Below are 57,671 nucleotides of genomic sequence, written 5' to 3' on the forward strand. Positions count from 1 at the left end.
TTACTTATAGAAAAGCATCTATTTAGAGATATTCTTTATAATTTCCATTATATCAAATAATAATATAGCTAGACAATCTAATTTTAAAATAAACAAAAAATTCTCCATGCAAAAATCAAACAAGGATAACAGTATTCTAAGTGCTAGAGACACTAAGAATACTGTTAATAAGGTTCAGATAACGATGCGTATTCCTCATGTGCAAATCCACCTGGACCTAAGAATCACTTATTACAATTATCTTCTTTTACTGCTATTGGGACAAATTTATGTCGCCAGACACCGCATTAACGTCTACTGTCTTATATGGTGGATTGCCTACCTGTACAGCAGCCCTATTTTTTCTTGTATTTTCATAATTCAATGGAAAATCTGAATTTATATCCCCTGAGATACTCTGCCCATTAAACTTAAAACTCAAGCTTTTAGGAATTACCAAATCTATGTCTCCTGAAACAGAGTTTATTTTTGAGTAATTATCGATTCCTCTATAATTCACTTTAACATCTCCTGAAACAGCTTTTATATCACCCGAACCTGAAATAGAATTTATACGTATATCTCCTGATGTATTTTCTAATTTATAATATTTAGAATATATTCCATCTGCATTTATATCTCCAGAAGTAGTTTTTATATTGACATTATTACCCGTAATGCCGCCCTTAACATAAAGATCCCCTGAAGCCTGACTACAATATATGTCATTCATTTCTACTGAAGAATTAAATGACATATCTCCAGAACTTAAATTCACATATAAATCCTCAACATATTTCTTTGGTATATATACTTCAATTTTTTGATTAATATTTATAAACTGAAACACATGAAACTTGAATCTTCCATTTCTGTTGTTTGTCTTGATCTCAATGTTATCACCATTTTTGCTCATTACAAACTTATCTTCATTTTTCAGTTTACCTACTGAACTTTGAACCACCCTTAAATTTGCCTCATCTGTTGTCTGTATAAATATATCTTCATTAGAAAAATCAAGACTTATTTTATTACAATTCTTTATTGATATATCTTCGTCCTTTTGCATATTATATATTTTCCCCTTTGATTTATCCAAAAACTGAAAATTACTAAAACTATTTCCATGTAGAATTCCATATATTAAAAAATATGCTCCTGCAACTGCTATAGCTATCCAAATTACAATTAATCCCTTTATCAGCCGTCTATTCATAAATTTACTCCTTTAATTTAAAACTTAACATAATTACCCTTTGCAGTGCCGCTCCTATTATAAATATGATCCATGAATATGCCCAGGCTCCAAAAACAAAATTCAATACAAAGTAAACTGCCACTATAATCAACCACATTATAGACCTTATTGATTTCATAATCTCATTTTTGTTGTCATTTAACACCTTCCATTCCTTGAATTCCTCTACTATGGTATTGTCAGCTTTAATATATTTAGGCTGTGAAGCGGCATTATACACAATAAGACAGGTAGCTACAGCATCTATTGTAAGCATAATACTTACAGATAAACTTTCATTCACCATAAAAACTTCATTTAACAATATTAAAACAACTACACTCATAATATAAAGACCTATTGACACTGATAATATAATTGCACTTTTCTGACGTTTTTTCTGTGTTATATCATTGTCTAGCACATTACTGTCATTTAACCCATTTATAAGCTCATTTACATCTCCCACACTTGAAATTGCTATTTTAAAAGCTTCTTCTTCATTCTTTCCCGATGATACCAGATCATCATATTTATCTATAAGGTTCGCCAGAAGTTCTTCCTTAAGCTCGTTGGCCCTATTGGTTTTTGGGGCATTTTCAAATAAATCCTCTAAGTTCTTTCTCAGCTTTTCATACATTTCAATTACCTCCATCAATCAATTTATCAATCAATTCTTTTGATTCATTCCAATCCACTTTATTTTGTTTTAATGCTTCTCTCCCCAATTCTGTTATAGAATAATATCTTCTTCTAGCTCCTGTGGTCTGATCTCCCCAATAAGAAGTTATAAACTCAGCCTTTTCCAGTCTTCTAAAAGCTGAATAAAGTGTTGCCTCCTTAAGTTCATACTTGCTGTTTGTTTTCTCTTTTATAAACTTATTTATTTTATATCCATAACTATCGTTTTTTACTAATTGCGCCAATATTATAGTTTCCGTATGCCCTCTTATAATATCTGAAGTTATAGACATTTGCTCACTCCTTTCTGATGAACTTTATTTTATGATTACACATTTTAATTTAACTTTATATGTATATTATATAAATATATACTTCGCCTGTCAATGTATATATTTTTTAGATATATATTTTTTAACATAGTATAAATACTTACAAAACTTATTCAAAAAATCGCTTTTCCTCAACAAAAAAATACCCACCAAATTTTAGTTTGATGGATTTATTTAAATTACGTTATTTTTTATAATCAACATATTATATAATTAAAGATGAATTACATTTCATATTTATCTCCTATATCCAACTTATATAGTTATAACTACTACCGTCCCCTCCTTTGCTCTAACTTCCACAATTCTTAACCCCTTATATTGCTTTAAAATTCCAAGGCATTTGGAAAATTGTCTAAAATCAATCATATCAAAGTACTTTCTATCTTTTTGGGGAATATGTGTTCTTACAAAAGATGAACTGAAAATTGATATACCAAGCTTTAAAAATATAAATGGTATAGGTATTATAAATCTCACTTTTCCTGATTTTACATACACTCTCATACACTGCTCTCCCTATTCTATTACCACCTCAACTATATCTCCATTTGCACTTTTCACATCCACTATTTTACCTAAAAGTCCATTGTCTATAGCCTCTGAAATAAGATTTAAATCAATATTTTCCATTCCTTTCACATTATCACTTAGGGGAATCTTGCCCACAGTTTTAAGCATTATCTTTATAAATTTTACTGGAAGATTTACATTTACATTATCCCCATCAATAGAATTAACTCTTATCTTTAACATTTTATCCATGATATCATTATCTGAAGAAACTTGAACATCTGTATTTTTATCCTTAAGTGACTCTATAAGTTCCATAGCCTTATCTGCCGTAATTTTACCCTCTTCCACCATCTTTAACACTCTTGCCATTTCTTCATTCATTTTTTATCCTCCCTATTATATTTACTCATTTAACATTTTAATGGCTTCATCTGCACTTATCTGTCCTTTATCTAACATATCCACTACTTTCTTTTTATCAACTTTCACATCCTGAGCTACATTATATCCAAGAGCAGCTATGACCTCATCAAGCTTTGCTCTCACAGTAGGATAGGATATTCCAAGCTCCTTTTCCACATCTTTTATATTTCCTCTATTCTTTAGAAATACCTCTATAAATTTAAGCTGTTCCAGTGTTAAATATTCAAATTTCGACATTTCAAAGTTATTTTCAATTATTGTGCTGCATTTAGGACATTTAAGTTTTGAAATTAAAAGCTTAGATTTACATATAGGACATTTGCCTATTATTTTATACGCCAACCTATCATCTCCTTCCACAAATAGTATATCATAACACTTTAATATATTCAATATATAAATTAAATATATTAAATATATTATAATTAATTATTAAAATAATTGATTTAATAATTAATTATTTTAATCAACGTTAATGTCCAGCACAATAAAATAGCTTTCCATGATATTTAACTTTATCATAGAAAGCTCCGTTTAATATATTATCATAATTTTTAACAGGATTTAAAACATACTCCTAAATTGAGGATAATTTGTAATTGCAAACTGCATTATCCCCATTACCATAGCAAAAATACAAAGTACCATTACAATAACTATAGCTCCTGTATCATACCTTATTTTCTCCTCTTTGTTTAGGATATATGCTATAATAACCTCTACTCCAATAAAAATTAATATTACCGGCCACAAGGATATTATCAGTTCATAACTTATATTTTTAAACATACTATGCATTAAAAACATTACTCCAAATACCACAAGAATTACACCTGAAGTAAATGTACCTACTCTTCTCCCCTTAATCATCCATACTCCTCTCCTTCTTTTTTCCCATAATAAGTTTTACTCCAATTATAATTATTGCTATTGCCACAATGATTTGAGGGATAATTCCTGTAAAAGAATTTATAATATTATAAATTCTATTATCTATATATGGTGCAGCAATATACGTAATATTGTCCCATATAAGGTAAATTCCCATACATACCAGAAGTATTCCAAAAAATAGCCTTCTCTTTTTAAATAAATTTTTATCCCAATGAAGAAACTTGTCTATGGAAAACATGTAATTATCTTCTAAAGGTGAAAACTCCTCTTCAGGTAAGCTCTGTTTATTTATACAGTCAAAAAAAGAGTAAAACCAAATTAAGGGTAATACAAATAAGAGAGGTCCTATATGAAGCCATGTTGAAAGAAATATTACAAAGAAAAATGCAGACATAATTGACAATCCCATTTTCATAAATCCCATGTACATATGCCCTGCACCGGGAAGAAAAGAAAACAAAATGGTTAAAAAATTACCTTTTTTCATTTTCATTATTAAATACCTCCATATTAATTATTTTATTAGAGAAATTACCAAGCTCCATATTAATGGAATTTACCACTGTAAACTTAGGTGAGCTAATTTCCAATGTCTTTACTTTGGTATTTGCTATAAAATTCAATGTACTTGAGAATACAAATATAAGGGATATACATGCAGCAAGAGAAACTCTAAGGGAATAAAATAAAAACTGCCTATTTTTCTTTTTATATTTCACTATTTTATTTTTTACTTCTTCTTCAAATCCAAAGGGCACTTTCTTAAACTCACTATCATCAAAACTACCTGTAAGGTGTTGGATACATTTTTCACAGTTCTCAATATGCTGGGATACAACAATAAGTTCTCTATCATCCAAATCTCCCCTTTTAAATTTTTTTATACATGAATCACTTATATGTCCATTACTGTTAAATAGACTATCCCTCAAATAAATTCCTCCTTCCATAAAATTTTAAGAAATTTTTTTGCTCTATATAATCTTGTTTGCAGTGTTTTTAAATTTTCTCCTGTATCTTTTGCCATATCTGAAAGTTTTATGTTTTTACAAAAGTAATTTATTGCTACAGTCTTATAAGGTTCTTTTAATCTTCTGCATAGATTATATATTTTTTCATCACTATCCTTATTCAATAGACTTTCCTCTGGAGAATCTTTTATATCCTCTATATATTTATAATCCTCACTACTTAAACTTTCTAACTTTCTGGCGGGATTCTTAACATAATCCCTACATTTATTTAATGCAATTTTTGTAACCCAAGCTTTAAAATTGCTGCCATCAAACTTATTCATATTTTTATAGGCAGTCAAAAAGGTTTGCTGTGATATGTCCTCTGCATCAAAATAGTTTTTAGTAAAGGAAAAACAGATAGTAATAATTAGGCGTTGATACTGTTTTATATAATTTTCAAATTGATTTTCCCAAATAATCACCACCACCTTTTTACCCTTATAATAATATAACGATTTATAAATAAAAAATACTTCAATAAATATAATAATTTTTTAACCTTTTCTTTTAATATAATAAAGCTGCACATAACCTATATAAATATAAGCTATGTGCAGCTTTACTTGAAATTACCTTTATTAAACATAAAATATTTATAGCAAAAATTTCACTACTATAGAAGCAACAGCCACTACCACACCTATAACAGAGATATTTCTATATATCCTAACAGATTCAACATCATTTTTTTCTTTTTTCATATAGATAATTCCTGCAATAAACATTCCTAGGCCAACAATAATAAAAAGTCCGAATAAAATCCATGCTTTCATTTTAATTTCCTCCATTTTAATAATAATGATGAATTAATGATAACTGCAACGGAACCAACATTATGTACTAGTGCCCCAACAACGGGATTTAATATGCCTGTAATGGCCAGAGCAATAGCAATAAAATTAAGCATCATAGAAGCTGCAAGGTTTATATTAATGGTTTGCATAGTTTTTCTGGAAAGCTGTAAAAGGTGTGGTATTTCCTTGATATCATCCCCCACAAGGGCAATATCTGCAGCATCAATTGCAATATCACTTCCAATTCCACCCATAGCTATTCCTACATGTGCTGTCTTTAATGCAGGAGCATCATTAATTCCATCACCCACCATACAAACAAATTCACCTTTATTCTGATACTCTTTGATAGCTTTCATTTTATCTTCAGGCAAACAGCTTGATTTCAAATCTGTAATCCCAGCAATCCGTGCCATATGATTTGCTGCCTGTGGTGCATCACCAGTAAGCAATACAGTTTGAATTCCCGTCTGGTGTATTGCATCAATTGTTTTTGAAGCATCAGGACGAAGCGTATCCGACAATGCAATAAGTCCAATAGCTTTTTGGTCTGCTGCAACATAAATCACTGTACTTCCATCTGCCTTAGCTTCTTCCGCTGATTGATAAAGAGTAACTGGTAATTCAGTTCTTTGTTCAGATAACAGAGTTTCATTACCTGCCAATATCCTGATACCATCTACATCAGCCAAAACCCCTCTACCCGCAATAAGAGTAAAGGTACTTGACTCTTCTGGCAGTTTACCATTTTTACTCTTATAATAGGAAACAATTGCTTTCCCCAGAGGATGTTCTGAACGAAGTTCCGCAGATGCCGCAAGCGCAAGTAATGCTTCTGAATTGATATTTGGTACACAGCTTTTTACCTGAACCACTTCGGGTTTACCGTATGTAATAGTACCTGTTTTATCAAATGCCATTCTCTTTATTTTGGCAAGCCGCTCTAATGCATCACCTTCCCGGACAAGAATACCATATTTTGTAGCATTTCCAATTCCAGCCATAATAGCTGTGGGTGTTGCAAGCACTAATGCACATGGACAAAATACAACAAGGATGGTAACTGATCGGATAATTTCATGGGTAACAAACCATGTGCCAACTGCCGCCGCAAGTGCTATGACTACAATCCACGTAGCCCACCTATCAGCTATTCCAACAATTTTTGCCTTTCCTGCATCTGCTGATTCAACAAGACGGATCATCCTCTGAAGAGAGCTGTCCTCTCCAACTTTCTGTGCAACCATTTCAAAAGTACCAAATTGATTGACAGTGCCGCTGAAAACTTCATCACCTTCATCTTTATCTACAGGTAAAGATTCTCCAGTCATTATAGACTGATCCACAGAGGTTTGTCCTTTAATAATCATTCCATCAACAGCTATTGTCTCTCCTGCTAATACCCTTAAAATATCACCTTCTTTGATTTGCTCCGCGGAAATTATAGCCTCTTCGCCATTTTGTACAATCCTTGCGGTCGTGGGAGTAAGATGTACCAACTTTTCAATTCCAGCACGGGCCTTAGCAACAGTACGCTCTTCCAAATAAGCTCCGATTGTCATAATAAAAGCCACTTCACCAGCTGCAAATATTTCCCCGATAAAGATTGAGGCAATCAATGCAATTGAAACTAATACATCTGCCTTAATATCAAATTCAGTTACTAGTCCTAAAATGGCCCCTTTTACAATGGGAATACCACAAAAAATAATTGCAATCCATGCCGCACTTTCCATATTAAAAAAACTTATAATTAGAGCAATTAGAGATAATGCAAGAAATAATAATGTTCTTTTGTCATCATCCTTTAATAGTTGTATCAATAAAATCACTCCTTTTTGTACCCAGGGGGGTATACGTATATTATACCCCCCCGGGTATAGCATGTCAATAATAAAGCAACTGTTATTTTTAACAGTTGCATATTAGGACATCTATGACATTCTTGAAAAATGCTCTATAGCCTTGGCAAAATCTGCTATTGTTCTATCGGCATCTCCATGTTCAATACCTTCTCTGACACAATGGTTCAAATGGCCTTCTAAAACCACCTGACCTACTTTATGTAAAGCACTTTTCGCAGCATTGATCTGAATTAAAACATCTTCACATGGAATATCTTCATCCACCATTTTATCAATAGCCTTTATCTGTCCCATGATTTTATTCAGCCGTCTGTGTAGATTGCCTGCATCCATGCATTGACGCATTATCACACCTCCTTATATATGATATTATACTACAGTATTGTACTATATAGTGAAAGTTATTTGTTGAATTTTCAGAACCTGTATGTTGTGGAAGCCTAATAAATTGAGTATCAAGTGTAAGTTCAATAGCAAGTAAACTTAAAATAAATGATAAAGATCTCACTTTCTATTTTTCATCTTAAACTTTTAAAGAATCCTGTATAAAAGGTATTTAGTTCCTATAATTTCAAGGCTTTCACTTTTTTCTACAAGTTACTTTAGAAAATTTTATGATTTTCATTAGACTAACAGAGAAAAATATTATAATATCATTATTATAGTAAAATATTAATAGGGTTTATTTATTTTTGTAAAAATAAATGTTAAATTATTGAATTATAGGTATTTTTTATATTATAAATTAATTCATCTATTCCAGGAGGGGATGCTTATGAAAAACATAATAAAAAATATAAAAAACAAATTTATTTTAATACCCATTTTTACTTTTATATTGTCTCTCAGTTTTTTAATATTCATAAGTTATAAAAATAGTTCCATAGGATACAAATCCTACACTTTATTTCAGAAAGATTTATTGGATAAAAGAATTTCAACAGTTTACATTACAGACAACCCCAAGATAAGAATAAAATTAAAAGATGGCGGTATATATGAAACAGATAACCCCAGAACGCCTAATATTAAACAAACACTACTAGAAAATAATATACTTGTATCTGAAGATTACCCCGTAGATAGTAAACAAATATACCCAGGTACTTTGATGCTTCTTTCTGTTATATCCATTATATTTATGGCAGTTAAAAATTCTGAAAAAGTTTCTAAGAAAACCTTAGCCATTGACTCTTTGGAAACTACTGTCGTAAAAGACTTTAATTATACTTTTGAAAATGTAGCTGGAAATGAAGAGGCAAAAGAAAGTGTAAAAGATGTAGTGGATTTTTTAAAAAATCCTGAAAAATATGCATCCTATGGAGCAAGAATGCCAAAGGGTATAATGTTGTATGGACAACCTGGAACAGGAAAAACTCTCCTAGCCAGAGCAGTTGCCGGTGAAGCAAATGTTCCTTTTTATGCAGTTTCAGGTTCAGATTTCATACAGATATATGTAGGTGTGGGAGCCAGTCGTATAAGACAGTTATTTAAAAAGGCAAGAAATAACAGTACTGGAAAAGCAGTTATATTTATAGATGAAATAGATGCCATTGGTAAAAAGAGAGATGGAGGCAATTCTTCTGGTGGTTCTGATGAGAGAGATCAAACCCTAAATGCCCTGCTCACAGAAATGTCTGGTTTCAATGAGAAGAAAGGAATTGTAGTAATAGCTGCAACTAATAGATTAGACATGCTAGATCCTGCACTCTTAAGACCTGGAAGATTCGATAGACACATAGAAATAACGCTTCCAGATATTTCTTCAAGGAAAAAAATTATAGCCCTTCATCTAAACAATAAGCCTGTAGGTAATCTAAATTTACATGAATGGGCTCAAAAAACTTCTTATTTTTCAGGTGCAAAAATTGAAAACCTAGTAAATGAAGCTGCAATAATTGCATGTAAAGAAAACAGCAGAGCCATTGAAGATACCCATATGGACAGGGCTTTTTCTATAATTTTGGCAGGCTATGAAAAGAAAAATAGAGATTATATAAAAGATATGGATAAAAAAATAACTGCATATCATGAGGTGGGCCATGCTTTAGTATCTTTAAAGGTGCTTCCAAATGAAAAAATATCTAAAGTAACAATTATTCCAAGTACTAACGGAGTTGGAGGTTATACTTTAAGCATACCAGAGGACAAGCTTTATGAAAATAAAGATTATTTAAAAAAGAGAATAATGATACTTTTAGGAGGAAGGGCTGCAGAAGAAGTTATATTTGGTTCCAATTATATAACCACCGGTGCTCATAATGACCTGCAGCGAAGTACACATATAGCTTTTAATATGATAACCCAATATGGTATGGGAGAAACTCTAGGGCTTTTAAATATGCAAGAATTAATGAAACTAAATATAAACCAGGATAAAATTATTGAAGAATGCAAAAAATTAATCGACTCTATGTATTATCATACAAAAAACATAATAATTGAAAACAGACCCTATCTTAAAAAAATAACTGAATTACTTATAGAAAAAGAAACATTATATGCAAAAGACTTAGATGACTTAAAATTAATATCCAAATAGATTTAAAATACATGCTCTATATTTCAGCTTTATATGCTGAAATAAAGTGATTCAGAGGTTCAGGTGGAGTTTTACTCATAAAAAACAGAAATACCTTTCTCCATCTGAACCTCTGAAGAACTTATTCAGGCGCATAACAGTGCCTATCTCTCACTTTGAAGAAGATGAAAGTATTAGCTAATTGCCTCATTCGGATAAAAATTAAACTTTTTTAAAAGACATATTACTTAGTACATAAGTAATAATTATGCCTCCTATAAGTCCTCCTATATGTCCAAAGTTATCCACATTGGCTACGGAAAACCCTATTATAAGGTTCATTACAATTATAACCATTATATTCATGATAAATTCCCTAGCTACAGAATGTTTCATTTTAAGGGCAAATACCAAAGATGCACCTAAAAGTCCAAATATTGCTCCTGAAGCTCCTACAGATATGGAAGATGAGAACATATAACTAAATATAGAAGAAAACAACCCTGAAATAATATATATAATTATATATTTAAACTTTCCGTATACTTTTTCAATAAAAGTACCCATCATATAAAGTGAGTACATATTTACTCCCAAATGTACTATACCTGCATGTAAAAACATACAGGTAAATAACCTATAGTATTGTCCTTTAGCTATAAGAAAATTTACCTTGGCTCCCATAAACACCAGAACATTTAAATTACTATCCATTATGCTGCCAGACAAATATGAAGTTACTATATATACCAATACATTTAGTGCTATAATCACATAGGTGACAACTACCTCTTTTATTCTTTTTTCACTGGAGATATTTCCAGAATTCCTTACATGAATTATCCCTTGTAACATTTGATTGGCCAGCTCTTTTGATCCTTCTGTATAATATACTAATTGATTTAAATCAGGATTTATTAAAATCAATTCAAACTGTCTATGTATTTCATAATCTAATTGATAATTATTTATGTATTCTGCAGATAAACTAGCTTCTTTATCCATAATTACTTGTGTAAACTTTAACCTTTTATTTTGAAATAACTTTTTCAAATCTGAAATAATAAATTCTACATTTATATTTTCAACCCGAGGAAAAAATACAACTCTTATAATATCATTTTCTTCCCTCCATAATACCCATTTACTGTATAAACCCTGGCTCTTTTTTATTTCTATAATTTTAAAATTGTAAACCTTATACAATATTTCTATTAAATTATCAATATACGAATTCATTTTTTTCTCCCTGAAAGCATAAAATAATATATATCTAATTTATACTATATAAAAATTTTTATTCGCCTTTTATCAAATCAATCCAGTTATAACCACATTGGGCATCCGCAATAAGTCCAATTCGTAAGCTGGTATAAGTTTTCCTGTATCCTCATCACAAAGCACTCTTATTATTGGTCTATCTGGAAATCCTTTATTTTGTCTTACAACATAGCCTTCAATTTTATTTGATAATTTAACTCCACATCCCAGAGGATATATGGCAAAAGTATTTTTAAAATTGCACACTAAATCCTGATCAAAATTACTGCCACTCCCTGAAAGTATGAGTTCATAAGCATCATTTGGACTAAATTTTTTCCTGTAGCATCTATCGTTGCTTACTGCATCATATACATCACATATACAAACTAGTTTTGCATAATTCGTTATTTGCTTACTTTCAAGCCCATAAGGATATCCCCTGCCATCTATTCTCTCATGGTGTTGTTCGACTATTTTTATTACAGCATCTGAAATTATAACATTTTTTTTAAGAATTTTAGACCCATACAAAGGATGATTTTTTATCTCGTTAAATTCTTCATCTGTAAGCTTAGTTTGTTTATTCAATATTTCTAAAGGAATCTTTGTTTTTCCTATATCATGCAAAGAAGCACCTATGCCGATTTCTCTCAATTGCCATTTATCATATCCTGTTGAAGCACCCAGAAAAGAGGCCATAATACAAGTATCTATTGAGTGAATAAAGGTATAGTTATCGTAGGTCTGTATATCATAAAGGCTCTTATTTACATCACCAAGTTCAATTATATAGTTTACCATATCTTCTATACCTACAAGGGATTTTCTCAGCTCTTTTTCATTACAATTATACAAATTACTCATTATATTTGACATACTTTTCATTGATTCTTGCTTTAATTCCAGTAACTTTTCATCTTCTATATTCACATCTTCCAATCTCTCATCTTCTACATACAAATAGAATACACCTAATTCTTTTAATTTATTTATATAATTATTGGTCAATTTTACTCCTGTCTTTAATAAAACTTGTCCATCACATGTCAATATGCTTTTTCCAAGCACATCTTTTTCTTTAACTCTATTTATGAACTCTAGTCTCATTGCTTCACCTCAACAAAATTTGATATATTCAATTTCTTTTCTAAGCATATCATATTTAAGATATAAATTAAAACATTTTAGTTAACTTACTACAAATTAATTCCGCATGATTAATTCATGATTTAAAACTAAAAATGTTAAAATTTCTATTTACTTACAAATAGAAATTGGTTATTATAATTATAAAGAACATTTTTTATATTATTATGGAGGAACCTCATGAAAAAATTTGTATTTTCCATAGTAGTTATTCTGTTAACTATTGTAATAATAAAAAATATATATGTATCAAAAAAATGTACGGATATCAACTATGCAGTTGAAAACTATTTTACTACAGGAATTTTTAACAAATATAAAATATACAACATGGAAGATGTAACTCTGTCCTTTTCAGATGGTAAAGATGCTTTTATGACAGTTAAAGGCATATCAAATAAAACACCTCACCATAAAGTAGAATATACCGTATTTTTGGAAAAAGACAATAATGGCAGCTGGAAAGTAAAAAAGGTATATTCAAGTGAAGTGACTTTACAATAATCTTTCTGTATTATGGTTTTAGTTGCTTGTTTCTGCAATCTTTACATATGCCACTTATTTTAAAATCCAGTTCCTCATCTACAAGTACAAAATCTGTTTTACTTTTTATTATTTCTTCTATTTGCTGCATGGGACAATCTATCTCTACCTGTTTTTCACATACCTTACATTGTAATATGTGCTTGTGGTTTTTTCTTATTACAGCATAGCTGTATCTTCCCTTATCTAAATCAAACTTTCTTATAATTTTTTTATTTTCAAATAACTCTAAAGTTCTATAAATTGTAGATAAATCTACATTTATATTTTTCTTTTTATACTCTTGAAATAAATCTTCTACATTTATTGCACTTTCACTCTTATATAATATATCTAAAATATTTAATCTAGCTTGTGTAACTTTTATTCCATATTTTCTCAAGTATTTCTCTATATCCATAAAACCACCCCAAATTTCACTTAAAAAAGCATCATTTTGATACCAAATATAATAAGTATTATACCTCCTATATAATCTGCATACTTACTTACAGCGTGTATTTTTCTAAGATACCTTGAGATAATAAAAGCACAAGAAGTCAATATAAGAGTTACCATACCTATAAATAAAGTATGATATAGCATATCTAAAGTATTTCTCATATTGTTTAAAGTAGTAAATCCAATTACTAAAGCATCAATACTTACAGAAACCCCAAGTATAATAACCATTCCAGGTTTTACAAGCGTGTGCTGTTTTTTACTTTCAAAGCCCTCCTTAAGCATAAGTATGCCTACAATTGATACTACTGCTCCTCCAACTATCTCAGGAATAGAGGCAACATACTTATTGAATAAAAAGCCTCCATAAGAACCCAGCATAGCAAAGAAAAACTGAAAAAATGCAAAAGATATTACAAATTGAATTTTTTTATTTCTTTTTATCGCATTGTTCAAGCCTACAGATATGGCAACACTAAAAGCATCCAAAGAAAGTGCCAGAGCAATTAAAAATAAGGATCGAAATGTCATATTACCTTTCCTCTCACATTCGAATTATCAAGTGATTCAGAGGTTCAGATGAAGTTTACCTATGAGAACTTCTTTTCTCCATGAACCTAAGAAGAACTTATCCAGACGCATAGATCTGCTTATCTCCTACTTTGAAAAAGATGAAAACATCAGCTAATTACCGCATTTGGACAAATAATACTATCTTACTATATGTATATATATGGATTATTTATATATATATTCCTCCTTTAAATCTCATAGGAAAAACAAGCATATATCCATTATTTTTAAGCCATTCTCTTCGATTTACATAATCAGGTATTTCACATTCCACCAGCTTCCAATAATCTTTAGAATGATTCATGTACACTAAATGACATAATTCATGTACAATTATGTACTCTATTATCTCAATAGGTGCCATTAAAAGCCTGCAGTTAAGATTTATATTTCCATTTGAATAGCAGCTTCCCCATAGGGTTTTCTGACATCTAACAGTTATATTTCTGGGACATACATTCAGTTTCTTGCTATATACATCTACTTTATGCTTAAAGATCAATTTAGCTTTTTCCCTATAAAATTTATATATAATATCTCTAATACTTTCTTCATCCTCTAACAAAGTTTTGCTCCCATAAATTACGAAATTATTTTTAAAAATTCTAATATACCATTTTCGTGTATCCACTATATATCTTTCAAGATTTAGATATTTACCAAGCCACAGGATCTTTTTTCCCTGTTTTATATCCCTGAATTTTACGCATTCCATCCTTTCTTTTACTATGTTAACATTTTTTAATATCCATGGCATCTTATTTTTCACAACTTCCTCTATGGATTCATAACTTATGTGGTAGGGAGCATTTATAATTACTTTTCCCTTTTCATCGATTTTGATACTTATATTTTTTTTATTTTTTCTAACTACTGTATAGCTTAACGAAAGAACCTGATGAGTAGTTTCCATATTTTTACCTCTCTATTTTTTTACAACAACAGGCTTTATGACATTTTTAATTTTTATATAATAAGTTTGTCCTTTATCCAATTTTTCTTTAGGGGTAAGAACAGCCTTATTGCCTTTTAAAATGTTTATATCAAAATCTATTCTCTTACCTGTGTTACTGTTTATAATCTCCATGGTTATATTATTACTTAAATCAAAATTTATTTCTTTGTTAAAAGTCACGGTAAATGACTTATCTTCTGGTACCTTATTTAAAGTATCCAATAACTTATAATTAGAATAGAAAAATTTATATATATTATTAAAGTAATCATTTGGAACATTTGTCCAACCATTTTTAGTTCCTATATAAACTTTAGATTTCGATACATGTTCTATTATATATTTAAAAGTTGTCCAATATTCTTCACTTTTAGCCATATTTAAATCTATATTAAATTCTCTTTCATTTAATGTAATCTTTAAAAATCCAGTCTTGTCTGTATTATTTCTACATTTTCCTGATAATAACTGAGCTACTTTTAAAGCATCTAAATCACCTGTATCCAAGTCAGGTTTTATTCCTACTTTTTGTATTACATTGCCGAGAGGGGAATAAAATTCTTCTGTAGTCAATTTTAACGCACTTCCATTGGACAGTTCAAATATTTGTTGTGCTACTCCTTTTCCATAGGTAACATTACCTATAAAAAATGCTTTTTTATAATCCTTAACTGCAGCAGCTAATATCTCAGAAGCGCTAGCTGTATTTCCATTAGTCAAAAATATAACTGGTTTATCTATTACAATTTTATGTCCCCCTGTTAAATATCCCATTTTATTCTTATACTTGTCCTCAACTATTAGCGCCAAATTATTTCCTATAAAATTTCCTGCTATATCTACCGCAGAATACATATATCCTCCTCCATTATTTCTTAGATCTATTATATAGCTTTCTGGATTTTTCACACTAAGTTCTTCTAATATCTCATCTAATTTTTGAGAGGTATTTTCTCCAAAAGATGATATGTAAATGTATGCTGTACTATTATCCAACATAATACCCTCTACTGTCGATAACTGCAATTCTGCCCTTTGTACATTAAAATTTAATATTTCATTTTCTCTCTGCACTACAAGATTTACTTTAGTACCTTCTTCACCACGTATGCATTTTCCTATTTCATCTATACTCAAATCACTAATTGAATTTGAATCCACAGAAGTTATAATGTCCCCTTCTTTTAATCCTGCAGCTTCTGCAGGAGAGTCCTTAATCACAGAAACTACTTGAGCCCCTGTAGAAACTTTATTCATTTCTATGCCTATTCCACACACTTTGTTATCTATCTCATTTAAAAAATCTTCTTCTTCCTCCGCCGAAAAGTATTGACTATAAGGATCATCCAATCCCGTTAATATTTCATCTATGGTAGATTTGTTTAATACACTGTCAGATACATCTTTAATATAATTATTTTTAATTATATTTCTAATTTCGTTTAAAGTCTGGGAATCTTCAGCATGTACTCTAGCCGTAAAACCAAATATAAAAAATATTAATGAAAATATTATAAAAATATTTCTAACATTAAAATTTAGTTTTAATTTCTCAGCTGAACTTACGGCCCCAAATTTAGATTTGATTTTCATATATATTCCTCCTAATTTTAAATTAAATTATACACTTCTTTAAAAAAGATATATATCATTTTTCAAAAATATTATATAAAAAAGGATATACATTCAATATAAAGTTTATAATATTGAGCTGCACATCCTTTCCCTTAGGCATTTCCAAATGAAGTGATTCCCAAATCCGATGGAAACTATTAACTATTTCTTTTTATTATTGTTGATCTTTACAATTTCATTATAATCTATAGAATTGGTTTCGGTAACTTCCGGCAAATTTATTTCCACACTTTTGTTTCTATTATAACTTTCCACACTAAAGTTAAATCCTAAATCCAAAGCACTTTTTATATTATCTGCTGTTATTTTTTCTCCCTTTTCACTTGCGCTATTTATAATTGATATAAGTTTACCAATGCTCGTATTTAAATCTACAGTGCCATTTTCCCCCACAATATATCCATCACATATATTATAAGTTATATCCACCCCATTATCTCCAATTATATTTACATCTTTTACAGCATCCATAAAATTTTTCATGTTGCTTAGAGCTGTTTCTGGGTGTGAGTACATAAGAGCAAAGGTATTCTCCAACTGTTTTTTTTGTATATCTTTATTTCCATCCTTAGAAAGGTCTATACATGTAATTAATAATTGTTTTACAAAACTTATGAAATCTTTATCCTGCATAAAATTTTTTTGAGTATAGTCCAATATTGATTTAAAAGTAACATCTGTAAGTTTTAAATTATAAGTTTTAGCATACTTTGGTCCTTCTTCAGTATCCATTCTCATTAACCCCTTATAGGTTATAAAATCAAATCCTGAATTCCACCCTTCTGAATACTTTTTTAAAAAGCTTTCAAATTGAGGCTGGAAATTGTTTTCAAAATTGGCCATATCTCTAAAATCCGAACTACTATTGTCGCCATTACTTATTATAGCTAAAGGATCCATAATTATATATTGTTTTTCCTGAACTTCTTTTGGAAGGTAAGGTCTTAATATATCCGGTATCTTAACAACTTCCCTAATCCCTGTATTATCTATAACCAGCCAACCCGTGGTCTGTATATTCATACCTGCAACTTGTATTGTAACATCTTTTTGCATATTTCCTAAAGCTTTTTCCTCCTGGCTGCTAACCTTAGCGCTTAAGTCTATTTTAGAATTATTTATAAGTGAAATTATATATTTACTTTCTTCCTGAATTGTTTTAGTTGGTTCATCTAGCTGGTTATAAGCTGAATGTTCAATACCCTTTCCTATAGAATTTACTTCTCCTTCATTCATAGAAGTATTTACTATATTATCATTTATAATTTCATTTTTAGATATGAGCAATATACTTTCCAGAGTAGAGTCACTTATAACCCCTTGTCCACCTAAGACATTTATTTTTCTTATTAAATTCAGTTTATTTCTCAGGTAATCTTGAATTCTGCTATCATACTTATCTTTTATCAATATGATAGGAGATGAAGTCAAAGCTGCCACAGCAGAACCTAATAATCCGTCTGATAAATCATCTTCATTTGCCAGATAAACTGTATCATAATTTACATCATTTTGAAACTTTTCAAGTGCATTTACACTTATCTCATACTCGTCTTTTCCTAGAATTCTATCTGCATTATTAAATCTACTGATAATATCATCACTTATTAAATTACTGTCTCCAACCACATAGACCTTGGGTACATATTTACTAATATCTTCAATACTTTTTTGAAAAGTGCTGTCAACAGTCTTAGGTACTAATATTAAAGGCATTCCCTTAGAGGCCGCAATAGAGGACATTGTAATAGAATCCGAATAATTTTTTTCATTTACCATTACTATTCCATTTTCCACGCCCACTATTTCAGCTATTTTAAAGGAAGTATCATATTTATCTTTTCCATCTATTCTTGTAATTTCAATTCCCCTATCTATAAATTCATGTTCTATATCAGGGGATATAGAACTTTCTCCTCCTATTAAGAATATCTTTTTTACCTTCAATCTATAAAGTTCTTTATTTAAATTAATCCATTGCACAGGATTATCCAATTTATCTTTTGGAGTTAATAAAATAGGTGCATTATATTTTTTAGCAAGAGGTACCGCACACAATGTATCCTGGAAATCTTGTCCACTAACTATCACTGCATAATCTGAACTTTCCTGCCACCCATTTTTGCAGATTAAAACAGAAGTGTCATATCTGGTAAAACCACCTATACGTTCTGGTGTAATTGCAGCTTCAGCCTGATTTAAAATCCCGAAGTTTAAACATAAAATAGCTAAAAGCAAACACCCAATCTTTCTTATATTCACTGAGTATCCCCCTTTATTGTTTTAATAGAGCTCACCGTATCTCTAAACAATATCTTTTTCCATTATTTCTCTTAAAATCCTCAACCCTCTTGAAATTATGTCTATTTCCTCATCACTGGCAGATTTCAATATCTGTATACAATAGGATAATCCCTTATTGTTTAAATCATCCAGTAATCTATGTCCTTCTTCTGTTAAATATATTAATATTTTTCTTCTATCATTTATATCTCTCTTTCTATGTACAAAGCCCTTTTGGGATAGCTTATCTATAATTACAGAAGCTGTACTATTAGGTAATCCTGACTTTTCAGTTATTTCCTTTAAAGTCTTAGGTACATCCTTTTCAACCTCATTTAATATAATGAAAGATGATATTCCTAAATTTGAAATATTTTCTCTGTTCATACAAAATAACTTCTTTTTCATAAGTTTTACTATCACTGTAAAATCCGTTATAATTTTATACTCTTTTTCTCTATCCATAAGCAGTTCCTTTCAAAGCAAAATTATATGATTAAATATTAGAACTTTATTAATTAAAATTCAATAATTAGTAATTAAGTTCTTTCTACAGTATAATAATTATACCATTATTGGCTATCTTCTTCCACATATTTAACAATAAAATTTAAAATTTTGTTTACAATTATTCACTTATAATAAACAATAAGTCAGGTGAAAGGCCACTAGGCTTGTTGTTTATTTAAATTAAATTTATTAAATAATTATGCTGTCTACTATTTCCATACCATTCATCTGCATATTGTATAGGGATATACTCTTCATTAAATCTCCGTCATGATTCTCTAAATCATAGGTCTCCACAGAATTGGCAGGAACTATTATTCTCCTATCCATATTTTTCTGATTAAAATAAGTTTTTAATGTAATTACAAAATTTATCACACAAATATCTGACTCACAGCCCACTACTATATAATTTTCAATGGTACTTTCATTTTCATTTAACCAATTTTTAAATAGAGGCGCATGAAAACCATTAGTACTATTTTTGGGTATCACAGCTGTATTTTTATAATCTTTTAAACTCTCCTTTAATTCTGGTATGAGTTCGCATTCTGTTGTTCCCTTTCTGCAGTGAATTCCGTGAGTTTTATATTCTACCGAATCCTCTTCATGTTCATCTAAGAAAAATACTTTTTTATACCCTAAAGTATTATTATTTAAATCAACTATATTTTTTATTATGTTTTTAATTCTAGGTGAAGCTAAAAGTCCTTCATGCACAAAACCATTAACCATATCTACTACCACTAATGCAGTATTTCCCTTTTTAAGATCTTTTAAATCTAAATTTTTCCCTTTAACTTCTTTTTCCATTTCCAATATTTTTTTAACATCTAACATATTTCTATTCCCTCCATTTATTTTTCCTGAAAAACCTCTTTTACTATTGGAACTACATAATGACTTCCGCCTTTATCCTTGGCATTTTCCACCATGGCCACCACAAGAAGATCTGGATTGTCTACATTTACTGCAGCGAACCATCCTATTTCTGTACCCGTGTTATCTTGCTGGGAATTTTTTATTTCCGCAGTACCTGTCTTGCCCGCTAAAGTTACTCCAGATATATATGCTTCATGTCCAGTTCCAGCGGGATTTGAAACTACCTGTATCAAATCCTTTAAAATAATATCTGCCACTTCTTTTGAATATACACTTTTCTTCCATATATCTACTTTCTTATCATTTCTATATAAAAGATATGGCTTTACAATGCTTCCTTCATTTACAAAAGAATCATAAATAGCCATGAGATGTACAGGATTCAGCAATATTTCCCCTTGACCATATCCGCTATCTGCCAATTGTATGTCATTCTGTATATTTCCATCCGATGATAACTGTGATTTTGACAGGCCATATTCAAAAATCATCTTTTCTCCAAGCCCAAAATTTTTAAGTTCAGTTTCCATAATATCCTTTCCAATGTCAAGTGCAGTTTGTGCAAAATATATGTTATCAGAATAGATAAGAGCATTTAAAAGATTACTTGGCTGGCCGTAATCCTTAACCCTGGTAACATAATATGATCCCCAGCTGCTGTCTTTTTGCCATTTAAGCCCTGTAATATTTTTGGATACTTCAGGATCTAATTTTTTACCTTTTAAAGCTATAGCTGCAGTTACAGGTTTAAAAACAGAGCCTGGCACCACATTGCTTTGAAAGCGATTATAAAAAGGCCGCCTGCTGTCCTCATTCAAACTATTCCACATATCTTCAGACATTCCCATTACAAAATCATTAGGATCAAAAGAAGGAGTGCTTACAAGAGACAGAACTTCACCAGTCTTAGGATTCATGCTCACTGCCATGGCTGCATCATTTTTTAATTTATCATAAAGTAAACTCTGAACCTTAGAATCTATGGTAAGTTTAATATCTTTCCCATTATGTACCTCACGTTTAATGAGTATCTTTTTCTTATTATCGTTTTTGTCTACAATATAAATTTCATAGCCATTTTGTGCCCTTAAAGTACTTTCATATATCTTTTCCAGGCCAGTTTTCCCTATTACATCTCCTAAATTATAATTTTTATTTGCTTTTATATCCTCTTCAGTTACAGTCTGTACGTATCCTGATAAATGAGCTGCAGCATCTTTTAATGGATATATTCTTGCCTTTTTATCAGTTATGGATACCCCTTTAATTTCTTTAAGTATATTTAACCTTTCATCATCTGCTGGTATAATTTTTATAGGTACAAACATATAAGGCTTTACATAAGAAGCTGATAACTTCTTATTTATATCCTCCTCTGAAATTCCTAAAATACCTGCTATATTTTTTTTAGAAGTTTCTCCGTTTTCTCCAAGATCTCCTGGAACAATACCAACTTGTGATACATATCCATCCTCTGCTATGATATTGTCATTTCTGTCTTTAATACTACCTCTTTTCCCTTCCACAGTATCTATTCTAACCTTATCCCCCTGACTTAAATCTGGAAATATGGCTTTGGGACTCCATACTACTTTCCAATCAGTTTTTCCACTGCTATTTTCTTTCTTTAAAGTTATAGTATTTGTAAAATTTAATTTTCCTGCAATTGTCTCCATATTCACCTTAATCGGAACCAGAGCATTTCCATCTTCATACTTTATATTCTTATTTGTATCAATACTTACATCTATATTCTTTACTCCTATTCCATTATAAATATTACCATATCGATTTATAAAATCCTCATCTTTAATATCATCTTTACTTTCCTCATCTATTTTACTATACATCAGTTTATAATCACTTTTTTCCCAGGCTTTTATATATGCATTTATACCCTTCGTTACCATTTTCTCTTTACTATATAATGAAATATTAAATATAACTAATATTATAACTATTATAAGTGTTATCCATAAAAATTTACCTTTCATAAAACAATACCTCGCATCAATATTTAAGTCTCATTTCTTCTTTTTCTAACTTTTTGATAAAATATTCGGATAAAATAAATTATTTAAATATAATAATACACCATAAACCATCATATTATAAATTTTCCGTTGATATATTACTAGTTTAGGTTAAAATTATACAAAAATTACTGGATAAATAGTTTGTTAAAAAATTATGGATAAAATAAAAAGGCAGCCCACCGTCGTAATTGGTAGAGCCACTTTTTACAAGTTCAACTTTATCAGATGCCTAAACAACTAATACAAACTTCTACTTAAATATGAAAATTTCCTTAGTTATATTTTCCCTTAATTCACTATAAACCTATCAATATCATTTTTGAATTTTAAGGATAATTCATTAAGATTATTTGCATAGCCAGTAAATTCGCCCATTACTGCAGTTATTTCTTCAGTAGAAGCCGAAACCTGTTCTGTACTTGAAGCTGATTCTTCTGAAACTGTAGATATACTTTGCATTGTTCCAATTATTTTATCTTTACTTTTATTGGTTTTATTTATCAAACTGTCTATAACGTCTATTCTATCCGTTAGTTCCTGTATAGTAGTTATTATGTTATTAAAAATGTTTTTAGTATCTTCAGCTGCTTTATTTTGTTCATTAACTATACCAGCTGCACCTTGCATTGATTCCACAGCAGTCTTTGTTATTAAACTTATATTTTCTATCAAAGCTTTAATTTCTTCAGTAGACTTTGAGGATTGTTCAGCAAGCTTTCTAACCTCATCTGCTACAACTGCAAAACCTCTACCAGATTCCCCAGCCCTAGCTGCCTCAATAGCCGCATTAAGTGCCAGTAGATTTGTCTGCTCTGCAATACCATTAATTGTTTTAGTTATTATCTCTATTTTTGATATATAACTACTCATATCAGTTACTATATCTGATACCTGAAGGGTCGTTTTTCTAACATTATTTGATTTATCCATCAATACTTCTAAAGTGTTGAGACCTTCGCTGCTGATATCCTTTGTGTTTTTTGAATCTTTTTCTATATTCTGCATCACTTCAACTACATTATATATTTCCGCACCTAAGCTTTCAATTTCACATACTGCATTTTCAATGTCCTTACTTTGTGTCACTGCTCCTACAGCTACTCCATCTATTGCCGTTGCAACTTCATTAACAGCTTGACTTGTCTGGCCACTGCTTGTTATGATTGACTTTGAAGACCTTTCAATGACAGATGAAGATTCTTTTAATTTATTAATAAGCATGGAAATTTCATCAATCATACTGTTAAATCCATTTGCAAGTTGCCCGAATTCATCTTTAGATTTATTACTTATTTTTGATGTTAAATCTCCAGATGCAGCCTTTTTAAAGGCATTTCTCAAAACAATTATATTATTGCTTATCCATTTACTTAATAAGAGTGCGATAATAATGGAAACCATGCCTGCTATAACTCCAAAAATGATTATTGCATTTCTAATTATATCTATATCATTTTTAAGCTCATCCTGCTGTATTGCCCCAAGTATTTTCCATCCACTTGCTTTGTTCGTTACAAAAACATTATATTTTTTTTGTCCATTATAAATATAATCATTAAATCCTTTATCGTTAGCACTTACATTTTTCCAATAACTCATTTTTCTGGCATCATCTTTATTGATTTTGGTTTTATCTGGATGAGTAAGAATAATTCCTTCTTTATCTACAATAAATACATAGCCTTCTTTACCAAGTTTTATATTAGAAAGCTGTTCAGCTAATTTATCCATATCCATATCTATATCCATTGCAATAACTCCAACTATTTCTCCATTGTATTCGACAGTTTTTGCAATAGTTACAATAGACATATTAGTTTCAGCATCCTTATAAAAGTTAGTTACCACAATATTACCTTTATTTTTCACAGCTTCTTTATACCAAGGTCTTACTGTGGGATCATATTCTTTTCCTAATTCCTGATAGGGCCATTCATACATACGTTTAGTACTGGTACCATAATAAACAAATCTATTATCGTTATTATTTTCTTCGAAATCCTTAAGTAAACTATTTAGGAAAGGTTCATTTCCTGGATTTATATGCAGTTCTGTAAGATCCACATTGACAGATAGTATATCTAATTCTTCTTTAAATTTATCAAAGTATTTATCCATACCTCTATTTACCTCTGAAATAGTTTGTTCTGTAGTTACTTGAAATCTCTTTTCCATTATATTTTGGGCCTTTTGATATGAGATTAAGCCAAGAAGTGTAATTGGTATTACAGTTAAAGCTATAAGTATAAGAGTAAGCTTCATACCTATGGCGGATTTTAAGATACTCCCTTTATTATCCATATTTTCCCTCCTCAAAGTAAATTAGATATTGTCAAAAATTTTAATATAATTTGTGACGTAATCAGTTCTGTAGGTAGTTTTACATAAGGTTTTAAATTTAAGATCATCATATCAAAAAAAGATATTTATCAAAGACGAATTTTCGTTAACTTTCAGTTAAAAGTTCAGCTTAAAAAATTAAATTTAAACTAACTTTCATAAAAATATTAAAAGGCCGTAAAAATTTACAGCCTTTTATATCATAAAATTATTTCTTTTAAGGTCTTTACCACATAGGGTATATCTTCTTTACTTACCCAGTAATTGGTTACAAATCTCATTTTCCCATTTTCTTCAGGATTTATTTTAATTCCTTTTTTATAGAATTCCTCCACCAACTTATTACTATCATATCCTGTTTCAGACATATCAAAAAAAACCATATTTATATGTATATCTTCTAAATTAACCTTAATACCTGGTATCTTTGAGAGTTCTTTTCCTAAGAATAATGCATTTTCATAATCTTCCCTTAATCTCCCAGACATATGCTTTAATGCTACAATACCAGCTGCAGCTAAAAATCCTGCTTGTCTCATTCCTCCACCCATAAGCTTTCTTCCTTTTCTAGCTCTTTGAATAAAATATTTGGAGCCTGCTAGTATAGAGCCCACTGGAGCACATAATCCTTTAGATAGACAGAACATAACTGAATCACAATATTTAGTTATATCCTTTACATCTACTTCTAAATATGCTGCTGCATTAAATATTCTGGCACCGTCAAGATGTACTGGTAAATTATATTTTTTTGCTTCATTAAAAACTTCATTCATATTTTTTAGTGAAAGTACTCTTCCATCAGAATAGGCATTTTCCATACATATAAGGCTTGTCTCAGGATAATGTATATCTTCTTTACATCGTATTGCGTCTCTTACTTCATAAATATCCATTTCACCGCCTTTAGTCTTCAACGTTCTAAGCTGCACTCCTGCTATAACAGCTGGAGCACCCACTTCATGAACCACAATATGACTATCCTCTCCAAGTATTACTTCTGTTCCTCTCCTGCAATGAGTAAACAACGCCAGTTGATTTCCAAAGGTACCACTTGGTACAAATAATGCTGCCTCTTTCCCCATAAGTTTTGCCGCATATTTTTCCAATTCCACTACAGTAGGATCATCTCCATATACGTCATCTCCCACTTCTGCCTTATACATAGCATCTCTCATGGCTTGAGTGGGCTCTGTTGCTGTATCACTCCTAAGTTCTATAAACCACATAAACATACCTCCATATTTAATTATGTATTTACTAAAGTTATCAAGTAATTCTTAGGTTCCGGTAGAGCTCACTATAAAGAAATTCTTATCTCCATTGAACCTTTTATTTAAATATAATAATACACCATAAACCATCATATCATAGATTATCTGTTAATATATTACTGGTTTAAGTTGAAATTATACAAAAATAAATATAAATTAAACTTCCAGACAGAAAAACTGTCTTGGAAGTCTAATTTTATAAATATTGTAATTTACTCTCTTATCTGTCCTTCTCCATATACTATATATTTTATAGTAGTTAATTCATTTAATCCCATAGGTCCTCTGGCATGAAGCTTTTGAGTGCTTATTCCTATTTCTGCACCAAAGCCAAATTCTTCACCATCTGTAAATCTGGTAGATGCATTTACATATACTGCAGCTGCATCAACTTCCCTTAAGAATCTTTGAGATGAAGTATAATCATTAGTTACTATAGCTTCTGAATGTTTTGTTCCATATTTATAAATATGATCCAAGGCTTCATCCACGGAACTAACTATCTTCACAGCTAATATTAAATCTAAAAATTCCTGTGCATAATCTTCTGCAGTAGCGAGCCTCATATCTGGAATAAGTTTTCTAGTTTTTAAACATCCTCTTATTTCTACCCCCATCTTATTCAAAGTTTTAGCTATATGAGGTATAAACTCTGCTGCCACAGCTTCATGTACAAGCAACGTTTCCATAGCATTACAAACTCCAGGTCTCTGTGTTTTTGCATTTATCACTATATTTTCCGCCATAGTTAAATCTGCACTGCTATCTACATAAACATGACAATTTCCTATTCCCGTTTCAATTACAGGTACAGTAGAGTTCTCTACAACAGACTTTATAAGTCCACTTCCCCCTCTTGGTATTAAAACATCTACATATTCGTTTAATTTCATCAATACTTCTACTGCTTTTCTTTCAGTTATATTAATAAATTCTATGGTTCCTGCTGGAAGTCCCGCTTCAATGGCTCCCTTATTTATTGCATTATATATGGCTAAATTAGAATTAATAGCTTCTTTTCCTCCTTTTAATATAACTGAATTACCGCTTTTAACACATAGTGCTGCTGCATCCACTGTAACATTTGGTCTAGCCTCGTAAATTATGCCTATAGTTCCAAGAGGTACTCGCACTCTTCCAATATTTAATCCATTGGATTTTTTCCACATTCTTGTAACCTCACCTATAGGATCAGGGAGAGAAGCAACTTTCATAAGTCCTGAAGCCATAGATTCTATCCTATCTTCATTTAAGGTAAGTCTATCTATGAAGGCATCATTTTTCCCACTGCTTTTAGCATCTTCTAAATCCAACATATTAGCCTTTAAAATATCATCTTTATTTTTATTAAGTTCTTCTGCCATTTTTATAAGAGCCGCATTTTTTATATCTGTACTCATATTTGATAGTGTTCTTGCTGCCCTGTTAGCATTTTTAGCTTTTTCTAAAATACAATCATATATATCCATTCATTTTTTAGTAGAAACAACAGGTTTCTACTAGACCTCCTTTCCTTTTCCATATATCATTTACTTGCAGCAAATAAAGTTCCTACCTTTTTGCAAGATACTATGTCCTTTATAATATTATCCTTAGCCCCATTTGCTATAACCATAGATACACCTGAAGATAAAGCTATCTTTGCAGCTTTAATTTTTGTACACATACCGCCAGTTCCAAGGTCCCCCCTAGAATCACTACCGCAGCTTTCAATATCCTCTGTAATAGTATCCACATAACTTATCATATTAGCATTTTTATCTATTCTAGGATCAGAACTATAAAGTCCATCAATATCTGAAAGCAGTATAAGTAAATCTGCTCCTATAGTTTTTGCAATTAAAGCAGATAATGTATCATTATCTCCAAATTTTATTTCTTCTACTGCCACTGCATCATTTTCATTTATGATAGGTATTACTCCCCTCCTTAAAAGCTCATTAAAAGTATTTTGAGCATGAATACACTTATCTCTATCCTCTAGATCATTTTTAGTAAGAAGGAGCTGGGCAATTATTTTTTCATATATTGCAAATTCCTTTTCATATATTCTAAGAAGTATTCCCTGACCAATAGCTGCAGCAGCCTGCTTCTCACAAATATTTTTAGGTTTTCTTTCAAGACCCATTTTTAAAACTCCCACTCCAATAGCCCCAGAAGTCACTAAAACCATATTTTTTCCCTGATTTTGCAAATAACATATTTCCTCTACAATATTCTTTATTCTGTGAAAATCTACAACTCCATCTTCATTTATAAGTGTAGATGTGCCTACCTTTATTACAATTTTTTTTGCATTTAATAAACGCTTTTCTCTATTATCTATCTTTTCCTCTATGCTCATTTTGAATCTCCTATAAACATTATAACTTTTATATATGATTTTTTAAAATTATTTATTACTTTCTTCCTTTTTTCCGACTTCCTCCATGCGAACTTTTCCTGCTTCAATAGCATTCATAATAGTTCCTCTAAAAGCACCCTGTTCCAATGCCCTTACCCCTGCAATAGTGGAACCTCCAGGAGAACACACCTTATCCTTTAATTTACCTGGATGTTCCCCTGTATCTAATATCATCTTAGCTCCTCCCATAACTGTCTGTGCTGCTAAAGTTTGAGCCATTTCACGTGGAAGTCCAAGTTCTACCCCCCCATCTGCCATAGCTTCAATCATCATATATACATAAGCAGGTCCACATCCACTTATAGCTGTTATGGAATCAATATACTTCTCCTCTACTAAATAGCTTACCCCCAAAGCTTCAAACATACCATGTACCAATTTGGCATGTTCTTTGGACGCATTTTTTCCTGGTGCTACTCCTGAAGCACCTATATTAACTAACATGGGAGTGTTTGGCATAACTCTAACCACTGGTATTTCAGGTAAATACTTTTCTATAAATGAAGTATTTATACCTCCTATAATTGAAATTACCGTATGTTTTTCTTTATCCCAATTACAACTCTTTATACATTCCACGACATCTTTTAGAACCTGAGGCTTAATACTTAAAACCACAATATCACAATTATCAACTATATAATTATAGGCTGTACTTCTATCACTACTTAAATGAGCTATACCAAAATTTTCTTTTAAATATTGAAGTCTGGAATCTAAAATATCCATAACATAAATATCATCCGGTTCAAATAATTCCGTTGTTAAAAGTCCCTTAAGTATGGCTTCTCCCATTTGTCCTGTGCCAATAAATCCAATCTTCTTACCTAACTTACCCATATTTATCCTCCTAAATACCATAAAATTTCAACTAAAAACATCTTTTAAATATAGTTGATCCTATAAATATATAGTATATAGTATTTGGATAATTAATAAAAGATCTTTACTTTAATATGTTAAATCTGCTCTATACTTTGACACATTTCAGTTAAAATATCATTTAATTTACCTGCATCCTTTTCATTTGTAAGTATGGTAATATAATCTCCTGCACAAATAACAGTATTCCCCTTTGGTATTATGATTCCACATCCTCTCCTGATTTCTGTTATTAAACAATATTCAGGCCATATTATATTTCTTATCTCTTTTCCATCTAAATAACATCCCATGCAGACTGGAACTTCTAAAATAAATTTGGATTTTGTATTTTTAACTTTTAAATTTGTATTATTAATTAAAAATTTTTCAAGCAGTGAATCATAGATAGGTTTGGAACCTAATACATCTGCAACTAAATAAGCCACTATAGATACAATACTTAATGGAAGAAAATTGTTAAATCCTCCTGTCATCTCTGTGATCAATATGATACCTGTAATTGGAGATCTTACAACTGCAGTAAAATATCCTGCCATTCCTAGAATTACAAAATTATTTATATAGTTTGTATTAATATTTACTATATTAATAAGCAAACTTCCATACCCATATCCAATCAATGCTCCTATAGTAAGTACCGGAAGAAAAATCCCTCCTGGTGTTCCCGAGCCATAGCACAGCATAGTAAATAAAAACTTTACAATAATCAAAACTAAAATAAACTTTATAGTAAATGAGGTATTGGATAGAGACATTATGAGTGAATTGCCTCCTCCTAAAACTTGGGGTAAAAAAAATCCAAATATTATAGAAGCTACTAGAGGAAATACTGGATTAAATTCTTTTGGAATCCACTTTTGTTTAGAATATAAATACTGACTTTTTAAAAGGGAAATATTAAAAATTACTCCTGTAACACCCATTATAATTCCAAATAATAATATATAAAAATAATAATTTAAAGGAATAGTCGATATATGTTTAAAATTAAATACCGGGCTTAACCCTAAAAACCCGCCAGTTATAAAATCAGCAGATAATGCAGCCGAAAAAGCTGAAATTAAAATTAGTGGAGAAAAATTTTTGTGTATTTCCTCTAAAGCAAATATTGCCCCTGCCAGTGGTGCATTAAATGCTGCAGCAAGTCCCGCACTTGCTCCGCTTGTAATAAGATATTTTTCTTCTATATTTACCCTTTTAAAAATTCTACTTAGCCCCTGACCTACACAAGCTCCCAACTGTACTGAAGGTCCTTCCCTTCCAAGAGAAAGGCCAAATCCAATAGCAAGACTTCCACCTATAAATTTATTCAAAATCACTTTAAACCATTTCATCTCAAGTTTTCTTAGAACAGCTCCCTTAACTTGAGGAATACCACTTCCACCTACCATAGGATCCTTTTTAACCATAAAGCCTAATATATATCCCAAAATTATAAATAGTATTACCCACAAAGGTATAAAATACAACTTTAACAAAAGAATTTTATAAATTTTTCCAACATTTTCCCCTAATTTTTCTATGACAACCCTAAAAAGTACTATTATAAAACCGGTTATAATCCCTACAATTATACTTTCTCCTACCAACCTTATCTTTAAATTATGCCAATGAAATAATAAACTGGATTTATCTTTTTTATACAACTTATTCATATAATTTTTCCTGACTTTCTATATATCATTTAGGGTAATAACTTATCCAGAAGCGTAACAATACTGGTGCTATTAGCTAATTCTAGCCCTAGGATAAATAAAGTTGTGAACTTCAAGGAAAGAAACCTTTCTTTAAAGTTCACAACTTATGTCCATTACTGGCTTACTTTTCTTACAAATATCTGCTTCTGATTTTCTATTTTTATTACGTCTCCTCCCATAATGGCATTTCTGTTGCTGTCATATTTAGTAGTTCCAGCCACTCCTTCAAAACTGATATTCTTTAGGGCATCTTTTATTTTATCTCCTTCTGTACTTTTACCTTCTTTAATAGCAGCTATCAGTAAACTGCCTGCATTATAGGAACTAGCTGAAATGGCATCTGGTGCTTTATTATATTTCTTTTCATAATTCTCTTTGAATTTTACGTATGCAGGTGTAGTATCTCCTGTAGAAAAGAAATTGCTAAAATAGCCTCCATTAACTGCATCTCCTCCAATGTCAAATAAAGCTGGTGAATCCCATCCATCTCCACCAATAAAGGTAGATGTTATACCCAAATTCCTTGCCTGTTTTGCTATTAAAGCTACTGTACCATAGTAATCTGGTATAACCAGTACATCTGGATTAAGCTTTTTTATGTTGGTAAGCTGGGCACTAAAATCCTGATCTCCTGCATTAAAGGTAAGTGAAGCCAATACCTTTCCACCTGATTTTTCAAAATTAGTTGTAAAGAATTCATTAAGCCCCTTATCGTAGTCATTCCCTACATCATAAAGCACAGCTGCTGTTTTAGCCTTTACATCCTGGGTTGCTATATCTGCAATAATTGTTCCTTGAAAAGTATCATTAAATGTGGATGTAAATACATATTCTCCCCCATTTTTTGTTACTTTAGGGCTTGTACTTACAGATATCATTGGAATTTTATTAGATGTAGCAATAGGTCCCATGCTTATGGAACATTTGCTGGCATAGCTCCCAACTACCCCTACCACCTTATCATTATTAATTAATTTTTGTATGGCATTGGCAGAATTAGAAGGTTTATTTTCATCATCTTCAAAATAAAACTTTACCTTTTTGCCATTTATACCTCCACTGGCATTAGTTTCTTCCTCTAACATCTGCAGTGCATTTTTACACGCCTGTCCCATAACAGACACATCCCCTGTAAGTGGAAAAACTGCTCCTAATTTTATTTCCTCTGATTCAGATTGCTTTCCACATCCTGTCAGTACCACAGACCCTAGCACTAAAGCCATGGATATTGACAAAAACTTTTTTAACATGTATAAATCCCCCTTAAAAATTTTATAAATGATGCTTACTTAACTTAAAAATAGTATTATTATCCACAATAAAAGCTATCCAAGGTAAGCACTTTTTACTGATTCATTAACTAGTAATTCCCCTGCACTTCCTTTTAGAACTATTCTTCCAGTTTCTAAGACATAAGCTTTGCTGGCTATAGAAAGTGCCATATTGGCATTTTGCTCAACTAATAAAATAGTAGTACCTTTTTTATTAATGTCCTTTATTATATCAAATATTTGATGAACTATTATAGGTGCAAGTCCCATAGAGGGCTCATCCATAAGAAGAAGCTGTGGTTTTACCATAAGTGCCCTGGCTATGGCCAGCATTTGTTGTTCTCCTCCACTTAAAGTACCTGCAAGTTGTTCTTTTCTCTCTTTTAATATTGGAAATACCTCAAAAATAGTTTCATAATCCTTTTTTATGCCTGCTTTATCCTTTCTTATATAGGCACCTAACTGCAGATTCTCAGAAACAGTCAGATTTGAAAATACTCTCCTTCCTTCTAAAACATGAGAAATTCCTCTGGAGACTATTTTATAAGCAGGCACTTTATTTAAAGATTTCCCTTTAAATATCACTTCTCCTGATTTACAGGGATTCAACCCTGATATAGCCCTTAAAATTGATGTTTTCCCTGCCCCGTTAGCTCCTATTAAGGTAACGATTTCTCCTTCTTCCACCTCTAAAGATATATCTTTTAGTGCATGTATTACTCCATAGTATAAGTTCACATTATTCAGTTTCAACATCTATATTTTGACCTCCTCTCCTAAATAGGCACTTATAACTTTAGGATTCTTTTTTATTTCCTGAGGAGATCCCTTTGCAATCATCTGTCCATGGTCAAGTACCACAAGCCTTTCACATATTCCCATAACCAGCTTCATATCATGTTCAATTAAAAGTATTGAGATCTTGAATTCATCCCTTACCCATTTAATAAGTTCCATTAAATTTAAAGTTTCCTGCGGATTCATACCTGCTGCCGGTTCGTCTAAAAGCAGCACCTTGGGTTCTGTGGCAAGTGCCCTTACTATTTCAAGCTTTCGCTGCTGCCCATAGGGCAGATTCACTGCAAGTTCATCTTTTTTCTCCAGCAATCCAAATATCTTCAATAATTTTTCTGCATTTTCATCCATAGATTTTTCTTCTCTGTAGTATTTTGGCATTCTTAAAATGCACTGCCAAAAATTATATTTATCAAGATATGAAAATGAAATTTTTACATTATCAAGCACAGACATATGCTTAAACAACCTTATATTTTGAAAAGTACGTGCTATATGCTTTTTAGCCAATTCATGAGGTTTTAAATTAATAACTTTCCTCCCCAGAATTTCTATATATCCATCTGTAGGTTGGTATACACCTGTAAGCATATTAAAAACAGTAGTCTTTCCTGCTCCATTTGGGCCTATCAATCCAACGATCTCATTTTCATCAATATCCAGATTGAAATCAGAAACTGCTGTTAAACCACCAAATTTTATTGTTAAATCTTTAGCACTAAGCAGGGACATCATACTTTCCCTCCTTTTTATGTGATATTTTTTTCTTTGCAGAACTAACAATTTTTTTGAAAGAAATTTCTTTCATACCAAATACACCTTCCGGTCTAAATATCATCAGCGCAACAAGTGCCGCTGAATATATAACCATTCTATAATCAGCCACAGGTCTTAATATTTCCGGTAGAGAAGTCAGTATAGCTGTAGACAAAATGCAGCCGGATATACTACCCATTCCGCCAAATACCACATATGTAACTATATCAAAAGATTTCAAATAATCAAAAGATTTAGGATCTAAAAACATAAAATAATGGGCATATAAAACCCCTGCTATACCTGCAAAAAAAGAAGCTGTTACAAAAGCTATCATCTTATATTTAGTGGTATTTATTCCTATGGAACTTGACGCCAGTTCATCTTCTCTTATAGAAAGCATCGCCCGTCCATAAGAAGATTTCTTTATATTATAAGCAATTATTATAATGAGAATTGTGATAAAAAATACCATTGCAAAGCTGGTTTTTTTAGGTATTCCAGCCAATCCTTCAGCTCCACCTAATGTATTTGAATTTACTATGGCAATCCTTATTATTTCTCCAAATCCCAGAGTTGTTATAGCCAAATAGTCCCCTTTTAATCTCAATGTAGGAATACCTATGATGACTCCAAAAAAAGCTGCCATCAATCCTCCAGCTATTAATACCAAAAAAAAGGGCGCATCTAGTTTTAAAGTTAAAATAGCTGCAGTATATCCCCCTACGGACATAAATCCTGCATGTCCTAAAGCCAGCTGCCCTGTATACCCAACTATCATATTTAAACTCACTGCTAGTATTATATTTATACCTATAATAATCAATATTTGGACTACATACTCATCTATCATTTCCAGACTTATGAGAGTTTGAATTAAACCAAATACTATTAATACCACTGCTAATATAAATAATATATTTTTTCTATACTTCATATTAAACTCCCACCTACACTTTCTCATTAACTTTTTTACCAAGTAATCCACTAGGCTTAAATATAAGTATAATTATTAATATAATATAAGCTATACCATCTGAAAGTTTTGTAGATATAAAAGCTTTGGTAAATATTTCTGATATACCAAGTACAATTCCCCCCACCATAGCACCGGGGATAAGTCCTATACCTCCTACAACTGCCGCGATAAAAGCTTTAAGTCCCGGTATCATTCCCATATATGGATCTATTTTAGGATATGACATACCTATAAGAACCCCTGCTGCCGCCGCTAACGCAGAACCTATAGCAAAAGTTAAAGATATGGTATTGTTCACATTTATACCCATAAGTTCTGTAGCTTCCGTATCAAAAGACGCAGCTCTCATGGCCTTTCCTATTTTTGTTCTATAAACAATAATCTGCAGCAAAATAACTAATATAAAACAGATCAATAAAGTGACAATTTGAAGATTATTTATCTGAAAATCTCCTATTTTATAAAGTCTTACCTTTAAAAGTTCAGGAAATGGCCTGGGATTTGGTCCGAATATAACTCTAAAACCGTTCTCAAGCAAAAGCGATATTCCCATAGAAGTAATAAATAAGGTTATTCTAGATGAATTTCTAAGGGGTTTATATGCAATTTTTTCAATTATTATTCCTAAAAGTGCACTTCCGACCATAGCAATTATTAAGGTAGGTATAAATCCTGAATTTAAATTTTTAACTGCCAAAAACCCAAAAAAAGCTCCTGCCATATATATGTCTCCGTGTGCAAAATTCATAAGCTTTACTATGCCATATACCATAGTATATCCAATTGCTATTAAAGCATAAACACCCCCCAACGCTAGTCCATTAACTAATTGCTGAGCAAAATTCATAATGTGCCTCCTGTGTAAAAAGTTATATCTATAGTCATTAAATAAATTTTTACATTTTCTATAAATAAACGATTAATTATGAACTAATTATATATTATATTTAGGGTATAATCAAGAATACTGCCAAACAAAACATTATTCCTTAATAAACTGTCAACTTCTATAGTGCTTTTTTAATGATGATTTAAGATACTTTTAGTCTACTTGCCACAAAAATCCACTTTTATTGTATGAAATAATAATATCTGCTAATTCACAGATTACATCCAATTTAGAGGAAGAATTGTTAGAATAACCAAAAGATATGTTATAGATCACGTATTAGATGATATTGAATGTGGAAACTCAATATCATCTATAATTACAACAGCTTTAATACGAGATCTAATATTGATGAGCAGTATGAAATACAAAATTATCCTAGAACTTTTAACTTATTTTCTTGCAAATTATTTTAGAGTTTTCACCAACATCTACTTTATCTCTATATTCCACTATTTCAATATCACAGTTAGGTCCTATGGTAACATTATTTCCCCTTACTATTTTAGCCACAGTATTTTCAAGATAAATATCATCCCCTTCAATTACGCCTGTTACAAGCTTTGCATAATTTGAAAAAAGATTTATCATCCTGATAAAAAAATGACCTGTTCCTGATTTTATTTTCATATTTTCTGTATGCAAACTACCCTCTATAATACTAGAGCCACTTATTTTAAGTTTTTTTGTATTAACATTGCCCATTATACGAGAGGATCCACTTACAATCATCTCTTCAGTATCAACATTTCCACATATTTTAGTGCTGCCGCTAATTCCAATTATCTTAGATTTTACATTTCCATTTGCAGTAGAAGATCCAGAACATTTATAGTAACTGCAGTCTATATCCCCTTCTATCTTAGCAGAACCACTTATTTTTACCTCGTTATATTCTCCACTACTAATTGTTCCTGTTCCAGAAATTTTCATATCCGATAATTTTTTTTCCATCTTAAATCTTCCCTTTATTTATAATGTTACCTTGGTCTTCAATTCTTCTAAACATTCCCCGGAATTTACTTTTAACACAAGTTTTGCTTCAGCTTCCACATATATTTCATTTGGTATTAACATTAAGAAACATATAGCTATACCAAATTTTCTTATAAGTACTACATCACAATATCTGCCATCAAAATTCTTATAGTTTTTTTCCAGAGTATCAACTATTAGTTTACCCTCCTCTAAACTTGCTTTACCAGATTTAAGAAATTTATCTGTGATATTCATAAATAGCAATTCATTAAAATAAAATCCACGGCTCTCTTTATGAGAAGATTTATACAAGTTTATTGTGACTTGTGAAACAATGTGATGTTTTAATATATAATTTTCTTCTAAAAACACATTTGAAAGGTTTGGAGAAAATATATTTGCAAGTTCATCTAAAGATACATCCTCTTTAAAATTCTTAATTTTTTCTACTCTGTCTAGTATCTTATTCTTAGAAAAAAATGTTTCTTGCCCCGTAAAAGTAGACTTTTTTATGATCCAATACAAATAAATATACTTCAAAAATTAATTCAAATACATACACAAATTTAGCAGTACTTTTTAAAATATTTATTTATAGTTTAGCATAAAAGCCAACTTTGAGGAAAACCTATATTATGAGAAATGATTATGCGAACTCAAGTGATTCTTAGCTTCAGGTGAAGTTCGCTTATTGAGAAATGCTTTTCTTCATCTGAACCTTATTAACAGTATTCTTAGTGTCTTTAGCGCTGAAAATACGTTCTCCTTTAGGATAGGAACTTATCCAAGTGCGCAGCAGTTCTTATCTCCCACTTTGGAGAAGATAGGAGTATTAGCTAATTACCTTATTCGGATAAAACATATCAACAATAATAAAAAGAAACATGATAGATTAAAAATCATATAAGCCTAATGTATGGTGAAATTCAAAATGGTAGAAAAAATACTTGTTATGAGGAGGAATTAAATTATGGACTCACATAAAAATAAAGGTTTCCATGAAAACGCCATGGAAAAAGCTAAAGATTTACTTAATAAGGGCATAGGTATGGAAGAAATAAAAGAAGTTACAGGACTTAATGAACACGATATTACTAAAGCTCGAAAAAAAATGGAAGGAAAAATGTAGAAAGGAGTCTATCCATGGGTGATAAATTAGATAAAAAAAAGAAAAAGGCTAAGGAAATGCTTATTCAAGGTGAAACCAATAAAGAAGTCAAAGCAGAAACCGGATTAAGACCTAAAACAGTAGGAAAAATACAAAAAGAAATCACTAAACATTTCTAAATTATGTTTATAATTTTCTTATGATGTTAAATTCTACATACAAAATGTAGGATTTAACATTTCACCCCCCCAATAATATATCCATCATTGACATACTTTCTTTTATGAATTCATCTATTTTTATATCAGAAAGATGTTTGTATACATCGGACTTCAGTATCTCATGCATATGCCTAATTTTATAATTATACTTTTTTTCACTTAATGAGTGACATACAATAAAATCTTGATTATAATAAATACTGATATCACCGTCAGTCTATTTACTTCTATCTACCACTATTTTTATTCTCATATTATCAAATAATAGTTTATAGGTATTTATATCAACTTTCTGCCGGATAAAAAATAACGTGCCCTAATTTTTATTTACATAAATATAGGCACGCTTTTAATAAAAAATCAATAAAAATTTATTCAATCTGCCGTATGGGCTTTTATACTAAAATTTAATGTTCTATCTTGTTTCATCTGTTTCCTATTTTTATCATGACACTGTTTCCCCACAGTCAATGTATAACTTTCTCCTTCAATATATCCTGTAGTAGGTGGATAAACTATTATACTTTTGTTATCTTCTCCCAATTCTAAAGTCGTATTTACCTTATTGCCTTTACTATCTGTAACTATAATTGCATCTTTAGTAGAATCATCAAATCCTACCTCTCCCGTAAAAGTAATTGTCCATTTTTTATTTACATCCACCACTCCATCTTTTTTTACCTTTGCATCCACAAGCAAATCATATATAGCAGCATGTCCTATTGTTGTGGGATGAGGATCAATCATCATATTAGACAAGCTAAAGTTAACAGCACCAGAAGTTGTTTTAAGCTTTTCATAAACATCTACTACGTTGCAGTTATTAGTTTGTGCTTTTATAGTTGTATTAATAAGATTAATAATAGAATCAAATGCAGAATACATAGGATCCTGGGAATTAAATGGGTTGTACAAAGTCAAAACATATATTTCCGATTGTGGAGCAAGGGCTTTAATTGTTTGAATGATACTAGGAAAATCACTTTTAAATTGAAGTATTCCTGAATTTAAATTTTGAAATAAAGTTCCAGAGCTTACTATTCCAGCTAATATAGCATCCTTATTGGGATTTGATGCAACAGCCAGAGCTAATTCAGTCTGATAATTAGGATTGTTATTCCTATTTACTCCAAATGCCTGGCAAACAGCTTCAATTACAGGAGAAAGAAGATTATTTCCGCCAATACTTATTGTTATAATTTTTGCATCCTTGACTGCCTCTTTATATTCATCAGTTTGAAGCTTTGTCAACAAATCACTGCTTTTGTCTCCCGATACAGATAGATTCTGTAAATTTACTTCTCCATATCTGCCAAGCGTTTCTAAATGCTTATGAAAAAGATCCACATATCCTTTACCTGGATCAGCACTCATTCCATACGAAATAGAATCTCCTAGCGCCAGGTAATTTATACTGGATGAAGTTTGTGAGATATTTACACTACCAATTTCATCTGCTTTAACTGAAGATATGCTTATAGTACTCATGAAAACAAATATAAATGCAAAAAATATTGTGAAAAGATTATTGCCTGCAATTTTCTTCATTAATAAATCACATCCTTATAAATAGCTTATAGGTTATGCTGACAATAATATTATAAAAACTTAACTTTAAAATATGGAATTCATTTTCGAGCCTACAAACTCCATTCGAGCCTAATAGCGATTTTATAACTCATTATTCTGTTATAAGCAATTTCCTATATTTACTCGTTTAATTATAACCACTACAGCACAATAATTCCATATGTTTTATAAAAATCGTACAAAAAACTTCATCTGATTTAATTTAATGAATATATATTAGACATGTGTTTTTTATGAATTTCTTCATTACCTAGCTTAATTCATTATTTAGCTGCCATAAATAATTTTCATGGTCTTCATCATATATTATAAAACCACATTTTTGCAAAACTTTTTGAGAAGCGGTATTGTTTTTATCTGTTCCGGCAATAACTTTTAAAACTTTCTTATCACTTAATGCCCATTGACACATACTTTTTACAGCTTCTGTCATATATCCATTACATCTATATTTTTCATTAATTCCATATCCTATTTCCACTGTTCCATCATCTCCACAATACCCCATAAAACAAGCACTTCCAATAGATAAATTATGTTTCTTTAATATAACTTGCCAATTTGTATACCATAAATATTTTTCTTTATGTTTTTTACATTCTTTAAAAAGTTCCTCCATCGCTTTTTCAGTGTGGCTATCCATCTTTTCATTTGAACTATCCAGTCCCAACAATCTTTCCAATTTATCCATTCCATCAAATAATATCTCGAATTGCTCTAAATTCAAAGGTATTATCGTCAACCTTCTAGTATTTAATTTCATTTTAATTCTCCCCCAGATTTTTCTATTACATTCTTTGGTATATAAATATATTTTCCATCAATATAATTTTGAATTGTAAATATGAGTTTTAATGACAATACATCTGCTGCTCTTTTATAACTCGCATCTATGCTCTTCTTAATATAATTCCCAATATTACTCAAAACCTATTTTACACTATTTCACAATACTTTCTGCTACTCACATACAATCAATGTTGACACAAAAATTGCACCTCCTTCACCTTCAAATTTTTACCATTAGATAAGTTTATGATTTAGAATTACCAGTGAAATAAGCATCAGTGACTTTGTTAGAGATTTTTATAGTTATGAGGTCCAAAGAAAATCATTTCCATCTAAATATAAATCTTGTTAAGGTTCAACTCTAAGTAAAAAAGGAAAAGAGCTTAACAGGAAAGAATTTAAATACAATCCTTGTTAAGGTTCAACTAATGTAAAATACCCATTTCTTATTTTTATTATATCTTTTAAAATAGCATAAACAAAGACTTTTATCAAAATTTTTCCAACCGTTTTTTATTTTTTAATATCATATAGAAAAAATGCTATAATCCATTGGATTTCAACATGTTACATCACTTTTAGTTAGAATTAAGGTTGGAAAATCAAATGACTTTTTCATATAATTTATTCTTTATATACAGTAAGAACAAATTCTTCTCCTGATTCCTGTAAAAGGGGTTCCCTTGCCCCTAAATCTTTCATTGTTTTCAGAATCATAGGAACGCCTCTTCCTAATTGATCTATATATCTCATATTTTCCATATATTTTACTAGGAAAGGATTCCGTGCATAAGACACTCCTATTTTCATCTTTTCAATAGTAACAGTATTAGGTAACTTCCCTGGACTATGAAATTCAATACGATTATCAAACATAAAAATTCTTATTTTAGAACCTAAAATACTGTAATTTCTATGAACAAGAGCATTTATAATAGCTTCTCGAAGTACTAAAATAGGGTATTCTTCCTCTTCCTTTCTTTTTAACTCCTTAATAATTGAAGGATTTTTCATATTGTTTTTTAGTACTACCAATGTCTGTTCCGCTATGTCCTGTAATCTTCCACAGATTATCTTTTTATCTATAAGTTCATCTGTTATTTCATCTCCACGAAAATGAGCAAAACTGATTCCATTTTGAGACATGACATTCTCTACACTTTTGCCAAATATCAATAATCCCCCTACCGAGCACATTGCTTTTCCATCTATTTCTTTTAATATATCTGCATTAATTAATATTCTCTCCACATTGCTTTTTTCTTCTTCATACAAATCAAAGGTATTGTATTTTAAAAAATACTCCCTTATTATATCTAAATTTAAATCTCTTATGGAAGTATTATGAATTGGCGATATATCAAAATGAATACTTCCATTGGCCTGAAATGGTCTCATTAATTCCTCATGTGAGTTTTCTCCATTCTTAATTATATTTAATAATTCCAATTTATCCATAGCAAAACCCATCCTTACCCCAACATATATTTGATTATAAATTAATTATATCATATTTATTTTGCATTTATTTACAATATCACAAATGATTTTTCAACTTAAGTAAATATTATATTAGGGCTCAACTATTATATATAATCAGTCCAAAACTAAGACATAGAAATTAAATACAATCCTTGTTACTGTATGCATTATTAACTACTAGTTAGTATGCTCTAAATTCTTCAAACTTTTAGCCAGACTCATTTGTGAGAAAGAATATATAGTTATTGCCGCCCATATAAAACAAAAGGCTATCATATCAACAGCTGTAAACCCTTCATTATACACAAATATTCCAATAACCAAGCTTATGGTTGGCGAAATATACTGTGTAAAACCGATCAATGATAAAGGAAGCCTTTTTGCGCCACTTGCAAAAAGCAACAAAGGAATAGCTGTAACCACGCCACCTCCTATGAGCAAAAGGATTACCAATGTGCCTTGTGTCTCAAAAGCACCAACTCCACTAACATGTCTTAATGCTATATATATTGCCGCGGCCGGAGTAATTATAGCTGTTTCAAGAGTTAGTCCAATTATAGAGCTTGCTTTAACCGATTTTTTAATTGCCCCATATAATGCAAAAGAAATAGCCAGTCCTAAAGAGATCCATGGAATTTTACCATACTGAATGGTTTTTATTATTACACCAATAAACGCAACAATAAGTGCAGCTCCTGTCCAATAACTTAGTTTTTCCTTGAAAATTACCACTCCAAGTGCCACTGCTAATAATGGATTAATGTAATATCCAAGACTTGCATCTACAATCTTATCTGAATTGACAGCCCAAATATACAATCCCCAGTTAATCGTAATTAAAATTGATGCAATGAAGATATAAAGCATTTGACCCTTATATTTAACTATACGTTTTAATTCATCCCATTTTTTAGTTACTGTAATAATTAGAATCATAAATACTAATGCCCACACAATTCTGTTAGCTAAAATTTCCATTGAAAATACGCTATCTATCATCTTCCAGTATACTGGTAGAATGCCCCATAATGTATATGCCGCAGCCGCATATATCACACCAATAGTTTTTTGATTATTCATTTAATTTTCTCCACTTCTATCTTTATTTTCCCTATCAACATTTCCTATCTCTTATATTATTTAAATACAATCCTTGTTAAGGTTCAACTATGTAAAATACCCATTTTTTATTTCTATTATATGCCTTAAATCCCTATAAATAAAGATTTTTCTTAAAACTTTTATCACAATAGAGAAAAGCACCTGTAAAATCAGGTACTCTTCTCATATCACTAAAATTTATATTTTAACTACAGGAAAATATACTTCTGTAACAAAATCCTGTGGATTGCATCCCTCTTCAGGCCCTTTTATATATTTTTCAAAAGGTGGTCTTGATATTTTATATTTATTATGCTTTACCCATTCCATCATGGCTCCATAAGCCTGAGAGATCTCACTATAAGGTCCTATAAAAGTAGTATATGCATGCGGCCCTCCCTCCAGTATCCTTGTACTTATTTCATTAGAACTAAATTCTTTATCTACAGGAATACATACTTCTACATCTGCATTATCATGATTAAAGTCTTCCTCTTCATTTTGTAGATAATAAATAGACATTATATTACCTATAGGTTTTAATCCATTTTTATACACATTTTCATATACCTTACCTATTAAGCTTCCTATATAATCCATAGAAATATTATCTCTTATACTCAGTACTATAAGTGGTTCCTGTTCTTTTAAAATAATATTGAATTCTCTATTTTCATTCATAATATCTTCTCCTTTTACTAATTTTTCAAATTCATATTTCATCTGATTCAATAAAAATTGATTATAATTAAGCTCTTGTGTTAAACTTTTGATTTTTATTTCCATAAGTCTTTTTAATTCCTGTAAATTATTTTCAAGTAAAATCTCTCTTATTTCCTCAAGTAAAAAGCCATAAGATTTTAATTTGTTTATAATTATGACATCTTTTATTTGCTTTAAATCATAATATCGATATCCATTCTCCTCATTTACATACTCCGGTTTTAGTAAATCGATTTTATCATAGTGTCTTAAAACTTTTGATGATAACTTCGCAATTTTGGAAAATTGTCCTATTGTGTACAACTCTCTACCTCCCTGAATATATTCAAGATTTAAATTAGGTTATTTATAAGTACTTTCAATAACTGCTTTAATTATAAACTTTCCCATAATGTCAAGGTCAATATATTTTGACAAAAACACAAAGTAAATTTTCAATTAAGTAAATTTCATTGAGTAATATTTTGATTATTTACACACAATAAGTAATAAACACTAAAAAGGGTGATTAAATCATGGAATTAGATAATAAAATTAATTCTATATTAGAATCATGTGGAAACAGTCAACAAGTTATTATTAGAAGATTTTCTATTGGAAAGGACACTCCCCTAGATGCTGCCTTAATATATAAAGATGGTTTAGTAAATCAAGATATTATAAACAGAGATATATTAAATCCCCTAATGCATAAAGTCAATGAAGATTTAAGTAAAGCACAGTCAATTAACCAAGAAATTTGTAACAAATATATCTCTATGTCCAAAATTGTTATTCAAACTGATATAAATATGGTTATAAAAGATATAAGAAGAGGTAAAACAGCTGTTCTTGTACATAAAGAAGATACTTTCATTGTTGCTGATACACAAGGAACAAAACATAGAAATATATCTGAACCTATAGATGAAATCGGAATAAGAGGTTCAAAAGAAGGTTTTATAGAGGATATCGAAATAAATTTAAGTTTAATAAAAAAGGGTTTAAAAGATAAAAATTTAATTATAGAACCTTTCGTTATAGGAAGACGCTCCCAAAAAGATGTGGCTCTAATATATATAAAGGATATTGCAGATAAAGACTTAATTGAAGATATAAGAAATAAGCTATCATCAATAGATGTAGATACTTTTACTTCTGCTGGAATGCTGGAACAGTATATTGAGAATCATCCATATTCTGTTTTTCCTCAAGCTCGTGCGTCTCAAAGGCCAGATGTTGTGCAACAAAATCTTTCAGAAGGTAGAATTGCTATTTTAATTGATGGAACTCCTTTTGCATTAACTATTCCTGCTTTGTTTATGGAATTTTTTCAAGCCGTTGAAGATTACTCCCAAAGAACCCTTTTAAGTAATTTTAATAGAATTCTCCGGGTATTTGGTACCTTCATAGTTATTTTATTACCCTCTGTATATTTAGACTTAATCAGATTTAACTCAGAGCTTATTCCAATTAAATTTGTTATACCCATAGTGCAATCTAGAAGAGGTATAGCCCTCCCTCCCCTTCTAGAAATTTTATCCATGTATGTTGTGATAGAACTTTTAAGAGAAGGAGGGTTGAGACTTCCTACAAAAATCGGTCAGACATTAAGTGTTGTAGGAGGTTTTATTATAGGCAGTGCTGCACTTGAAGCCAAATTAGTTAGTCCTGCAACTTTAGTAGTAATAGGAGTTGCCACCATAGGAACTTTTATTATACCTAACTATGATATGTCAAGTTCAATAAGATTAATAGGCTTTCCTTTTCTCCTTCTAACAAACTTTTTAGGTGCTGTTGGATTAATTGCAGGATGGTATTTTTTATTTATCCACCTCCTCTCTTTAGATAGTTTTGGCGTTCCATATATGCCTCTGGATAAATATGGTGATTTTAAAGATACCTTCATTAGAGTACCCATATGGAAAATGAATAATAGACCGAAGAGTATTCCAAACAATAACCCAAAAAGACAAACCAACTTTAGAAACAAACTGTGGAGGAACAAAAATGAATAAATTAGAAAGTAATAATATAACTCCAGGAGAGTTCACTTCTTTACTTATTGGCTCAATGATTGGTGTAGGAATATTATCACTGCCTAATGATCTAGTTAATGTGGCAAAACAAGATTCATGGATATCTGCAGCTATTGGTGCTGTATATCCACTATATATGGTTATAGTTGCTTCATTCTTATGGAAAAAACATCCACAGGAAAACATTTTATTTTTAAGTAAAAAATATTTGGGGAAATATTTGGGGAATATCTTGAATTTTATTTTTTTATTATATTTTGTTTTATTCACTACTTCTGTGGCCTTTGGAGTATCCTTAATATTAGAAACTTTAATATCTAATTTTTTAAGTACCTCAAAAATATTACTGATAATATTTTTTTTAGCTGCATATACCTCCATGAAAGGATTGAAACTTTTAGGAAGGCTAAACCAATTGATGTTCTTATATACTATATTTCTTTCTTTTATTTTGGCTGTAGCACTTCTTAGAGGAACTTATTTGAATATATGTCCTATACTGGGTTCAGGAATTCTAAATATTATAAAAGCCAGTAAAAATTCAGCTTTTGCCTATGGAGGAATTGAAGTATTATTTTTAATTTATCCCTATGTCACCGATAAGAAAAGGATTACAAAATCATCATTATTAAGTGTTATAATAACAGCCTTAATTTATTCCTGGGTTACATTTATCACCATTTATTATTTAGGAATAGATATCGTGCCCAAAATCGAATGGTCTGTAAATTCAGTAACAAAAACTTTAGAAATACCAGTAATTAATAACTTTAGATTTATATTTACAATTTTATGGGCAACTATTATTTACAAGACAATATCCAATCACTATTTTATAACAGCTTTCATCTTAAAAGATTTTTTTAAAAAAATACCTATTAAAAAAATTATTTATGCACTCTATCCCCTAATGCTTTATCTATCTCTTAGATATAAAAATTCTGCAGATAGACTGAATTTCTTGAATTATATTATTCCTAAATATACTTTATTTAATATGATCTATGTAGCATTGATAACAATAATAATTTATTTAAAGAAGGATAATTTACATGAAAAACAATAAAACAAAGTATATATCTATAATTTTACTATGTATAATAATCACAATTTTCTTCTCTATAGGACTAGATGATCAACAACCTGTAGAAGAATTAGATATTATTTCAGGATTAGGGGCAGATTTAATAATAAAGAATAATAAAATAGCAGAACATATTGTACCCATGTCAATATATTTGTTTGAATCTGAAAATAAAATAAACAGTACCTTGAAAACCGGTACTGCAAAAACCAAAGGAGAAACAAGACAAAATCGACAATTGTCAAATGACAAACAAAATATATTAGGTCTTGAAAAGGTATTTATTATAAGTGAAGAACAGGCACATTATGGTTTGCAAGATTGGACAGATATTTTATTTAGAAATCCTTATTTAAACGACACTGCATATGTTGCGGTATGCAAGGGAAAGGCTTCAGATATTCTAAGTACAAACATAAAAGGCTATCCGAGTTCTTCAGATTTTCTAGAAGGCTTAATTAAAAATTCCATATTCCATAACTTTTTTTCAGATAAATATAGAGTTATGAATTTATTTTTATCCTTTGGAAGTGAAGGATATAATCCCGTATTACCTTATATTGAAATAACAGATAAGGGAATTACAATCACTGGAATGGCACTATTTAATAACAATAAAATGATTTCAAAAATCAATGTTGGCGAATTAAGAGCTATGAACATAATGAGAGAAAATAACGTAAAAGGTATACTTACAATACAAAAAAGCACTTGTAAATATACAAACTATTATGCTACATCAAAACGAAAAGTTCACTGTACTAAAGAAGATAATAAATATAAATTCACCATAAATATTAATTTGGAAGGAGATTTAATAACAGATACCTTATATAAAAATTTGCAAAAAAATCCAAAGAAGGTTGAAAAATTTAACGAAGAAATGTGTGAAGAAGTAAAAAAAGAATGTACTAATTTTATAAATAAAATGAAATATACCTACAAAGTAGATTGTTTGGAACTTGGAAAATTTGCAGCCGCCAAATATGGGAGACATATGGAAAAAGATTGGAACTCTGTGGTATGCAATTCAAAAATTGATGTAAACGTAAAAGTAAAACTTAATAAAATAGGAAGAGGAGATTATTAAATTTTTATAATAAAGTATCTGAAATTATATAACTTATATATTTTCAGATACTAAAATATTTTAACTACATATCTTCCCAATAAAATTTTTCCTGTTCCTTATCAACTATAGTAGTCTTATCAAACAGTTTTACAAACACTACAGCTAACACAAGAGCAATTATACCTCCAACAATTTGATAAATTCTTATAGCTCCTTCCATTAATTTTCCTAAGTATCCTCCTAAAAATACACCTAAAAACACCAACATAATAGGAAAAATAAATAACATAAATGCAGCTATTAGCATATTCGTACTTTTCTTTTTTTGATTATGATTTTTGCCCATTTAAAATATTAGCCTCCTGCTATAACTTTTTTATTCTTATATTATAACTCTTAATATATTTAAAATAAATAATTACTAATTTAAAATTATTTAAACTCCTTGAAGGAATTTAACATTAAATGTTGAATTTATGGTACTAAAGGAGATGATTATTGTGTCTACCAATGTAAAAATAGCATTTATAAATAATAATATTAAAAAAAGAAATGGAGAACTTCATTTAAATGACGAATGGATACGCATTGAAAATGTCAGCAATAGAAGAATCAATATGTTTAATTGGGAGCTGTGGCACTGGAAACCAAGTAAACAATATTCCCTTATTTACAGATTTCCAAAGCGCATCGACAACCTTTTTTGGACATTGGATCCAGGTGAAATTATAATACTATTTACAGGCTATGGTTCAAATAAATTCATAGAAGGAACTGGCGGTCATAACCCTGAATTTCACTTTTATTGTGGAAAAAATTCTTTCACATGGAACAATGCTGGAGACATTGCCTGTCTATTTGATACTGAATCAATGACAAGCACCCTCGCAGTTCCATAAGCAATCATTTATGTGAATATTAATAAATTCAAATACATATTTTTTAATTCCTAAAATCATATTGTGCATAAAAATAAGTTACCAAACTTTATATATTTATTATATTTGTAGTATAATTATTTTATATGTAATAAAACTATGTTTGACTAAACATTTAATAATTGTGTACATCTAACATTTTAGGAGGTAAAAATGACATATTCAAAAGTAAAATATGAAGGTTTAAAAAAACTATGTGATATAGTTTTTGAGAAATTCGGATTTAGTCCAGAAGATAGTGGAACTATTACAGACGTTTTACTGCTGTCAGATTTGTTTGGAATTGAATCTCATGGAATTCAAAGACTGGTAAAGTATTATAGTGAAATAAAAAATGGTCTTATAAAAGTAGATTCTAAACCAAAAATAATAAAAGAAACACCTGTATCTGCAGTTTTAGATGCCCAGGCTGGTATGGGTCAACTGACAGGAAAGAAAGCTATGAATATGGCTATTGAAAAGGCCAAAACTTCAGGTTTGGGCATGGTAGTAGTTAGAAACTCAAATCACTATGGCATTGCTGGATATTATGCTAAAATGGCTGAAGAAGAAGGACTTCTCGGAATATCTATGACTAACTCTCCTGCTGTTATAATACCTACTTTCGGAAAAGATGCCATGCTTGGTACAAATCCCATAGCCATATCTATGCCTGCACAGCCCTATCCCTTTTTAATGGATATAGCTACCAGTGTAGTTACAAGAGGGAAAATTGAAGTATACAATAAAAGACATGAACCCCTTCCGCTAGGTCTTGCACTGGATAAAAACGGAGAAGATACAGAAGATCCTTATGATATTTTATACAATCTTCCGAAAAAACTTGGAGGAGGTCTTGTTCCACTTGGAGGCTCTAAAGAACTCACTGGTGGACATAAAGGCTACGGATTGGCTCTTGCAGTTGAAATATTTACAGCAATTTTATCTGGAGGTATCACCGGAAATTACGTTACACTTCAAGGTTCTTCCGGCTCTGGCACCTGCCATTATTTCTGTGCAATAGATTATGGTATATTTGGAGATAAAAATTCCATAGAAGATAAATTGTCAGAGTACCTAAATGAACTTAGAAATTCTAAAAAAGCTAAAGGGGCTTTAAGAATATATACCCATGGAGAAAAAGAAATTGAATCTTATAAAGATAAAATGGAAAATGGCATTCCAATGAATGAAGTTACCCTTAAAGAAATAGATGATATCTGTAAATACTTTAATATAAATACCAATGAGTACATAAAAAAAATTTCCTACTGATAATATTTAACTAAAAACAGTTTAATAAAAATTGGAGGTATTGAAATAAATGATAAAAATAGGTAATAAGAAAATATTAATTAAAACAGGAGACATAACAAAAGAAGATAGTAATGCCATAGTAAATCCTGCAAACAGTGCCCTTCAGCATGGAGGAGGGGCAGCCTTGGCTATCGCAAGAGCTGGGGGTTCTAAGATACAATCAGATAGCAATGAACTTATAAAAAAAATAGGTAGTTTACCTGTGGGAAAAGCAGTTATAACCTATGGTCACGATTTGAACTGTAAATTTGTAATACATACTGTAGGCCCTATAATGGGAGAAGGTAATGAAGATGAAAAACTAAAGAAAGCTGTAAAGAGTGTGCTTAATCTGGCAGAGTCCTATAATTTAAACTCCATATCCATACCTGCTATAAGTTCTGGTATATTTGGGTTTCCAAAAGAAAGATGTGCAAAAATACTTCTTGAAACTTCTGTAGAATTTTTAAAAAGAGAAGATATAGATTTAAAAACTATTGTTATGTGTAATCATGACCAGCAAACAACAGATCTTTTTTTAAAGGAAGAATTAAAATATATTTAACTTCATGTTTACCTTATTATTTATTTTAAGATATCTAAATCTAAAAAATAATTAAAATATTCCTCCATTGGGAATATTTTAATTATTACGCACATTCAAGTCTTGTTACATATTATAAATAGTAACATATTTTTATAGAGGTGTTTTAATGTATAATATGAAACCTGAAGTTTTTAACTTTAATTCTGTTAAAGGTATTTCCCAAAGACAACTAAATGAACATTATAAATTATATGTAGGCTATGTAAATATTTTAAACCAAATCTGGAACACTGATTATAACCCTCAAAATTATACTGATAGTAATCCAACCTATTCAAAAATGCGCAGCTTAAAACTTGGTGAAACCTACGCACTAAACGGGGTAAAACTTCATAATCTTTACTTCAAGAATATGACAGGAGGCAACACCACTCCCCACGGTCCAGTACTCAACTCCATAATAAATCAATTCTCATCTTATGATAATTTTCTTTCTTATTTAACAAATGTGGGTCTATCTATGAGAGGATGGGCAGTTCTGTCTATAGATTCACTAGACAATAAATTCCATATAATAGGAAGTGATCTGCACGACAAAGGATCTGTATGGATTTCTTACCCTATATTAGTAATGGATGTTTATGAACATGCTTATTTCATGGATTTTGGAACAAATAAAAAAGAATATATTTCTACTTTCATTAAGAATATAAATTGGACTGTTGTAAATAAAAGATTCCAAAAGTATCTTCACTTAATGCAGCTTTTGAATATGAATCACAATAGATATATTCCATATGAATTTCTCAATAGACATATTTAATAATAAAAAACAGCTTTAAAAGCTGTTTTTCACTATTTCCCTGCAAATAACGTATCGATCATATCGAACAGGAAGCTAAAAGATTCCCTTCTTTTAGATTTTATTCTTTTTAGTATTGTAACTTTATCCTTTGTTTCTTGAATATCCCTTATTTCTTTATTCACATAACTCCCCCCATTCAGACAATTAAATTTTATTATTTCTCGTACGCTATAACCACATCTTTATACCCCTATATGATTAAACTAAATTTGTTTGTTAATATATTAACATTCTTTATATTCAATTGCAATATATATGTTAAAAAAATGACTATATACCATAAATTTAAAACTTTTATTATTCTTAAGTTAAAAATTTTAAGATATTTGTGATAATCACTTAATAATATACCCAAATACCACTGCCTCAATTCTTAATTCATGTAAAGTCTTACAGAAAAAGTAATTTATTTATGATATTTTTATTTGGATTACACATGTTATAAAAATAATAAATTATTGTCATAATATTATCAATGAAATTTCATTATTTATAACAAAATTTATTTCTATTTAAAAATAAAAGTACCTAGGACACATTATTGATTTCAAAATGCCTAGGTACCTTAAAACATAATTGTCAAGCTTCATTTGCTTCTGTATTTTTCCCTTTAACAATCCCTTGTACAAAAAGCATAGTTAAAGTGATTCCAATCAAAATGGTAGATACCGCAGCTATTTCTGGGGTTATGCTAGTTTTCATACTCTCCCACATGGCCAGGGGAAGCGTTTTAGTTTTAGAACCTGCCAGAAACATAGTAACAGTTACTTCATCTATAGATGTGCTAAAAGCAAATACCGCCGCTGAAAACATAGAAGCTTTAATCTGAGGCAGTGTAATGTTAAAAAATACACTAATTTGTTTTGAACCCAGTCCCATTGCTGCCAGCTCAATATTTTTATCTACCCCCTTTAGTCCTGTCATCACCGTTACAAATACCATAGGTATAGCCAGAAGTGTATGCCCTAGAACTATTCCAGGTATAGTATTAGTTAATTTTAAAGGAGCAAAGGAATTATATAAGGCTACACTAATTATAATTACAGGTATAACCATAGGCATAACCATAAATCCCATAAATACATTTTTAAATTTAAACTCCACCTTAGTAACAGCAGCTGCCGCCATGGTTCCTAGAATAAGAGCAAGTATTACTGTAAGTACCGCTATTCCAAGACTTCTGCCGAAACATTGAGTCCACTGACTATCATTAAAGAAAGCATGATACCACTGAGTAGAGTAACTTGGTGGTGGAAATTTAAAATAACTTAACGAAGTAAAAGAAAGGGGTATCAATACAAATACAGGAGCTATAAGAAAAAACAATATAACTATTACAATTATTGGAAGCCACATTATTCTCCCTCCTTTAACATAGGGTTTCTTTTTACCAATACTGCAAGTATAGACAAAAGTACCATGGTAATAATAAATAAAACTAAGGAAAGTGCAGAGGCTAAAGGCCAGTTCAAGGTAGCACTTATATTATTCTGTATAAGGGTAGATACAAGCATATTCTTTGATCCCCCTAGTAGTGCAGGAGTAATAAAATATCCAAGAGCTAGAACAAATACCAGTATTGATCCTGATAAAATTCCCGGAACAGATAAAGGAAAAAACACCTGCCAAAAAGCTTTTATAGGCCTGGCCCCCATAACTTGAGCAACTTCCACTAGCTGTGTGTCAATACTTGACATAACCGAATAAACATTTAACACCATATACGGAAATAGAACATGGGTCATACCTATTGTTACAGAAGCAGTATTGTAAAGTAAATCCAAAGGCTGATTTATAAGCCCTATATTCTTCAAAAAGGTATTTAAAATCCCCTGTTCCTGTAAGATTATAATCCATGAAAAAGTACGTACCAATAAACTAATCCAGAAAGGTATCATAATAATCATTAGAATGACCTTTTTGGTTCTGGAGGATTTTGTTTTAATAATAAAATAAGCTACCGGATAAGCAAGTACAATTGATATTACTGTTACAATAAATGAAGTTTTCAAGGTAAGCCATATAACTTGAAGATATATAGGCTCTGTAAAAATCTGTGCTATATATTTAAAAGTAAATCCATTCTCATCTATAATACTTAATTTAAATAAACTTATCATAGGTACGAATGTGAATACTATAATAAAAAGTGCAGGCAATATTACCAGTATCCATTTTACACTAAGCAAATTATTTAATTTATCTTTTGTAGAATTTTTCTCAAACATCATCTCTTCTTTCTTAATACTCTCATTCACCATTTCCATTCCCCCAAAAATCAATAACTATTAACCTAAAGTTCTAGCTGTATAACTAGAACTTTAGATTTTAGAATAAATTATTTAATTAACCACTGTTGGAATTTAGTATCCACAGCATCATAATTTTCTGCCCACCATTCTTCATCGCCATGTATAAGTTTATTAGAGGTTTCGTCATCTCCTCTTCCTATTCTTTCTTTTACTTCTGTAGATAATAAATCCAATGCTTTAGAATTAGTTGGTGCATAGTCGATATTTTTTGAGAATTCTGCCTGTTGTTCAGCTTCACACTCAAAGGCAATAAACTTCATAGCCAGTTCTTTATGAGGTGCTCCTTTTGGTACTACCCATGAATCTCCAAGAACTATAGCCTGGTTATATTCCACATCTACCGGCGAACCTTCCTTCTTTGCAGTACTTACACGTCCATTCCAAGCTGCTGCCAAAGTAACATCACCACTTGCAAGTGATTGAGGTGCCTGAGCTCCTGCAGTCCACCATATTTTTACATTGCTTTTTATTTTATCTAGACTTTTAAAAGCTCTATCTACGTCTAAAGGATATAACTTATCTGCCTCAACTCCATCTGCAAGAAGCGCAGCTTCTAAAGTACCTACAGGATATTTCCACATAGCACGGGCTCCAGAAAACTTTTGTGTATCCCAAAATTCAGCCCAGGTGGTGGGGTGATTGTCTTTTGAATAACTACTCGTGTTATAGGCTATAGCTACATCAAAAGTATCTGAACCCACTCCATATTCATTAACCAATCCTTTATCGATATTATCTGTTTTAATTACACTGTAATCCAACTTTTCAAGTAATCCCTGTTTACCTCCTCTTGGTGCAAAATCAGAGTCTACATTTACTACATCCCATTCAACATTCTTTGATTGAACCATTGCTTTCAACTTACCATAGTCCGTTGGGTTTACTACCGTTATTTTTACCCCGTATTTCTTTTCAAAGGCATCGTAATTTACTTGCCTTGCTTTGGAATAAGCTCCTCCCCAATCCACAACAACTAATTCTTTATCTTCACTGGTACTACTTTTTTCATTAGATGAACTGCCACATCCTGTAAGACCGAAGATCAATATTGCACTTAATAAAAGTAATAATTTTTTCTTCATAATTTATTCCCCCTTATGCTTTATATAATTAATTTCCTATTAAAGAACTCTTTGTAATTTCCCAATTTAATATAATCTCTCTGCCAGGAGTAAGTAAATTTTTATCAGAAGGTACTGCTTTCACCATCATTTCCTCATTATTTTCATTAACTACCTTTACTTTTAATGAGTCTCCTACAAAAATAACTTCCTTAACTATTGCTTTCATGCTATTCTCATATTGAGTTTTATCTAGTGTAATACTTATATTTTCAGGTCTTAAGGCTATGGAAACAGCCTTCCCCCTTAAATACTGACCCTCAGCATCCATTTCTCCCTTTAAAATTTGTTTATTAAATATTTCTATAAATGCAATTTTACCTTCTGTTTGAACTATTTTACCTTTAATAATATTTATCTCTCCTATAAATTCTGCTACAAATATACTTTTAGGTTTTTCATATATATTTTCCGGAGTATCTATTTGTTCTATTCTCCCTTTATTCATAATACATACTTTGTCAGACATTGTAAGAGCCTCTTCCTGATCATGGGTAACACTTATAGTGGTGATTCCAATTCTCTGCTGTATATGCTTAATTTCCAATTGCATTTTCTGTCTTAACTGCTTGTCTAAAGCTCCTAAAGGTTCATCTAGTAATAACAATGGAGGATTAAATACTATGGCCCTTGCAAGTGCAACTCTCTGCTGTTGTCCTCCACTTAATTGTTTAGGATATCTATTTTCTACTCCTTCAAGATCCACTAGCTTCAGCATATTTATAACTTTTTCTTTAATCTTATCTTTAGAAAATTTTCTGATTTTCAAAGGATACGCAATATTTTGAAAAATATTCATATGAGGAAACAATGCATAATTTTGAAAAAGCATCCCTATATTTCTTTCATAGGGTCTCTTTTTTTCAATATTTTCTTTATTTAAAAGAATTTCACCTGAATTTATTTTTTCGAACCCGGCAATTAATTTTAATAATGAAGTTTTTCCAGAGCCACTTGGTCCCAATATGGTTAGAAACTCTCCTTTCTCCACTCCAAAACTAACTTCATCCACAGCCTTAAAACTTTTATAGTATTTTACTACATTATTCATTAATAAGTTAGCCCCAATGGTACTCATTTAACATTTCTCCTTTCTAAAACCTTCAACATTTATTTGTATTTTATTAAATGTGATAAAGTCATAAATTTACTAAATATAAAAGATATAATTATTGCAATAAAACAAAATTGTTTATTCATAATATAACGATATATATCTACACATTATACATTTTTATTAATTATACTGTCTTAATATTAACATGTCAATCTTAATTTGATGTGTTAATTAATAATATGTAAATATGAGCTATCAAATTTTAGTACTAGCGTTTATAAATTGAATACATTGTTTTTATAACATTCAATTTATAGCTTATATATTTATTTTATGATTCAAAGCTTATTGAAAAATTATCATTATATATCAATGTATTTTATTATATTATTAATAATAATATGTATAATTTATCATATTATTATTAATATTCATATATATAAAACAAACAAATATAAACTAATGAATTTGTCTTTTGAGTACATATGCTTACTATTTTTCTTACTTTTTTTAATTAATATTTTAATTTTTATAAATATTTATAAAAAATGCTATAAAATATCTTTAATAGTATCTTATATAAAAAGGAAATATAAGTATTTTATAGAATATATTAATTGTGAGGTGTTATTAACATGAATAATAGGCTTAAAGAAATAAGGATGAGAGAATATATGATGAATCCAAAGGAATTCTCAAAATTAATAGAAGTTAACCTCAAAACATACTATGCTTGGGAAAATGGAACATCAATTCCTTCCATGAAGAAAGGATTAAAAATAGCTGAGAAATTGAATAAAAGATTAGATGACATATGGTACTTAAAATAGTGCCATATATTTTAAAGACATATTCGATAAATTAAAGAAAAAATTTATATATATAAGAATCTTTTTATAAATTCTATCATTTATTATACATAAAGCCTATCAAGTGATTCTAAAGTTCAGGTGGAGTTTGCTGTAGAGAAACGCTTTTCTCCATCTTAACCTTAGAATCACTTATCCATGCGCGTAGACCTGTTTATCTCCAACCTTGAAAAAGATGATATTAGCGCTGGTAGTGTTGGGATAAATTAAACCATGATTACTTACATATTAATATATTTTTTATAATATAAGGAGGTCATAAAATGACTAAATTTAAAAATGAACAACAATCAATTTGCCGTTGGAGAGAATTTATCAAAGATATGAATAACGACCCTTTATTTAATTCCATAATTATAAAGCCATGTGTAAGACATTCTCATTTACAAGTAAATGATGAACAATCAACCACAGATTTATTCTCTAACAAAGATTTTAAAAAAAATTCTTCTAAAAATTCGCAATTAATGAAATATTCCATTCCTTTTTTAAAACATATTTCTTTAGCACTAAAAAATATTCCTCATATAATTTCTATCAAGGACATTAGCGGAAGGATTATTAGTCCATCAGGAATGCCGCAGATATCGAATATAAAAAAAATGCCAATTTGTATAGGAACAAATTGGTGCCAGAAAGATATCTGCATGGATAATACAGAAACAAAATTTATCAAAAAAAACTCTGTTTTTACGTACAGCATATA

At 30.3% G+C, this 57,671-nt stretch carries 61 protein-coding genes (1 of these 61 only partly in view); 13 read left to right on the plus strand and 48 right to left on the minus strand.

From position 1 onward, the window contains the following. Positions 1–253: 253 nt before the first annotated feature. From BS101_RS15300 to BS101_RS15360, 13 genes are all read right to left on the minus strand, one after another. Positions 254–1,195, minus strand: a complete 942-nt coding sequence (locus tag BS101_RS15300) for a DUF4097 domain-containing protein (protein WP_073539613.1) — start codon at positions 1,193–1,195, stop codon at positions 254–256. Between the two features lie 4 nt (positions 1,196–1,199). After that, positions 1,200–1,856 (minus strand): permease prefix domain 1-containing protein, encoded by a 657-nt coding sequence (locus BS101_RS15305; protein ID WP_073539614.1) that lies wholly within the window; start codon positions 1,854–1,856, stop codon positions 1,200–1,202. A 1-nt stretch (position 1,857) separates the two neighbouring features. Then, complete coding sequence (locus BS101_RS15310) at positions 1,858–2,190, minus strand: PadR family transcriptional regulator (protein ID WP_012103052.1); 333 nt, start codon at positions 2,188–2,190, stop codon at positions 1,858–1,860. Between the two features lie 294 nt (positions 2,191–2,484). Continuing rightward, positions 2,485–2,736: a hypothetical protein gene (locus tag BS101_RS15315; protein ID WP_073539615.1), complete on the minus strand. Its 252-nt coding sequence runs from the start codon at positions 2,734–2,736 to the stop codon at positions 2,485–2,487. A 12-nt stretch (positions 2,737–2,748) separates the two neighbouring features. After that, on the minus strand, positions 2,749–3,126 hold the full coding sequence (locus tag BS101_RS15320; RefSeq protein ID WP_073539616.1) for an SHOCT-like domain-containing protein: 378 nt from the start codon (positions 3,124–3,126) through the stop codon (positions 2,749–2,751). A 21-nt stretch (positions 3,127–3,147) separates the two neighbouring features. Next, positions 3,148–3,510 (minus strand): DUF2089 domain-containing protein, encoded by a 363-nt coding sequence (locus BS101_RS15325; protein WP_012103055.1) that lies wholly within the window; start codon positions 3,508–3,510, stop codon positions 3,148–3,150. A gap of 222 nt (positions 3,511–3,732) precedes the next feature. Then, positions 3,733–4,038: a LiaI-LiaF-like domain-containing protein gene (locus BS101_RS15330; protein WP_073539617.1), complete on the minus strand. Its 306-nt coding sequence runs from the start codon at positions 4,036–4,038 to the stop codon at positions 3,733–3,735. Beyond that, the gene (locus tag BS101_RS15335; protein WP_073539618.1) at positions 4,031–4,555 is read right to left on the minus strand and encodes a hypothetical protein; all 525 of its coding nucleotides are present in this window, start codon (positions 4,553–4,555) and stop codon (positions 4,031–4,033) included. Before BS101_RS15335 ends, BS101_RS15330 begins: the two co-directional genes overlap by 8 nt. Next, complete coding sequence (locus tag BS101_RS15340) at positions 4,536–4,994, minus strand: hypothetical protein (RefSeq protein WP_073539619.1); 459 nt, start codon at positions 4,992–4,994, stop codon at positions 4,536–4,538. The genes BS101_RS15335 and BS101_RS15340 overlap by 20 nt, the downstream gene beginning before the upstream one ends. Then, complete coding sequence (locus BS101_RS15345; RefSeq protein ID WP_198039491.1) at positions 4,991–5,503, minus strand: RNA polymerase sigma factor; 513 nt, start codon at positions 5,501–5,503, stop codon at positions 4,991–4,993. Before BS101_RS15345 ends, BS101_RS15340 begins: the two co-directional genes overlap by 4 nt. Positions 5,504–5,671: 168 nt before the next feature. Then, positions 5,672–5,851, minus strand: coding sequence for a hypothetical protein (locus tag BS101_RS15350; RefSeq protein ID WP_073539621.1), 180 nt, complete (start codon positions 5,849–5,851; stop codon positions 5,672–5,674). Beyond that, positions 5,848–7,695: a heavy metal translocating P-type ATPase gene (locus BS101_RS15355; protein WP_073539622.1), complete on the minus strand. Its 1,848-nt coding sequence runs from the start codon at positions 7,693–7,695 to the stop codon at positions 5,848–5,850. The genes BS101_RS15350 and BS101_RS15355 overlap by 4 nt, the downstream gene beginning before the upstream one ends. A gap of 111 nt (positions 7,696–7,806) precedes the next feature. Next, on the minus strand, positions 7,807–8,082 hold the full coding sequence (locus BS101_RS15360) for a metal-sensing transcriptional repressor (RefSeq protein WP_073539623.1): 276 nt from the start codon (positions 8,080–8,082) through the stop codon (positions 7,807–7,809). Between the two features lie 442 nt (positions 8,083–8,524). Here BS101_RS15360 and BS101_RS15365 point away from each other — a divergent pair, with 442 nt between their 5' ends. Then, entirely contained in the window at positions 8,525–10,279 is a 1,755-nt protein-coding gene (locus BS101_RS15365) for an ATP-dependent metallopeptidase FtsH/Yme1/Tma family protein (RefSeq protein WP_198039616.1), read from the plus strand. A gap of 201 nt (positions 10,280–10,480) precedes the next feature. Here BS101_RS15365 and BS101_RS15370 read toward each other — a convergent pair whose 3' ends face one another. Continuing rightward, a complete protein-coding gene (locus BS101_RS15370; protein ID WP_073539625.1) occupies positions 10,481–11,497 on the minus strand; it encodes a rhomboid family intramembrane serine protease in 1,017 nt (338 codons plus the stop codon). Between the two features lie 72 nt (positions 11,498–11,569). Then, entirely contained in the window at positions 11,570–12,628 is a 1,059-nt protein-coding gene (locus tag BS101_RS15375; RefSeq protein ID WP_073539626.1) for an HD-GYP domain-containing protein, read from the minus strand. 219 nt (positions 12,629–12,847) lie between these two features. On the opposite strand from BS101_RS15375, the gene BS101_RS15380 reads away from it, so the two are divergent. After that, on the plus strand, positions 12,848–13,171 hold the full coding sequence (locus BS101_RS15380; RefSeq protein ID WP_073539627.1) for a hypothetical protein: 324 nt from the start codon (positions 12,848–12,850) through the stop codon (positions 13,169–13,171). 10 nt (positions 13,172–13,181) lie between these two features. Here BS101_RS15380 and BS101_RS15385 read toward each other — a convergent pair whose 3' ends face one another. The 21 genes from BS101_RS15385 to BS101_RS15485 all read right to left on the minus strand — a co-directional run bounded on the left by BS101_RS15385 (position 13,182) and on the right by BS101_RS15485 (position 37,333). Beyond that, entirely contained in the window at positions 13,182–13,610 is a 429-nt protein-coding gene (locus BS101_RS15385; protein WP_012103067.1) for a Fur family transcriptional regulator, read from the minus strand. A 20-nt stretch (positions 13,611–13,630) separates the two neighbouring features. Further along, entirely contained in the window at positions 13,631–14,182 is a 552-nt protein-coding gene (locus BS101_RS15390; RefSeq protein ID WP_073539628.1) for a manganese efflux pump MntP, read from the minus strand. A 211-nt stretch (positions 14,183–14,393) separates the two neighbouring features. Beyond that, positions 14,394–15,137: a M48 family metallopeptidase gene (locus BS101_RS15395; RefSeq protein WP_073539629.1), complete on the minus strand. Its 744-nt coding sequence runs from the start codon at positions 15,135–15,137 to the stop codon at positions 14,394–14,396. Between the two features lie 12 nt (positions 15,138–15,149). Further along, the gene (locus BS101_RS15400; protein ID WP_073539630.1) at positions 15,150–16,772 is read right to left on the minus strand and encodes a S41 family peptidase; all 1,623 of its coding nucleotides are present in this window, start codon (positions 16,770–16,772) and stop codon (positions 15,150–15,152) included. A gap of 183 nt (positions 16,773–16,955) precedes the next feature. Further along, positions 16,956–19,076 carry a cell wall-binding repeat-containing protein gene (locus BS101_RS15405; RefSeq protein ID WP_073539631.1) on the minus strand — a complete coding sequence of 707 codons (2,121 nt, stop codon included), beginning with the start codon at positions 19,074–19,076 and terminating at the stop codon, positions 16,956–16,958. A gap of 42 nt (positions 19,077–19,118) precedes the next feature. Beyond that, positions 19,119–19,562, minus strand: coding sequence for a MarR family winged helix-turn-helix transcriptional regulator (locus BS101_RS15410; RefSeq protein WP_073539632.1), 444 nt, complete (start codon positions 19,560–19,562; stop codon positions 19,119–19,121). A 234-nt stretch (positions 19,563–19,796) separates the two neighbouring features. Beyond that, positions 19,797–20,447 (minus strand): isochorismatase family cysteine hydrolase, encoded by a 651-nt coding sequence (locus tag BS101_RS15415; RefSeq protein WP_073539633.1) that lies wholly within the window; start codon positions 20,445–20,447, stop codon positions 19,797–19,799. Between the two features lie 17 nt (positions 20,448–20,464). Further along, positions 20,465–22,483, minus strand: a complete 2,019-nt coding sequence (locus tag BS101_RS15420; protein WP_073539634.1) for a penicillin-binding transpeptidase domain-containing protein — start codon at positions 22,481–22,483, stop codon at positions 20,465–20,467. Positions 22,484–22,813: 330 nt separating this feature from the next. Next, complete coding sequence (locus tag BS101_RS15425) at positions 22,814–24,826, minus strand: methyl-accepting chemotaxis protein (protein ID WP_073539635.1); 2,013 nt, start codon at positions 24,824–24,826, stop codon at positions 22,814–22,816. A 239-nt stretch (positions 24,827–25,065) separates the two neighbouring features. Beyond that, positions 25,066–26,094 carry a low-specificity L-threonine aldolase gene (gene ltaE / locus BS101_RS15430; protein WP_073539636.1) on the minus strand — a complete coding sequence of 343 codons (1,029 nt, stop codon included), beginning with the start codon at positions 26,092–26,094 and terminating at the stop codon, positions 25,066–25,068. A 257-nt stretch (positions 26,095–26,351) separates the two neighbouring features. After that, entirely contained in the window at positions 26,352–27,608 is a 1,257-nt protein-coding gene (locus tag BS101_RS15435) for a glutamate-5-semialdehyde dehydrogenase (protein ID WP_073539637.1), read from the minus strand. Between the two features lie 56 nt (positions 27,609–27,664). Beyond that, positions 27,665–28,465 (minus strand): glutamate 5-kinase, encoded by an 801-nt coding sequence (gene proB, locus BS101_RS15440; RefSeq protein WP_198039617.1) that lies wholly within the window; start codon positions 28,463–28,465, stop codon positions 27,665–27,667. Positions 28,466–28,531: 66 nt separating this feature from the next. Beyond that, a complete protein-coding gene (gene proC / locus BS101_RS15445) occupies positions 28,532–29,383 on the minus strand; it encodes a pyrroline-5-carboxylate reductase (RefSeq protein ID WP_073539639.1) in 852 nt (283 codons plus the stop codon). Positions 29,384–29,502: 119 nt separating this feature from the next. Further along, positions 29,503–31,083: a ClC family H(+)/Cl(-) exchange transporter gene (locus BS101_RS15450; RefSeq protein ID WP_073539640.1), complete on the minus strand. Its 1,581-nt coding sequence runs from the start codon at positions 31,081–31,083 to the stop codon at positions 29,503–29,505. A gap of 155 nt (positions 31,084–31,238) precedes the next feature. After that, a complete protein-coding gene (locus tag BS101_RS15455; protein WP_073539641.1) occupies positions 31,239–32,375 on the minus strand; it encodes an ABC transporter substrate-binding protein in 1,137 nt (378 codons plus the stop codon). Positions 32,376–32,450: 75 nt separating this feature from the next. Beyond that, positions 32,451–33,152, minus strand: coding sequence for an ABC transporter ATP-binding protein (locus tag BS101_RS15460; protein WP_073539642.1), 702 nt, complete (start codon positions 33,150–33,152; stop codon positions 32,451–32,453). Beyond that, a complete protein-coding gene (locus BS101_RS15465) occupies positions 33,153–33,923 on the minus strand; it encodes an ABC transporter ATP-binding protein (RefSeq protein ID WP_073539643.1) in 771 nt (256 codons plus the stop codon). After that, positions 33,910–34,884, minus strand: coding sequence for a branched-chain amino acid ABC transporter permease (locus BS101_RS15470; RefSeq protein WP_073539644.1), 975 nt, complete (start codon positions 34,882–34,884; stop codon positions 33,910–33,912). Before BS101_RS15470 ends, BS101_RS15465 begins: the two co-directional genes overlap by 14 nt. A gap of 13 nt (positions 34,885–34,897) precedes the next feature. Next, positions 34,898–35,773: a branched-chain amino acid ABC transporter permease gene (locus BS101_RS15475; protein WP_073539645.1), complete on the minus strand. Its 876-nt coding sequence runs from the start codon at positions 35,771–35,773 to the stop codon at positions 34,898–34,900. 429 nt (positions 35,774–36,202) lie between these two features. Beyond that, entirely contained in the window at positions 36,203–36,769 is a 567-nt protein-coding gene (locus tag BS101_RS15480) for a polymer-forming cytoskeletal protein (RefSeq protein ID WP_073539646.1), read from the minus strand. Positions 36,770–36,787: 18 nt separating this feature from the next. Next, positions 36,788–37,333 carry a DUF4004 family protein gene (locus tag BS101_RS15485; protein WP_083585745.1) on the minus strand — a complete coding sequence of 182 codons (546 nt, stop codon included), beginning with the start codon at positions 37,331–37,333 and terminating at the stop codon, positions 36,788–36,790. A gap of 430 nt (positions 37,334–37,763) precedes the next feature. On the opposite strand from BS101_RS15485, the gene BS101_RS23420 reads away from it, so the two are divergent. Both BS101_RS23420 and BS101_RS23425 read left to right on the plus strand, forming a co-directional pair. Further along, positions 37,764–37,922, plus strand: a complete 159-nt coding sequence (locus BS101_RS23420) for a hypothetical protein (RefSeq protein WP_198039492.1) — start codon at positions 37,764–37,766, stop codon at positions 37,920–37,922. Between the two features lie 14 nt (positions 37,923–37,936). After that, positions 37,937–38,080 carry a hypothetical protein gene (locus BS101_RS23425; RefSeq protein ID WP_198039493.1) on the plus strand — a complete coding sequence of 48 codons (144 nt, stop codon included), beginning with the start codon at positions 37,937–37,939 and terminating at the stop codon, positions 38,078–38,080. Between the two features lie 417 nt (positions 38,081–38,497). Here BS101_RS23425 and BS101_RS15490 read toward each other — a convergent pair whose 3' ends face one another. The 6 genes from BS101_RS15490 to BS101_RS15510 all read right to left on the minus strand — a co-directional run bounded on the left by BS101_RS15490 (position 38,498) and on the right by BS101_RS15510 (position 44,110). After that, complete coding sequence (locus tag BS101_RS15490) at positions 38,498–39,670, minus strand: SGNH/GDSL hydrolase family protein (RefSeq protein ID WP_073539647.1); 1,173 nt, start codon at positions 39,668–39,670, stop codon at positions 38,498–38,500. A gap of 292 nt (positions 39,671–39,962) precedes the next feature. After that, on the minus strand, positions 39,963–40,475 hold the full coding sequence (locus BS101_RS15495) for a GNAT family N-acetyltransferase (RefSeq protein WP_073539648.1): 513 nt from the start codon (positions 40,473–40,475) through the stop codon (positions 39,963–39,965). Beyond that, entirely contained in the window at positions 40,472–40,639 is a 168-nt protein-coding gene (locus BS101_RS23430; RefSeq protein ID WP_198039494.1) for a hypothetical protein, read from the minus strand. The genes BS101_RS15495 and BS101_RS23430 overlap by 4 nt, the downstream gene beginning before the upstream one ends. Positions 40,640–41,125: 486 nt before the next feature. Beyond that, a complete protein-coding gene (locus tag BS101_RS15500; protein ID WP_242951301.1) occupies positions 41,126–41,959 on the minus strand; it encodes an ATP-binding protein in 834 nt (277 codons plus the stop codon). Positions 41,960–42,160: 201 nt separating this feature from the next. Further along, on the minus strand, positions 42,161–43,063 hold the full coding sequence (rarD, locus tag BS101_RS15505; RefSeq protein WP_073539650.1) for an EamA family transporter RarD: 903 nt from the start codon (positions 43,061–43,063) through the stop codon (positions 42,161–42,163). A 219-nt stretch (positions 43,064–43,282) separates the two neighbouring features. Further along, positions 43,283–44,110, minus strand: coding sequence for a MerR family transcriptional regulator (locus tag BS101_RS15510; protein WP_073539651.1), 828 nt, complete (start codon positions 44,108–44,110; stop codon positions 43,283–43,285). A 212-nt stretch (positions 44,111–44,322) separates the two neighbouring features. Between BS101_RS15510 and BS101_RS15515 the strand changes: the two genes are divergently transcribed. From BS101_RS15515 to BS101_RS15525, 3 genes are read left to right on the plus strand one after another with little or no spacing between them, the layout of a single operon-like run. Next, the gene (locus BS101_RS15515) at positions 44,323–45,804 is read left to right on the plus strand and encodes a spore germination protein (protein WP_073539652.1); all 1,482 of its coding nucleotides are present in this window, start codon (positions 44,323–44,325) and stop codon (positions 45,802–45,804) included. Further along, on the plus strand, positions 45,797–46,891 hold the full coding sequence (locus tag BS101_RS15520) for a GerAB/ArcD/ProY family transporter (protein ID WP_073539653.1): 1,095 nt from the start codon (positions 45,797–45,799) through the stop codon (positions 46,889–46,891). The genes BS101_RS15515 and BS101_RS15520 overlap by 8 nt, the downstream gene beginning before the upstream one ends. After that, complete coding sequence (locus tag BS101_RS15525; RefSeq protein ID WP_073539654.1) at positions 46,878–47,999, plus strand: Ger(x)C family spore germination protein; 1,122 nt, start codon at positions 46,878–46,880, stop codon at positions 47,997–47,999. The genes BS101_RS15520 and BS101_RS15525 overlap by 14 nt, the downstream gene beginning before the upstream one ends. Positions 48,000–48,063: 64 nt before the next feature. On the opposite strand, the gene BS101_RS15530 is transcribed toward BS101_RS15525, so the two are convergent. Next, the gene (locus BS101_RS15530; protein WP_073539655.1) at positions 48,064–48,327 is read right to left on the minus strand and encodes a SoxR reducing system RseC family protein; all 264 of its coding nucleotides are present in this window, start codon (positions 48,325–48,327) and stop codon (positions 48,064–48,066) included. 145 nt (positions 48,328–48,472) lie between these two features. Here BS101_RS15530 and BS101_RS15535 point away from each other — a divergent pair, with 145 nt between their 5' ends. From BS101_RS15535 to BS101_RS15550, 4 genes are all read left to right on the plus strand, one after another. Further along, positions 48,473–48,880, plus strand: a complete 408-nt coding sequence (locus BS101_RS15535; protein ID WP_242951490.1) for a lamin tail domain-containing protein — start codon at positions 48,473–48,475, stop codon at positions 48,878–48,880. A gap of 192 nt (positions 48,881–49,072) precedes the next feature. Next, positions 49,073–50,173 (plus strand): Ldh family oxidoreductase, encoded by a 1,101-nt coding sequence (locus BS101_RS15540; RefSeq protein WP_073539657.1) that lies wholly within the window; start codon positions 49,073–49,075, stop codon positions 50,171–50,173. 49 nt (positions 50,174–50,222) lie between these two features. Next, complete coding sequence (locus BS101_RS15545; protein ID WP_073539658.1) at positions 50,223–50,759, plus strand: macro domain-containing protein; 537 nt, start codon at positions 50,223–50,225, stop codon at positions 50,757–50,759. Between the two features lie 148 nt (positions 50,760–50,907). Then, positions 50,908–51,564, plus strand: a complete 657-nt coding sequence (locus tag BS101_RS15550) for a superoxide dismutase (RefSeq protein ID WP_073539659.1) — start codon at positions 50,908–50,910, stop codon at positions 51,562–51,564. A gap of 32 nt (positions 51,565–51,596) precedes the next feature. Here the strand turns inward: BS101_RS15550 and BS101_RS24275 are convergent, their stop codons facing one another. The 5 genes from BS101_RS24275 to BS101_RS15570 form a co-directional block, all read right to left on the minus strand. Next, positions 51,597–51,728 carry a hypothetical protein gene (locus BS101_RS24275; protein ID WP_278335239.1) on the minus strand — a complete coding sequence of 44 codons (132 nt, stop codon included), beginning with the start codon at positions 51,726–51,728 and terminating at the stop codon, positions 51,597–51,599. A gap of 457 nt (positions 51,729–52,185) precedes the next feature. After that, positions 52,186–52,962: an ABC transporter permease gene (locus BS101_RS15555; RefSeq protein WP_073539660.1), complete on the minus strand. Its 777-nt coding sequence runs from the start codon at positions 52,960–52,962 to the stop codon at positions 52,186–52,188. Further along, positions 52,962–53,867 (minus strand): ABC transporter permease, encoded by a 906-nt coding sequence (locus tag BS101_RS15560; protein WP_073539661.1) that lies wholly within the window; start codon positions 53,865–53,867, stop codon positions 52,962–52,964. The genes BS101_RS15555 and BS101_RS15560 overlap by 1 nt, the downstream gene beginning before the upstream one ends. A 77-nt stretch (positions 53,868–53,944) precedes the next feature. Then, complete coding sequence (locus BS101_RS15565; RefSeq protein ID WP_073539662.1) at positions 53,945–55,000, minus strand: ABC transporter substrate-binding protein; 1,056 nt, start codon at positions 54,998–55,000, stop codon at positions 53,945–53,947. Positions 55,001–55,028: 28 nt separating this feature from the next. Then, complete coding sequence (locus BS101_RS15570; protein ID WP_073539663.1) at positions 55,029–56,117, minus strand: ABC transporter ATP-binding protein; 1,089 nt, start codon at positions 56,115–56,117, stop codon at positions 55,029–55,031. Positions 56,118–56,731: 614 nt separating this feature from the next. On the opposite strand from BS101_RS15570, the gene BS101_RS15580 reads away from it, so the two are divergent. Further along, positions 56,732–56,926: a helix-turn-helix transcriptional regulator gene (locus tag BS101_RS15580; protein ID WP_156876065.1), complete on the plus strand. Its 195-nt coding sequence runs from the start codon at positions 56,732–56,734 to the stop codon at positions 56,924–56,926. Positions 56,927–57,228: 302 nt separating this feature from the next. Further along, a protein-coding gene (locus BS101_RS15585; protein WP_073539665.1) for a sensor histidine kinase crosses the window boundary here: on the plus strand, positions 57,229–57,671 show its 5' portion. The gene runs 877 nt beyond the window's last position; only the first 443 of its 1,320 coding nucleotides appear in the window; its start codon is at positions 57,229–57,231; the stop codon falls past the right edge of the window.

The organism is Clostridium kluyveri (assembly GCF_001902295.1).
GTDB classification, from domain to species: Bacteria; Bacillota; Clostridia; order Clostridiales; family Clostridiaceae; genus Clostridium_B; species Clostridium_B kluyveri_B.

What these genes read in the sequence shown, in the direction of transcription:
- BS101_RS15300 (WP_073539613.1), bottom strand. Translation starts at nt 1,195, where the DNA reads ATGAATAGACGGCTGATAAAGGGATTAATTGTAATTTGGATAGCTATA.
- BS101_RS15305 (WP_073539614.1), bottom strand. Translation starts at nt 1,856, where the DNA reads ATGTATGAAAAGCTGAGAAAGAACTTAGAGGATTTATTTGAAAATGCC.
- BS101_RS15310 (WP_012103052.1), bottom strand. Translation starts at nt 2,190, where the DNA reads ATGTCTATAACTTCAGATATTATAAGAGGGCATACGGAAACTATAATA.
- BS101_RS15315 (WP_073539615.1), bottom strand. Translation starts at nt 2,736, where the DNA reads ATGAGAGTGTATGTAAAATCAGGAAAAGTGAGATTTATAATACCTATA.
- BS101_RS15320 (WP_073539616.1), bottom strand. Translation starts at nt 3,126, where the DNA reads ATGAATGAAGAAATGGCAAGAGTGTTAAAGATGGTGGAAGAGGGTAAA.
- BS101_RS15330 (WP_073539617.1), bottom strand. Translation starts at nt 4,038, where the DNA reads ATGATTAAGGGGAGAAGAGTAGGTACATTTACTTCAGGTGTAATTCTT.
- BS101_RS15335 (WP_073539618.1), bottom strand. Translation starts at nt 4,555, where the DNA reads ATGAAAATGAAAAAAGGTAATTTTTTAACCATTTTGTTTTCTTTTCTT.
- BS101_RS15350 (WP_073539621.1), bottom strand. Translation starts at nt 5,851, where the DNA reads ATGAAAGCATGGATTTTATTCGGACTTTTTATTATTGTTGGCCTAGGA.
- BS101_RS15360 (WP_073539623.1), bottom strand. Translation starts at nt 8,082, where the DNA reads ATGCGTCAATGCATGGATGCAGGCAATCTACACAGACGGCTGAATAAA.
- BS101_RS15370 (WP_073539625.1), bottom strand. Translation starts at nt 11,497, where the DNA reads ATGAATTCGTATATTGATAATTTAATAGAAATATTGTATAAGGTTTAC.
- BS101_RS15375 (WP_073539626.1), bottom strand. Translation starts at nt 12,628, where the DNA reads ATGAGACTAGAGTTCATAAATAGAGTTAAAGAAAAAGATGTGCTTGGA.
- BS101_RS15380 (WP_073539627.1), top strand. Translation starts at nt 12,848, where the DNA reads ATGAAAAAATTTGTATTTTCCATAGTAGTTATTCTGTTAACTATTGTA.
- BS101_RS15385 (WP_012103067.1), bottom strand. Translation starts at nt 13,610, where the DNA reads ATGGATATAGAGAAATACTTGAGAAAATATGGAATAAAAGTTACACAA.
- BS101_RS15390 (WP_073539628.1), bottom strand. Translation starts at nt 14,182, where the DNA reads ATGACATTTCGATCCTTATTTTTAATTGCTCTGGCACTTTCTTTGGAT.
- BS101_RS15395 (WP_073539629.1), bottom strand. Translation starts at nt 15,137, where the DNA reads ATGGAAACTACTCATCAGGTTCTTTCGTTAAGCTATACAGTAGTTAGA.
- BS101_RS15400 (WP_073539630.1), bottom strand. Translation starts at nt 16,772, where the DNA reads ATGAAAATCAAATCTAAATTTGGGGCCGTAAGTTCAGCTGAGAAATTA.
- BS101_RS15410 (WP_073539632.1), bottom strand. Translation starts at nt 19,562, where the DNA reads ATGGATAGAGAAAAAGAGTATAAAATTATAACGGATTTTACAGTGATA.
- BS101_RS15415 (WP_073539633.1), bottom strand. Translation starts at nt 20,447, where the DNA reads ATGTTAGATGTTAAAAAAATATTGGAAATGGAAAAAGAAGTTAAAGGG.
- BS101_RS15420 (WP_073539634.1), bottom strand. Translation starts at nt 22,483, where the DNA reads ATGAAAGGTAAATTTTTATGGATAACACTTATAATAGTTATAATATTA.
- BS101_RS15425 (WP_073539635.1), bottom strand. Translation starts at nt 24,826, where the DNA reads ATGGATAATAAAGGGAGTATCTTAAAATCCGCCATAGGTATGAAGCTT.
- ltaE (WP_073539636.1), bottom strand. Translation starts at nt 26,094, where the DNA reads ATGTGGTTTATAGAACTTAGGAGTGATACAGCAACAGAGCCCACTCAA.
- BS101_RS15435 (WP_073539637.1), bottom strand. Translation starts at nt 27,608, where the DNA reads ATGGATATATATGATTGTATTTTAGAAAAAGCTAAAAATGCTAACAGG.
- proC (WP_073539639.1), bottom strand. Translation starts at nt 29,383, where the DNA reads ATGGGTAAGTTAGGTAAGAAGATTGGATTTATTGGCACAGGACAAATG.
- BS101_RS15450 (WP_073539640.1), bottom strand. Translation starts at nt 31,083, where the DNA reads ATGAATAAGTTGTATAAAAAAGATAAATCCAGTTTATTATTTCATTGG.
- BS101_RS15455 (WP_073539641.1), bottom strand. Translation starts at nt 32,375, where the DNA reads ATGTTAAAAAAGTTTTTGTCAATATCCATGGCTTTAGTGCTAGGGTCT.
- BS101_RS15460 (WP_073539642.1), bottom strand. Translation starts at nt 33,152, where the DNA reads ATGTTGAAACTGAATAATGTGAACTTATACTATGGAGTAATACATGCA.
- BS101_RS15465 (WP_073539643.1), bottom strand. Translation starts at nt 33,923, where the DNA reads ATGTCCCTGCTTAGTGCTAAAGATTTAACAATAAAATTTGGTGGTTTA.
- BS101_RS15470 (WP_073539644.1), bottom strand. Translation starts at nt 34,884, where the DNA reads ATGAAGTATAGAAAAAATATATTATTTATATTAGCAGTGGTATTAATA.
- BS101_RS15475 (WP_073539645.1), bottom strand. Translation starts at nt 35,773, where the DNA reads ATGAATTTTGCTCAGCAATTAGTTAATGGACTAGCGTTGGGGGGTGTT.
- BS101_RS15480 (WP_073539646.1), bottom strand. Translation starts at nt 36,769, where the DNA reads ATGGAAAAAAAATTATCGGATATGAAAATTTCTGGAACAGGAACAATT.
- BS101_RS23420 (WP_198039492.1), top strand. Translation starts at nt 37,764, where the DNA reads ATGGACTCACATAAAAATAAAGGTTTCCATGAAAACGCCATGGAAAAA.
- BS101_RS23425 (WP_198039493.1), top strand. Translation starts at nt 37,937, where the DNA reads ATGGGTGATAAATTAGATAAAAAAAAGAAAAAGGCTAAGGAAATGCTT.
- BS101_RS15490 (WP_073539647.1), bottom strand. Translation starts at nt 39,670, where the DNA reads ATGAAGAAAATTGCAGGCAATAATCTTTTCACAATATTTTTTGCATTT.
- BS101_RS15495 (WP_073539648.1), bottom strand. Translation starts at nt 40,475, where the DNA reads ATGAAATTAAATACTAGAAGGTTGACGATAATACCTTTGAATTTAGAG.
- BS101_RS15500 (WP_242951301.1), bottom strand. Translation starts at nt 41,959, where the DNA reads ATGGATAAATTGGAATTATTAAATATAATTAAGAATGGAGAAAACTCA.
- rarD (WP_073539650.1), bottom strand. Translation starts at nt 43,063, where the DNA reads ATGAATAATCAAAAAACTATTGGTGTGATATATGCGGCTGCGGCATAT.
- BS101_RS15515 (WP_073539652.1), top strand. Translation starts at nt 44,323, where the DNA reads ATGGAATTAGATAATAAAATTAATTCTATATTAGAATCATGTGGAAAC.
- BS101_RS15520 (WP_073539653.1), top strand. Translation starts at nt 45,797, where the DNA reads ATGAATAAATTAGAAAGTAATAATATAACTCCAGGAGAGTTCACTTCT.
- BS101_RS15525 (WP_073539654.1), top strand. Translation starts at nt 46,878, where the DNA reads ATGAAAAACAATAAAACAAAGTATATATCTATAATTTTACTATGTATA.
- BS101_RS15530 (WP_073539655.1), bottom strand. Translation starts at nt 48,327, where the DNA reads ATGGGCAAAAATCATAATCAAAAAAAGAAAAGTACGAATATGCTAATA.
- BS101_RS15535 (WP_242951490.1), top strand. Translation starts at nt 48,473, where the DNA reads ATGATTATTGTGTCTACCAATGTAAAAATAGCATTTATAAATAATAAT.
- BS101_RS15540 (WP_073539657.1), top strand. Translation starts at nt 49,073, where the DNA reads ATGACATATTCAAAAGTAAAATATGAAGGTTTAAAAAAACTATGTGAT.
- BS101_RS15545 (WP_073539658.1), top strand. Translation starts at nt 50,223, where the DNA reads ATGATAAAAATAGGTAATAAGAAAATATTAATTAAAACAGGAGACATA.
- BS101_RS15550 (WP_073539659.1), top strand. Translation starts at nt 50,908, where the DNA reads ATGTATAATATGAAACCTGAAGTTTTTAACTTTAATTCTGTTAAAGGT.
- BS101_RS15555 (WP_073539660.1), bottom strand. Translation starts at nt 52,962, where the DNA reads ATGTGGCTTCCAATAATTGTAATAGTTATATTGTTTTTTCTTATAGCT.
- BS101_RS15560 (WP_073539661.1), bottom strand. Translation starts at nt 53,867, where the DNA reads ATGGTGAATGAGAGTATTAAGAAAGAAGAGATGATGTTTGAGAAAAAT.
- BS101_RS15565 (WP_073539662.1), bottom strand. Translation starts at nt 55,000, where the DNA reads ATGAAGAAAAAATTATTACTTTTATTAAGTGCAATATTGATCTTCGGT.
- BS101_RS15570 (WP_073539663.1), bottom strand. Translation starts at nt 56,117, where the DNA reads ATGAGTACCATTGGGGCTAACTTATTAATGAATAATGTAGTAAAATAC.
- BS101_RS15580 (WP_156876065.1), top strand. Translation starts at nt 56,732, where the DNA reads ATGAATAATAGGCTTAAAGAAATAAGGATGAGAGAATATATGATGAAT.